This window comes from Xanthomonas sp. BRIP62418, from assembly GCF_003993495.1.
GTDB lineage: Bacteria > Pseudomonadota > Gammaproteobacteria > Xanthomonadales > Xanthomonadaceae > Xanthomonas > Xanthomonas euroxanthea.
In genome coordinates this window covers 1-57671 of the sequence record NZ_QEZG01000031.1, presented here as the reverse complement: position 1 = coordinate 57671, position 57671 = coordinate 1, and the positions used below count along the sequence as shown (strand labels likewise).

Sequence of the window (57671 nt, the reverse complement as noted above, 5' to 3'; positions counted from 1 at the left end):
GTATGCAAGAGCCGACCGGGAAAGCGGCGCGGCTGTCATTCGTTTCCTACGCGCTGCCCTGCAGCGATGAGTGATGGGCACACGTGTGCGATGCAATCGCAAATCAGGCCATGCGATCTGACAAACCAGCGCAGCGTCCAGGCTGGCCTCACGCTGTCGTCCGGCTTCCGGCCTGCTGGATCAATTGCACTGCGGCCACGAAACCGGACACCAGCGGAGAAAGGTCGTCTGCACGGGTGGCCAGTGCGATAGGCGCGTGTAGTGTCTGGCCAGCGATCCTTCGGTAGGTGACGCCTTCGTTTTGAATGCGGCTGACCGATTGCGGAATGACCGACACGCCGAACCCCGCCGCCACCATGGGAATGATGGACGCGATCTGGGACGCCGCCTGTCCCAGGCGAGGGGTGAACCCCGCATCGCGGCAGGCGGCCATCACGGTGTCGTAAAGCCCCGTGCCGATGGTGCGAGGAAACAGGATCAAGGTTTCGCCCGCTGTGGCAGACAGGGGGAGCGGCGTTTCACCGTCGAGCGGATGGCCGCTTGGAACGGCGATGACCATCTCCTCGTCCACGAAGGGGCGCACCGTCACGCGATCATCCTGGTCAACCGGCGGGCGGATGAATGCCACATCCAGTCTGTTGTCACGCAAGCCCGCCAGCAGCGCGGGCGTATTGCTCTGTTCGGGCGACAGCACGACATCGGGGTGCCGGGTGCGAAAGGCCTGGATCGCTGCAGGAATGGCGGGGTTGAAATAGGTTGCGCCAGCAAAGCCGACACGCAACTGCCCGGCTTGCCCCTCGCCATGACGCCGCGCGTCGGCCAGGGCAGCGTCCAGCCGCGCAAAGATTTCGGTTGCCGACAGTTGCAGACTGCGCCCCGCAGCCGTGAGCTCCACGCCGCGTGACCGGCGACGAAAAAGCCGCGCACCGACAATGTCTTCCAACTGTTGGATCTGCATGCTCAGCGGCGGTTGCCGGATTCCAATCTTCTGGGCCGCACGCGTGAAGTGGAGTTCGTGCGCGAGAACGAGGAAGTAGCGCAGATGCCGGAGGTCGATGTTATTCATATCTGGATATCAAAAACGCGATTTTAATATATTGAAAGCTTAGCTACGATGCGTGCACTTCGAAATGCAAGGAACCACGCCGCCATGTCCCTCACAATCGCCGACCTGATCGCCAATACCCTCGCCGACGCGGGCGTGAAACGGATCTGGGGCGTCACAGGTGACAGCCTCAACGGCCTCAACGACAGCCTGCGCCGGCTCGGCAAGATCGACTGGATGCATGTGCGCCATGAGGAAACCGCTGCATTTGCCGCTGGCGCGGAAGCGGCGATCACCGGACAACTCGCGGTCTGCGCCGGCAGTTGCGGGCCGGGCAACCTGCATCTGATCAACGGCCTGTTTGACTGCAAGCGCAATCATGTTCCCGTGCTGGCGATCGCCGCGCACATTCCATCGTCGGAGGTCGGATCGGGCTATTTCCAGGAAACCCATCCGCAGGAACTGTTTCGCGAGTGTGCCGACTTCATCGAGCTGGTCTCCAACCCCGCGCAGATGCCCGGACTGCTGCATCGGGCGCTAAACACCGCCATCGGCCGTCACGGTGTCTCAGTGCTCGTCATCCCCGGCGATGTGGCGCTGCTGCCCGCCCCGGCGATCGCCCCCTTGAATGCCGCACTGCCCAAACCCGCGCGCACACTTCCCGCCGTCAGCGAAATCGAAACACTGGCGGAGCGATTGAATGCCGCCAGGACCGTCACCATTCTCGCCGGCAGCGGATGCGCGGGCAGTCACGATGCCCTGGTTGCGCTGGCGGCCAAGCTGAACGCGCCAATCGTGCATGCGCTCCGCGGCAAGGAACATGTCGAGTGGGACAATCCCTACGATGTCGGCATGACGGGGCTGATCGGCTTCTCCTCCGGCTATCACGCGATGCTGTCCAGCGACACGCTGTTGATGCTGGGCACGGACTTTCCCTATCGCGCCTTTTATCCCAACGGCACGCAGGTGCTTCAGATCGATCGTGACCCCGGCGCCCTCGGCAAGCGCGTTGCGCTGACGCAAGGGCTGGTCGGCGATGTGGCGGAGACGCTCGCAGCCCTCCTGCCGCTGTTGAACCAGCGCACGGATCGTGCCTTCCTGGAGTCGGCGCGCCAGCACTACGCGCAGGCGCGCAAGGGACTGGACGATCTTGCCGTTGCATCGCCGCCAGGAAGGCCGATCCATCCCCAGTATCTTGTTCGCCGTATCAGCGAGCTTGCAGCGCAAGATGCCATCTTCACCGCGGACGTCGGCACGCCGACGGTTTGGGCGGCACGCTATCTGGTCATGAACGGCAAGCGCCGCCTGCTCGGTTCATTCAACCATGGATCAATGGCCAATGCGTTGCTCCAGGCCATCGGGGCACAGGCGGCCGCGCCGGAGCGGCAGGTGGTGTCGCTCTCAGGCGACGGCGGATTTTCCATGATGATGGGCGACTTCATTTCCCTGTCTCAGCTCGGGCTGCCGGTGAAAGTGATCGTCATCAATAACGGCTCGCTGGGCTTTGTGGCAATGGAAATGAAGGCCGGCGGGTATCTGGACACGGGCACAGACCTGAAGAATCCCGATTTTGCCGCCATGGCGACGGCGATGGGTGTCAAAGGCATACGGGTGGAGCAATCGGACGATGTCGACGATGCGCTGCGCACGGCCTTTGCCCACCCCGGGCCGGTGCTGGTGGACGTGGTGACTGCCAAGCAGGAACTCGTGATGCCGCCAAAGATCCAGCTCGAGCAGGCCAAAGGCTTCAGCCTCTTCATGCTGAAAGCGCTCATCAACGGACGTGGTGACGAGGTGGTCGATCTTGCCCGCACCAACCTGAGGTTCTGATCGGATGATGGGCCTGGCAGATCCAGACGACCGAGCCGAAATCGTCCAGTCGCGGGCCGAGAAGCACGCCCGCGATGTCGCCTTCGTGCTGCGCTGCTCGGGGGCGGCGACCGTGTCCTTCATGCTCGGGCAGGCTGTCGGGCTCCCCCATCCGGTTTGGGCGGCAATGTCCGGCATCATCGTCTCCCAGGAGAGGCTGGGTGAAACACGCGACGCAACGGTGAGCCGTCTGCTCGGCACGCTGGTTGGCGTGGCCATCGCGGTGACGGTCGGAATGTTGACCACACCATTGGGGATCGCCATCGCCGCCAAGGTCGCCATGTCCGTCGGGCTTGCGGCAGCGGTCGCGCGTCTTTATCCGCCTTTGCGGGTGTGCATGTGGACGTGCCCCATCGTGTTTCTGACTGGAGACCCGGAAAGCTCCTATCTTCTGGTCGGTGTCTATCGCGGCACCGAGGTTCTTCTCGGGGGCATCACCGGTACGCTGCTGCATGTCATGGCCGAGGCCGTTATCCGCCGGATCTTCTATCATGGTCGGCAATGACGGCGTGCGCGCAGCGCCCCCCATGGTCCGGGCAATGAGCGCGGGATGTTGAGCGGCATCGTCTCCGACAATGGTCGCGCCTGTGATGCGGACGTCGGGTGCTGCCTGGAGACCGACGGATTGCGTCTATCGTCGCTGCTGGCGGAAGTGAGCGTGACGTTGTCGCGTTGGGTCCTGCTTGCGCGTTCGTCTCGATATGCAAGACCTGCGTGAGGCGGGCCCGCGCGCGCCGCGACACCGGGGAGACGTGTTCGCCGGCACCGGGTCGATGATGGCTGCACATGGCCGTGCCAGCGGAGGCGCTACCGTGTGGGGCACATCACGCAGGCGGTCCGGTCGGGTATGGAACAGAAACAACATGAGTGGATGCAGGCCGTGACCGAGGCGCTCAGCGACCTGCTGGCCGCACGCGTGGCCCAGGCCACGCTGCTGGAAGCGATGATGGTCTCGCATCCCGACCCGGTGATGCTGCGCAAGGCATGGGACGAGTTGGCGTCCCAGCGCATCGCATATGTCGCGCAGAAAAAAGCGGTGGCCGCCGATCCACGGCCGATGGATGCCTACACGCTCGAGCAGTTCCAGGCCTGGGAAGAAAAACTCAGCCGCTACTTTCCGCGTACGCCGGATGCGGAGCGCCCCGATGCATGAACTGTCCGGTCAACGGCTCACTCGCGTGACGTGGCGGCGATGGGGCGGGTGGGTGTGGCCGCTCTGCATGACGCTTGCGCACGCGGGCGCCAGTGACTGTGGCGGGAGCCGGTCATGGCTCCCGGGCCTGCGGTCAGTTGGTGCTCACGTGGTTTTTGGTGATCAACGCAGCCGCTGCTCCGGCTAGCGTCAGGCCACCGATGCGCGCAGCCTGGCCTTGTCGGCATCCAGGCGCAGGGTGGCAGCGGCGAGGCCGGGCGCGGTGGCCTGCAGCACGATGCTGCCGGTGCTGCGCGTGCTCTGCAGCAGGGCCGCACACAGTCCATTGAAGGCCTTGCGTTGCGGCGCCTTGTCGTCCTCGTGGCTGGCAGGATCGCCGTTGCCCACGCCGATCAACCGCGCCGGGCCGCGCAATGCGAACTGCACCAGGGTATCGGCGGTGGGAACGACGCGGCCCTGTGCATCGACGATTTCCACCTTGACCACTGCCACGTCTTCGGCATCGGCGCGCACTGCCTTGCGGTCGCAGCTCAGGCGGATCGCTGCCGGCGTGCCGGCCGTCTCGCGGCGTTCGCTGCGCACCAGTTTGCCGCCGCGGTAACCCCGGGCCTCGATCACGCCGGGTGCGTAGACCACGCGCCATTCGACATGGCCGTAGGCCGGGACCTGCTGCAGGCCCTGGCTGACGCCGTTGACCAGCAGTTCCACCGCTTCGAGATTGCTGTGGCACCAGACCTGGACGCGGCCCTTGTCATCGGGCTGCAGCAGGCCGTCCCAGTTCCAGTGCGGGAACAGATGCAGCACCGGTTCGCTGGTCCATTGCGCGCGGTAGTACCAGTAGTTGTCCTTGGGGAAGCCGCAGCTGTCGAGCACGCCGAACTGCGAGGCGACATTCGGCCAGCGGTTGTAGGGCGTGGGCTCGCCGCGGTAATCGAAGCCGGTCCAGATGAAGCCGCCTGCGATATACGGGCGCTGCGCGACATAGCTCCACCAGGCTTCGGCGGTGCTGGCCCACCACGGGTGGTCGGTGTCGTAGGCGCGGGTATAGCCGCGCGTGTCGTCGCGCTGGTAGTTGCCGCGCACCGACACGGTGCTGCCGGTTTCGCTGCCATAGATCGGAATGTGGGGGTACTGCGCATGGAAGCCATCCATCTGGCTGGTGCGGTAGTTGAAGCCGACCACATCCACGACCTGGCCGACGCCATCGCCAAAGCCCTTGTCCATGGCGAAGGTGGTGGGGCGGGTGGGATCGAGCTGACGCACGCGTTGCTGCATGCGGCTGACGATGAGCGCGCCACGCTCGGTGACCTGCTGCGGTTCTTCGTTGCCGAGCGACCACAGGATCACGCTGGGATGATTGCGCCCGCGCCGCACCATCGTCTCCAGCTCGCCCATGGCTTCGGGGTCGGTGGACATGCGGCGGGTCTCTTCGATCACCAACATGCCGAGCCGATCGCACAGTGCGAGCAGTTCGGGCGTGGCCGGATTGTGCGAGCTGCGGTAGGCGTTGCAGCCCATCGACTTGAGCTGGCGCAGGCGCCATTCGTGCAGGCTGTCCGGGATGGCGGTGCCGACGCCGGCGTGATCCTGGTGGTTGTTGGTGCCATGCAGCTTGAGTGGTGCGCCGTTCAACAGGAAGCCGCGTTGTGCGTCAAAGACGGCCGTGCGCACGCCGAATGGCGTGACCAGCGCATCGACCGCCTTGCCATCGCTGTGCACGCTGGTGGTCAGGTGGTAGAGCTGCGGGGTGTCGATCGACCACAACGCAGCCTGGCCAAGCGGCAGGGTCTGCTCGACGCGCTGTACCTGGCCGGGTGCAACGGTGACCGTGGCGCTGGCTGCCTGTGCAACGACGCGGCCATCCGGCGCGGTCACGCGCACCTGCACCGTGCATTGGCGCGCGCCGCCGCCATCGTTGCGCACTTCGGTGGACAGCTGCGCGGTGGCGTTGTCGCCGTGCACGGTGCTGCGCACGAACACGCCGTCCTGCGGCAGATGCAGCGGGTCGGTCTTGTGCAGCCACAGATGGCGGTAGATGCCGGCGCCTTCGTAGAACCAGCCTTCGCCCAGCGTGGCATCCACGCGCACGGCGATGAGGTTGGGCTTGCCGTAGTCGAGCACTTCGCTGAGATCGACCTCGAAACCGCAATAGCCGCTGGCATTGCGCCCGACGATGTGGCCGTTGCAGAACACGATGCAGTCGCGGAACACACCGTCGAACACCAGGCTGATGCGCCTGCCCAGATCGCTTGCGGGAATCTGCAGCGTGCGCCGATACCAGCCCACGCTGGTTTCCGGAAAGCTGGTGCCCAGCGGCTTGTAGCCGTGCGCAGCGGCCGGGTCCTCTTCGGTGATGGTGGCCGAGATCGGTTCCTGCCGGAAGGGCAGGGTGACCGCCCAGTCGTGCGGCAGATCCAGCAGTTCCCAGCCACTGTCATCGAAGGCGAGCTGCGCGGCGGTGGCGGTGTCCTTGCCGGCCTTGGCGAAGCTGCGCTGGAAGGTGCCGAACTCGAAGTCGCGCGACGGGTCGCTGGCGTGACCAAGATGGAAGCGCCAACCGAAGTCGAACAGCAGCCGTTCGCGCGGCGCCAGGGCTGCATCGCCGAGTGCGGCAAGCGGCGTGGCGTTGTCGGCTGCAGCTGGCGCTGCAGCGGCGATGGCGGGCAGCAACGCACCGGCCGTACCGACCGGAAGTGCGGCGCCCACGCCGCTGGCGAGCATGCCGCGCAGCAGTTCGCGGCGATTGATGCCGGTCATGGCTGGGTCCTCCTGCGGGCGTCGGTGGGCTTGCCTGGGGTGATCGACGCAGGCTTGGCTGCTGCAGGCTGACCGGACGCCGGCACGCCGGTATACGGGTGACGCATGAAGTCGATCGCCGGCAGCACGTCATTGGCGTGCTTGAAGTCGAAGAAGCTGGCGCTTTCCCACGACGAGCCGGTGCCCCAGCGCGTCTTGCAGCTGCTGCTGGTCCATGCCGGCTCCCAGTACACGACGCCGGCGCCGCCGGTGTCGATCACCAGTTGGGTGAGGTCGACCATGTAGCGGAACTGGCCCTGCGGGGTGGCCGGGTAGCCGGCAATCAGCGAATCCTCGCCGAGCAGGTTGTGCGAGGTGTCGCCGGGCTCCAGCGTCCACGGATAGGCGGTTTCCACCACCACCACATCGGTGTCGTATCGGCCGCGCAGGCGCTTGATGGTCTTGCCCAGCTCGGCCATCGACTGGGTCGACCATTTGCGGTAGTAGCTGATGCCGATCAGGTCGTAGTCGGTGACGCCGGCCTTGGTGGCTGCGGCAAACCACGGCTCCACATTCTCCGGCTGGGCGATATGCAGCATCACCCGCGGCTTGATCGTGGAGCGTGCGCCGATGTCGCGTACCGCCTTGATGCCGGCGTTGAACAGCTTGGCGTTGCGCTGCCAGTCGATGGGGCGCTTTTTGTCCCATGGCTGGCTGTCCATCAGATCGGAATTGCTTTCGTTGCCGACCTGCACCAGCTCCGGCATCAGGCCGGCACGGTCGAGCGCGCTGAGCGTGTCATAGGTGAAACCGTACAGCGTGCGCGCCAGTTCATCGGTATCGGTGATGCTGGCCCAGGCCTTGGGAATCAGCTGTTTTTCGCCATCGGCCCAGTCGTCGGAATAGTGCAGGTCCAGCAGCACCTGCATACCCTGCGCACGTGCGCGCGCGATGGTCTTCTTGACGTCGGACAGGTCGCTGTAGCGGGTCCAGCGGGCATCGTTCCACAACCGCACGCGCACCAGGTTGGCGCCGTGCGCATGGAACAGTTCGAACGGGTCCTTGACCACGCCGTTCTCGCGGTATTGCACGCCGCATTCCTCCATCTCGTTGACGTAGGACAGGTCTGCGCCCAGATACAGCGTGGCGGGGGCCGGGGCGGCGTGTGCGAAGGTGGAGATGGCCAGCGCGAGCAGCGCGGGTGTCCAGAGGCGACGTGTGGAGCGCATGCAATTCCTCGACAGATAGAGCGCGGAGCGGTGACAGCCTGCCGCAGGCGGCGGTGCCGTCGTGCGGTCGGTGCGCAATCGCACCGCTGCTGACGGAGACGATTGCGCACCGCCCGCAGCTGTGGAGCAGTCGTGCAGCGGAAGTCAGCGACGCTTAGAACTTGTAGGTCGCTTCCAGCGAGTAGCGACGGCCAAACACCTGGTAGCCGCCGTCGTCCTGGTTGGCCAGGCGGTTGGGCTTGTTGTCGGTATAGGCGCGCAGCGGTTCGTTGGTGAGGTTGCCGGCCTGGAAGCGGAAGCCAAGCTGCTTGCTGTACTGCCAGTTCAGGCTCAGATCCACCGTGCCTTCGCTCTGCAGCCGTGCCAGGCGCGCCGCATTCCAGCCATACACCACGGTGTAGGGGCTGTGGTACTTGTAACCCACGCGCGCTTCGAAGCTGCCGTTGCTGTACCACAGGTCGAAGGTGCCGGTCTTGCGTGCCAGCCCGCCCAGCGGCAGCGGGTTGTTCTCCGGCGAGAACTCCTTGAGGTTGGAATCGACCAGCGAGAAGTTGGAATAGACGCCGAAGTTCTCCATGTGCGGGATGAAGTAGAACGGCGTCTGGAAGGTGAGTTCCACGCCGTTGATATGCCCGCCACCGCCGTTGAACGGGGCGCTGACCAGGTAGTCCAGGCCGTTGATGATTTCGCGGTCGGTACGGTAGCCGATGCTGGAATCCACTTCCTTGCGGTACACGGCCAGTGCGGCGAGCGCTTCCTTGTGGAAGTACCACTCGTAGGACAGGTCGACCTGGGTGGCCTTGAACGGATCCAGCTGCGGGTTGCCGCCGCTGCCGGTGAGCTGGCCGATGGTGACGTTGGGGTCGTCCAGGCGCCGGCCGGTGCGCAACTCGTCCAGCGGCGGACGCGCGATGACCTTGGCCACTGCAAAGCGCAGGATGCGTTGATCGTCGATCAGGAAGTTGACGGTGGCACTGGGCAACACGTCGGTGTATTCCTTGCGGTCGCTGCTGGCCTGCACGGTGGTGCCGACCGAATCGAAGCCGTCGCTGGTGGTCTTGGTGTTGACCAGGCGCACGCCGATATTGCCGGTGACATCGGTGCCGAACAGCTGCGAGCTGAAGACCGCCTTGGCGAAGGCTTCGCGCACGTCTTCCTTGACGTTCCAGTGGTCGAGCAACTGCTCGTTGAGCGTGGCCGGGTCGAAACCGCCGAAGCCGATCTCGGCGATGGCATCCATGTTGCCGCCGGTCAGCGTGGGCACGTTCAAGTCCGGCATGGTGACCGGGTAGATCAGGCCCTGATAGGCCGAGATCGGCTGGTCATAGCCGGACTGGTTGCTGATGAAGCGGCGGTTCTGCTTCTCGCGGCGCGCGGCACGTGCGCCGAACTCCAGCGAAGTGAAGGCGGCGGCATCGATCGAGCGGCTGGCGTTGAGCGCCAGCGCGGCGATCTTGTCGCGCAGCCCCTGCGGCTCGGTCTGGCCGGCGATGCCCCATTCGGGCGTATCCGAGCTGGTGCGGATGGTGGGGGTGACGCTGCGGCGGAAATCGAACGAGACGGTGTCCGGGTTGCTGCCGAAGCGCACCGCCTGCCAGGTGTTGTCGCGCTTGGCCTGCGAGAACGACAGGTCGCTGCCCAGCGTCCACACATCGCCGCTCCACTTGGCGTTCAGGCCGCCGGCGGTGAGCGTCTTGACCTCGTTGTAGTGGCTGACCACATGGTCGACCTGCAGGTTCGAGTTGGCCAGCGTGCCGGCCACCACATCGCCATCGACGATGGTGTAGGACGAGCCCGGCGTGGTGTACGGATTGGCGCCGGTCGAGAAGGTGCTGTAGGCCAGGCCGTTGAACCAGTTCTGCAACTGGTCTTCGTCGATCTCGATGCGCGAGTACAGGCCGTCGAACTTCAATTCGAAGTTGCCCGAGCGCCATTGCACGGTGCCCATCGCACCGGTGCGGGTCTGGTCGGTCAGCTTGAGCTGGTCGGCCGCGCCGAACGGAGTCGGGTCCACGGTCCCGTCGCCATCCACATCGCGCGAGGTGGTGGCATCGGTATAGCCCCAGCTGCCGATCGAGGAGTTGGAATTCTTCTGCTTCTGGTAGGTGGCGCCCAGCGCAACGGCCAGGTTGTCGTTGATCTGGTGCACCCAGCTGGCGCCGAAGCGGCTGCCCCACGGGGTGTAGCCATCCACGTCCTTGGCGTGGTCGTAGAACACCGGGCCGGCGGTGCCGACAAAGCCCGGGCCGGTGTAGTCCAGCGGGCTGATGGTGGAGATGTCCACCGTTGCCGCGAGACCGCCGGCGACCAGGTCCGCCGACTGGGTCTTGTAGACCTTGACGGTGGAGACGATCTCGGTGGGAAACACTTCCCAGCGCACTGCGCGATTGGGCTCGGAGGAGGCGATCTCGCGCCCGTTGACGGTCCCCATGGTCATGCGCGGGCCAAGGCCGCGCACGGTGGCCAGGCTCTCGTTGCCGCGGTCGCGGGTGCCGTTGACGCCGGGCAGGCGCACCAGTGCTTCGGCCACGGTGACGTTGGGCATCTGCCCCATGTTGTCTGCGGAGATCACTTCCATGACGTGATCGGACATCTGCTTGGCCTGCACCGCCTGATTCAGGCTGGCGCGCTGGCCGATCACGGTGACGTTGTCGAGCGTGACCGGCGGCGCAGCTGCGGTGGTGGCATCGGTGGCCGGCGCTGCGGCAGGCGCGCTGTCCTGCGCGTGCGCACTGAAGGCGGTGGCCAGCACGCAGGCGATGGTGGTGCAGAGGACGTCGCGCACGGGTGTGCGGCGCAGGCGCCGGCTGGCCGGGTGGCCGGTGTGGTGAACGGGCATCGTTTGATCCCTCCCAGGACAAAGTTACCGAATGAAATAGTGGCCGCTGGTGCGGCGCTCTGGCGCGGCTGCGCGCGGGTGCGTCCGGCGCGGGCATGGCGGTTGCTGCGGTACTGCGGTGTGGAGCCGATTGGTCGTTTGCGTGACGCTGTGACGATCGTCGATCGCCCTGGCGTCCCCCTGTCCTGCATGTGTCCGCTTCAGGGTAGAAGCGCAAGTCATTCCATTCCAATGAAGCATTTTGCGTGAGCTATCTCGCGTTGGAATGCTGCACTGCAGCGGTAGCGTCTGGTTCGTCACCGTTGCGGCGTGAGTTGCAGGTGCCGGGCAATGACGTGCCTGGTCGATGCGACGGGCCCTGGTCCCCGGTCAGCGTGCGCTGGCAGACAACCGCGGCAATGCCGGAAATGCGCGCTGCACGCAGTCGTTGCGTTCGCAGGTCAGGCAGCCGGGGCCGATCGGTACCGCATCGTCCACCGCATCCAGGTCCCAGCCGCGCGCATACACCAGCTGATCGGCATGGCGCAGGTCGCACCCCATCGCTAGCGCAAAGGTCTTGCGCGGGCGGCCATAGCCCGGCGCGCCGCTGCTGACCTGGCGCGCCAGCCAGAAATAGCGCCGGCCATCGGGCATGCGCGCGATCTGGGTGAGGATGCGGTCGGGCTGGTTGAAGGCCTCGTAGACGATCCACAACGGGCAGGCGCCGCCGACATGCGAGAAATGGAAGTCGGTGGCCGAATGGCGCTTGGACACATTGCCGGCACGATCGACCCGCATGAAGAAGATCGGCAGCCCGGCCGCGCCGCGCCGCTGCAAGGTGCTGAGCCGGTGGCAGACCGCCTCGAAGCCGACGCCGAAGCGGTCGGCCAGCCATTCGATGTCGTAGCGCGAGCGCTGGGCGCTGCGCAGGAATTCGCCGTACGGCATCACCAGGGCGCCGGCGAAATAGTTCGACAAGCCAATGCGCGAGAGTGCAATGCGCTCGGCATCCTCGAAGCCGGCATCGGCGATGCGTGCGTCCAGCAGCGGTGCGCATTCCAGCAAGGCCAGTTGCGCGGCCATCTGGAAGGCCTGCTGGCCGGGGCGCAGATGCGCCGGCAGCCACAGCACGCGCGCCTGCGTATCCACGCTGCGCTTGTCGCTGTGCAGATCGGGCGCGTCCTGCACCAGCAGGCCGTGGCGGTCGGCCAGGCGTTGGCGCAGCCGCAGTGGCAGGTTGTCGGAGGTCAGGCCGAGTTCGGCGTACAGCGCCTCGGCGCGCTCATCCAGTTCCGGCAGATAGTTGTGCGCGCGATTGAAGTAGTCGCGCACCTGCTCGCCCGGCGACAGCGAGGGCAGCGCGGCGTGGTCGGCGCCGATCTGTATTTCCAGCGCGGCGTTGCGCTCGAGCAGGTGCTGGTGGGCGCGGTGCAGGTCCAGCAGGGCCTGGGCCACCTGCGGCAGATTGCCGGTGAGCACACGCAGCTCGGCGGCCGACAGGCTGTGGCCCAGGCTGCGCAGCGATTCGTCCAGCGGCTCGACCAGCGCGGCCGGGTCGTCCAGGTCGAGCAGGCCGTCGAGATCGCCCAGGGTGGCCTTGAGCCGTTGCTGGATCGCCAGGGTCAAGGGGCGCTGGTTGCGTTCGATCTGGTTGAGGTAGCTCGGCGACAGGCCGAGCCGGCGCGCCAGCTCGGCCTGGGTCAGGCCGTGGCGCTGGCGCAGCCGCTGCAGGCGCAGGCCGAGCTGGTGACGGAGCGGGAGCTGCGACTGGGGCATTCGCAAGATTCGCAAAAGAGTGGCGGCAGCTTAGCGCGATTAAGCAGTCTCGGGCTGGGAAAGCCAGGTCGTGGTGCGAACAATGCGAAGCATCTGCACTGATCTTCTGCGAGCGAACCTGCAATGAGTGATTCCGTCCCGCGCGTGTCCCTGTTGATCGACGGCCAGTTCGTCACCTCCGCCAGCACCCAGTGGCAGGAGGTGGTCAACCCGGCCGATCAATCCGTGCTGGCGCAGGTGCCGTTCGCCACCACCGGCGAAGTGGACGCGGCGGTGGCTGCGGCCAGTCAGGCGTTCGTGAGCTGGCGCAAGACCCCGATCGGCACGCGTGCGCGCATCTTTCTGAAGTACCAGCAGTTGATCCGCGAGCACCTGCCCGAGCTGGCCGCGTTGCTGAGTGCCGAGCAGGGCAAGACCCTGGCCGATGCCGAGGGCGATGTGTTCCGTGGGCTGGAAGTGGTGGAACACGCTGCGGCGATCGGCAACCTGCAGCTGGGCGAGCTGGCCAACAACGTCGCCAACGGCGTGGACACCTATAGCCTGCTGCAGCCGCTGGGCGTGTGCGCGGGCATCACCCCGTTCAACTTCCCGGCGATGATTCCGTTGTGGATGTTTCCGATGGCCATTGCCACCGGCAACACCTTCGTGCTCAAGCCATCCGAGCAGGACCCGATGGTGACGATGCGGCTGGTGGAACTGGCGCTGGAGGCAGGCATTCCCAAGGGCGTGCTCAATGTCGTGCATGGCGGCGAAGACGTGGTCAACGCGTTGTGCGACCACCCGGACATCAAGGCGCTGTCGTTCGTGGGCTCCACCAAGGTGGGCACGCACGTCTATCAACGCGCCGCGCTGGCAGGCAAGCGCGTGCAATGCATGATGGGTGCGAAGAATCATGCCGTGGTGCTGCCGGACGCCAACCAGGAACAGACGCTCAACGCGATGGTCGGCGCGGCCTTCGGTGCTGCCGGCCAGCGCTGCATGGCGGCCTCCACGCTGGTGCTGGTAGGCGAGGCACGGCAGTGGATTCCGGCGCTGGTGGCCAAGGCCAAGGGCCTGAAGCTGGGCGCGGGCAATGCGCCGGGCACGGAGGTCGGGCCGCTGATCTCCTGCGCCGCGCGCGCACGCGTGGAAGGCCTGATCGCCTCCGGCGTGGAGCAGGGCGCCACGCTGGAACTGGATGGTCGCGCGCCCAGCGTGCCGGGGTTCGAGCAAGGCAACTTCGTCGGCCCGACGATCTTTTCCGGGGTCAGACCCGGCATGCGCATCTACGACGAGGAAATCTTCGGCCCGGTGCTGGTGATCCTGGAGGCCGCCACGCTGGATGACGCCATCGCCCTGGTCAATGCCAATCCCAACGGCAATGGCACCGCGTTGTTCACCCAGTCCGGCGCGGCGGCGCGGCGTTTCCAGGAGGACATCGATGTGGGCCAGGTCGGTATCAACGTGCCGATTCCGGTGCCGGTGCCGCTGTTTTCCTTCACCGGCTCGCGTGCCTCCAAGCTCGGCGACCTGGGCCCGTACGGCAAGCAGGTGGTGATGTTCTACACCCAGACCAAGACCGTGACCGCGCGCTGGTTCGACGACGAGACGCTGGGCCACGGCGTCAACACCACCATCTCCCTCAAGTGACCTGATCGCCATGAATGCAGCCATCCAGCTACACGCCAATACGGCCGATTTGAATGACGAGCAGGAAGCGTTCCGCGCCGCTGCGCGCGACTTCGCCGACAAAGAACTCGCCCCGCACGCCGCGCGCTGGGATGCGGAAAGCCACTTCCCGCGCGAGGCCATCGCCAAGGCGGCCGAGCTGGGCTTTTGCGGGCTGTATACCGATGAAGGCGTGGGCGGCCTGGGCATGCGCCGTCTCGATGCTGCGGTGGTGTTCGAAGAACTGGCTACGGTCGATCCGTCCACGTCGGCGTTCATCAGCATCCACAACATGGCCACCTGGTTGATCGCCAGCTACGGTAATGACGCGGTGCGCGCGCAATGGGGCGAGGCGATGACCAGCGGCGTCAAGCTGGGCTCGTACTGTCTGACCGAGCCGGGCGCCGGCTCGGACGCGGCCTCGCTCAAGACCCGCGCACAGCGCGATGGCGACAGCTACGTGCTCAACGGCAGCAAGGCCTTCATTTCCGGCGCGGGCGCCACCGATGTGCTGGTGGTGATGGCCCGCACCGGCGACGACGGCGCCCGTGGCATCAGCGCCTTCGTGGTGCCTGCCGATGCGCCCGGCATCAGCTACGGCCGCAAAGAAGAGAAGATGGGCTGGAACAGCCAGCCCACGCGCGGGGTGAGCTTCGAGAACGTGCGCATTCCGGCCGGCAATCTTCTCGGCAGGGAGGGCGAGGGCTTCAAGATGGCGATGAAGGCGCTGGACGGTGGCCGCATCAATATCGCGGCCTGTTCGTTGGGCGCGGCGCAAGGCGCGCTGGATGCCGCGCGTCGCTACATGGGCGAGCGCCGTCAGTTCGGCAAGAAGCTGGCCGATTTCCAGGCCCTGCAGTTCAAGCTGGCCGACATGGCCACGCAGTTGGTTGCCGCCCGGCAGATGGTGCACACCGCTGCGCGCAAGCTCGATGCCGGCAGCCACGATGCCACCGTGTGGTGCGCGATGGCCAAGCGCTTCGCCACCGATGCCGGTTTTGCGATCTGCGACGACGCCCTGCAGATCCACGGCGGCTACGGTTATATCCGCGAGTATCCGATCGAGCGCCTGCTGCGCGACAGCCGCGTGCACCGTATCCTGGAAGGCACCAACGAGGTGATGCGCATGATCATTGCGCGCCACCTGCTCAATGGCGAGGAGGAACTGCGATGAGCGATTGGGAAACACGCGCGCATACCGGCTTGCAGGTCGAACGCGATGGCCATGTCGCCATCGTCACCTTGTGCAATCCGCCGGCCAATACCTGGACCGTGCACAGCCTTGCAGCCCTGCGCGATCTGGTGCACGCGCTGGATGCGGACCGCAGCATCTACGCGCTGGTGATCACTGGCGACGGCGAGAAGTTCTTCAGCGCCGGCGCTGATCTCAAGCACTTTGCCGATGGCGACAAGGCCAATGCGCGCGCCGCGGCGCGGCGGTTCGGCGAAGCCTTCGAAGCGCTGAGCGCGTTTCGCGGCGTGTCGATCGCGGCCATCAACGGCTATGCGATGGGCGGTGGCCTGGAGTGCGCATTGGCCTGCGACCTGCGCATTGCCGAGCAACACGCGCAACTGGCCTTGCCGGAAGCCAGCGTCGGGTTACTGCCGTGCGCCGGCGGTACCCAGAACCTGCCGCGCCTGGTTGGCGAGGGCTGGGCCAAGCGCATGATCCTGCTCGGCGAACGTCTGGATGCCGCCACCGCACAGCGGATCGGCCTGGTGGAAGAGGTGGTCGGCAAGGGCGAGTCACGTGCGCATGCCATCGCCTGGGCACAGCGCGCCGGCAAGCAGAGTCCGGCCAGTGTCGCAGCGTGCAAGCGCCTGGTGCAGTCCACCCGCCATGGCACCCATGCCGCCGCGCTGGTGGCAGAGCGCGAGGCCTTCGTTGACCTGTTCGAGCAGCCCGATCAGGCCGAGGGAGTGGCGGCCTTTCTGGAAAAGCGTGCACCGCAGTGGAGCAATGGCTGATGCTGGATGTGCGCCCAACCGAAGAAGCGCCGGTGCTGTTCGAGCAACGTCACTACGCCGACGGGCACCGCATCGGCATCGCCACCTTGAATTCGCCCAGGACGCTCAACGGCCTGTCGTTGCAGATGACGCGCCTGCTGGATGCACAGCTGCGCGCCTGGGCCGACGATGCGCAAATTGCCTGCGTGGTGTTGCGTGGCGCAGGCGAGAAAGCGTTCTGCGCGGGCGGCGACCTGCATGGTCTGTACCAGAGCATGCGTGCGCATCGCGAGGCGGTGCCGGATGCGCAGCAGCGTCGCGCGCAACCGCAAGCCAATGCGCATGCCGCTGCGTTCTTCGAAGAGGAATATCGGCTCGACCATCGCATCCACACCTATCCCAAGCCGCTGCTGTGCTGGGGCCACGGCATCGTGATGGGCGGCGGCATCGGCTTGATGTCCGGTGCCAGCCATCGCGTGGTCACCGAGCGCTCGCGGCTGGCGATGCCGGAGATCAGTGTCGGCCTGTTTCCCGATGTCGGCGGCAGCTGGTTGCTGCGCCGGGTGCCGCACGCTGCCGGGTTGTTTCTGGCACTGACCGGTGCGCCGCTGGATGCCAGCGATGCCATCTACGCCGGGCTTGCGGATGTCCGCCTGGAGCATGCGCAATACGGGCCAGTGCTGGAAGCCTTGAGCGCACATGCCTGGACAGGCGATGCAGACGAGGATCGCGCCCAGCTCGGCGCGTTCCTGCACGGGATTGCGCAACCGCTGGAGCCGGGCCCACTGCAGGTGCATGCGGCCTTGATCGCGCAATTGGTGGCAGGCCGGACGCTACAGGAGGTGGTCGCTGCAATCCTGGCACTGCAAAGCGAGGACGCCTGGCTGCAGGCCGCGCGCGCAACGCTGGCAGCCGGTGCCCCCGGCTCGGCGCGACTGGCCTGGGAGCTGCACCATCATCCGGAAACCGGCACGTTGGCGGAGACCTTTCGCACCGAGTACGTGGTGGCGCTGCATGCGGCCGCCCACGGCGATTTTGCCGAAGGCATTCGCGCGCTGTTGATCGACAAGGACCGCACGCCACAGTGGCAGCCTGCCGAACTGGAACAGGCCGATGCGCAATGGACGGCTGCATTCCTGCAATCGCCCTGGCCACCTGCGCGGCATCCGCTTGCCGATCTTGGTGCAGGTTGAGTCGCTGACACGCCGCTGCGAACGGTCTTTGGCGGATGCGGACAATGAGCCGCATCCGCACTGCAGGACCAAGGGAAGCCATTGCACCCGTTTGCCGCGCTGCGCTGCGGCCGGGCACACCATTCAACGGCCGCGCCAATCGGTGATGGCCACCCAACCCTGGAAACCACACCATGAGCAAGATCGCTTTTATCGGCCTGGGCAACATGGGCGGGCCGATGGCCGCCAACCTGAGCAAGGCCGGGCACCAGCTGCGGGTGTTCGATCTGGTGCCCGCCGCGCTGGATGCCGCGGCCGCCGCCGGCGCGCATGCCGCCAGCTCCGCGCACGACACCCTGGCCGACGCCGAGATCGTGATCTCGATGCTGCCGGCCAGCCGCCATGTCGAAGCGCTGTACCTGGGCGAGGGCGGGATTCTGGCGCAGATTCCTGCCGCTGCCCTGGTGATCGACTGCAGCACCATCGCACCGGCCAGCGCACGCAAGCTCGCCGCCGAGGCGCAGGCGCGTGGCCTGGCGATGCTGGATGCGCCGGTGTCCGGCGGTACCGCTGGCGCGGCGGCCGGCAGCCTGACGTTTATCGTCGGTGGCGCTGCAGAGGTGCTGGAGCGTGCGCGGCCGGTGTTGCAGGCGATGGGCAAGAACATCTTCCACGTCGGCGATAACGGCGCCGGCCAGGTCGCCAAGCTATGCAACAACATGGCACTGGGCGTGATCATGGCCGCCACCGGCGAGGCGCTGGCGCTCGGCGTTGCACAGGGCCTGGACCCGGCGGTGCTGTCGCAGATGATGGCGGTCAGCACCGGGCGCAGCTGGGCCACCGAAGTCTGCAATCCGTGGCCGGGCGTGCTGCCCAACGCGCCGGCATCGCGCGGTTACAGCGGCGGATTCGGCAACGATCTGATGCTCAAGGACCTGGGGCTGGTCGCCGAATCCGCAGTGCAGGCGGGCGTGTCGATTCCGCTCGGCGAACTGGCGCGCAATCTGTATGCGATGAACAGCCAGGCCGGCAACGGCACGCTGGATTTTTCCAGCGTGATCAAGCTGGTGGCCAAGGTTTGAGAGTGGCTGACAAAGCGTCTACGCTGGTCCGGTGTCCTTGCCGGTGCGGGACCGTGTGACGGCATGGATGCCGCCACCGAGCCCCCGGGATGGGTTCACGGCGTGTCCCGCGAGCGGTGAGGGCGCCGCGCCCTCGACGCTGTCAGTTGGCTGCAGGGCCCTTGCCCGCCCACCCTCGCGGGACACGCCGCAAGTACGTCCCTGTAGGCTCCGGCGCGGCATCCATGCCGCTCAGGGTCCCGCGACGGTAGGCGGGCAAGGGCCAGTGGAGAGGGTCGTTGTGCATGGCAAGAGCAGCGTTGGATGCGCCTCGTTCAATCATGAAGCATCGGCTCCACGTCGGATGCACACCGCACGACAGACAGCTTTTCAGATGAGCATCGACTAACTGTCTGGTGCGGTGTCCTTGCCGGTTGCGGGACCGTGTGGCGGCATGGATGCCGCCACCGAGCCCCCAGGGATGGATTCACGGCGTGTCCCGCGAGCGATGAGGGCGCCGCGCCCACGACGTTGCGAGTTTGCTGCAGGGCCCTTGCCCGCCCACCATCGCGGGACACGCCGCAAGTACGTCCATGTAGGCTCCGGCGCGGCATCCATGCCGCTCAGGGTCCCGCGACGGTAGGCGGGCAAGGGCCAGTGGAGAGGGTCGGTGTGCATGGAAGAGCAGTGCCGGATGTGCCTTTGCTTGATCATGAGGCATAGGCTCCAGGTCTGATGCACACCGCACGACAGGCAGCTTTTCAGATGAGCGTCGACCAACTGTCTGGTGCGGTGTCCTTGCCGGTTGCGGGACCGTGTGGCGGCATGGATGCCGCCACACGGTCCCCAGGGATGGATTTACGGTGTGTCCCGCGAGCGGTGAGGGCGCCGCGCCCTCGACGCTGTCAGTTGGCTGCAGGGCCCTTGCCCGCCCACCATCGCGGGACACGCCGCAAGTACGTCCTTGTAGGCTCTTACGCGGCATCCATGCCGCGTAAGGTCCCGCGACGGTGGGCGGGCAAGGACCAGTCACGATGGTCGGTACGCATGGTTGCAAGTAGGGGCAGGCAGTGCATGCAGCGCAGCCGTCCGATGAGGTGCGGTCTGATCAGCCTCTTTCTATCCGAGCAATCTCACTGCCAATACGACATCACTCCACACGCTAACGAAAGCGAGGGTGGCCGACGCGTTGCCGCCATCGCTGCGGCGTTCGAGAGGTTCTGTTGGCCGCTCCAAGTTGCTGCCCGGCCTGGGCAATAAGGCGCAGCACCACGCCCACGTGATGTGATGTCATCACGCCCGGGTGTAATAGTCTCCGCCATCGCGTGCGCCTAAGGTGCGCGCATCGCACGAGGCTACCGCATCCATGGGACACGACCACAACCACGCACCCAGCGAAATCCGCCACGAGACACCGCTATGGTGGGCGCTGGGGCTCACCGCCACGTTCCTGTTGGCGGAAGTCATTGGTGCGTTCATCACCAACAGCCTGGCGCTGTTGTCTGACGCCGCACATATGGCCACCGACACCGTGGGCCTGATGATCGCCCTGCTTGCCGTGCGCCTGAGCCGTCGCCCTGCCGATGCGCGCCGCACCTATGGCTATGTGCGGCTGGAAGCGCTCGGCGCGCTGGCGAACGGTGCACTGCTGTTTGCGGTCGGCGCTTACATCCTGTGGGAGGCCGCGCAGCGCTTTCGCGCACCGCAGGATATTTCCTCCAGCGGCATGTTGCTGATCGCCGGCTTCGGCCTGGTGATCAATCTGATCGCCATGAAGCTGCTGCACGCCGGCAGCGGCGAGAGCCTGAACGTCAAGGGCGCCTACCTGGAAGTCTGGAGCGACATGCTCGGCTCGGTGGCGGTGATCGTCGGCGCGCTGCTGATCCGCTGGACCGGCTGGCAGTGGATCGACCCGGTGCTGGCCGTGCTGATCGGCCTGTGGGTGCTGCCGCGCACCTGGGTGCTGCTGCGCGAGGCGATCAACGTGCTGCTGGAAGGTGTTCCCAAAGGTATCGATCTGCCGCAGGTGCAGCAGGCGCTGGCCAGCTACCCCGGCGTCGAGGACGTGCACGACCTGCACGTCTGGGCACTGGCCTCCAGCACGCCTGCGCTCACCGCACACGTGGTGGTCGGCGAGACCATCGACCGCGACCGCCTGCGCGACGCCCTCGCCGAGCTGCTGCACGCGCGCTTCGAGATCTCCCACGTCACCTTGCAGGTGGAGAGCGGCGACTGCGGCACCGAGCCGTGTGGGACGCCACCGGCCACGCAAGGCCCCGCGCACGACGATCATCATGGTCACGCGCATTCGCATGGCGGCCACGCGCACTGACACGGACCGCACGCCAGTGAGCCTGTCGCCTGGTTGGCGCTAGCATGGCGTTGCCTGGAACAGCACGTAGCCGGGCCACCCTGTCCGGTCGTGGGAAGGCCAATCGCGCCATCGCGCCGCCGCCCAGGCCGTATGATCGAGCCGGGAAGATTGAGAGGCCGGCGGCGCGATGGCGGTACAGATCGAACAACGCAACCAACGCATCGCCGCGCTGATCGCCGAGGCGGGCGCTGCGGCTTCGGCCGGGCACTGGCAGCAGGCCGAGCAGCTGTGGACACAGGTGCGCCAGTTGGCGCCGGCGCATCCGCAGGCCTTGTACAGCCTGGGCGTGCACGCCTACCAGCGCGGCGATGCAACGGCAGCGCTGGACTACCTGGCCGGCGCACGCGCAAGCAGCCCGGGCGATCCGATGATCGTGCTGACCATTGCGGTGGTGAAGCAGTCGCAAGGCGATGTGGATGGCGAATGGCAGGCCATCAGCGCGGCGTTGGCGCTGGATGCGTATTTCCTGCCGGGGTTGCTGGCAAAGGCCGCGTTTCTGCAGGCGCGCGGCCGCCCGCGTGCCGCCGCCGGCGTCTATCGCGACGCGCTGAAGGTTGCGCCACCCGAGCCGCAATGGCCTGCGGTGCTGCGTCGCAAGCTCGCCCTGGCCACGCAGGCGGTGGAGCAGGACACGCTTGAGCTCGAGGCGCAATTGCGCGCCGTCCTGGACACGCCCGGCGTGGCTGTGGACGCCGCGCTCGCGGGACGCTGGGCGGAAGCGGCCGCGATCGCATGTGGACGCAGCCGCCCGTTCCACTCCCAATCCAACCGCCTGTACGTACCGCGACTGCCCGCCTTGCCGTTTCATCCGCCGGAGGCGTTTCCGTGGATCGCTGCAGTACAGCGTCAGACCGAGGCGATTGCGCAGGAACTGCGCGCCGTCATGGACGCGGACAAGGGCGGCTTTGCGCCGTATATCGCCTACGCGCCGGACCAGCCGGTCAATCAGTGGAAGGACCTCAACCATTCGCCGGCCTGGAGTTCCTATCCGCTGTGGGCGCATGGCCAGCCGGTGGAGGAACATCTGCGGCAGTGCCCGGCAACCGCCGCCGCGTTGACATTGGTCGATGCGGCGGAGATCGATGGTGTTTGCCCGAACGCGATGTTCTCGGTGCTGGCGCCGCAAACGGTCATTCCACCGCACCACGGCGAGACCAACGCACGTCTGGTGGCACATCTGCCGTTGATCGTGCCCGACGGCTGCAGCTTCCGGGTCGGTTACGACTGGCGGCAGTGGGAGGTCGGCAAGGTGCTGGTGTTCGACGACTCGATCGAACACGAGGCGCGCAACCAGAGCGCGCAGCTGCGCGCGGTGCTGATCTTCGATGTCTGGAACCCCCTGCTGAGCCAGGAGGAGCGGCAGATGGTCAACGCCATGGAAACGGCGATTGCCCGCCACCGTGCCGGATGAGGGGTGCCGGTCGTCGGCCGGTTCAGTCCGCAGGTGAGATGCCGAACCGGGCAAGCGTGGCGCGCAGGGGAGCGAGCTGAGCGGCGTAGGGCTTCCAGCGCCCGGACGCATCGCCATGCAGGGGCTGGCGCACCTGCCAGTAGCTGGCTGTCTTGACGGCGCCAGGCGCCTTGTGGAACTCCAGGCAGTCCGGTTCCCAGGGCAACTGCAGGAAGTCCAGCAATGCGCGCAAGGTGGGCTCCGGCGCGGCGACGAAGGCGTCATAGTCGAAGGTGTGGATGCTGTCCGGATACAGCGACAGCCAATGCGCCATCAGTCGCTGGTAGGCGGCAAGAAAATGCCCGATGTCCTCCAGCCGGCCCGCGTAGCCAAACCGTTGCGGATTGAGCTGCTGCATGAAGAGCGACAGCCCATTGTCCAGCGGATGGCGGCGCGTATGCACGATCCTGGCAGCCGGAAAGAGCTGTTTGATCAGTCCGATCAGCTGAAAGTTGTCCGGGCGCTTGTCGGTGATGTAGCGCAGTTGCGCATGCTGGGGAACGGCTGCCGCCACACGTTGACGATATGCCGCGGCCAGCTGCGCCAGCGTAGGTGGGGACAGCTGCTGCGCGGCCTGCGGGAACGGCGACAACGACTGCGCAACCAGTCGCGGCAGCGCATCCAGTTCACCGCCGGCGGCAATGCACGGGTGGCGCGACAAGGCCTGTTCGAGCAGGGTGGAGCCGGAGCGGAACATGCCGCAGATAAACAGGGCCGGCACCGCGCTTTTTCCAGCAGCCATGGGGGGGGGCTGTTGCGCGTCCCTTGCGTTGGCAAATACCGCGGCAATGCTGTCGAAATGCTGTTGCGTGCGGATCGGATCGTAATGCCTTGCATGGGCGTGGCCATGCCGGTTGGCGGCACTGGCCGCATCGAATGCCTGGTCGTGCAGGCCGAGGCGATCGTAGGCATGGGCCACTGCATGCAGCAGCGTGGCCGCCAGCGCAGGATCTCGCCCCGCGACCGCGCTGGCCTGCTCGAGTTCGAGCAGGCGTGGGTCCTGCACCTGCGTCGGAGGATCCAGATGCAGCAGACGTGCGCTGGCTTGCAACTGCAGCGTCCGTGTGCGGGCGTCGCCGGGAGGACTGGCGAGCAGTCGGCGATAGGCGGCGACCGCCTGGTCGCGTGCGCCCAGCTCTTCGTGCAGGTTGCCCAGATTGAGCAAGGCCGGGGCATAGTCCGGCCGACACTGCAGTGCCAGGTCGAGCTCCTTCAGCGCGGCCGCATCCTGGTGGAGATGGTCGCTCAGCAGCGCGGCGCGATTGAGATGGATCTGTTCCGGCAGTGCAGCGCCGTACTGCAGTGCCTGCGCGTACGCATCCAGCGCAGCGGATGCTTCGCCGGTCCGGCGCAGCAGATATCCCAGGTTGTACCAGGCATCGGCGCAGCCGGGCCGGGCCTGCAGGATGGCTCGATAGGCGGCGATCGCCTGCGGCAGATGACCGTGTTGCAGTAAGCGTGCGGCGTGCTGCAAGGACAGGTCCAAGGCGTTTTCCAGGCAGTCTTGCAGCGGGTCGGGGGACCTGCAGCTTAGGCGGCGCCGGCGGTGCGTTCAATCCGCCCGGTGGCGAGACAGTGAGGGTAGGCCTTTCCTGCGCCTGCCGGTTGGCTTGTATGCTCTGCTGCAGTCGAGCAGTGAGATGCGCACATGCACAAACCGGTGGTGGTGGGTCTGACAGTCCTGAGCTGCGCTTGGGCGGCATCGGCGCAGGACGTGCCGACGCATCGCTGCGCTGCAGTCCTCGATCCATTGCCGCGGCTGGCCTGTTATGACGCCAGTTTTCCGCCAACCCAGGCCGTACGGGCGGCGGAGGCGGACAGGCGAGTCAGGGCATTCGGCCGCAGCACCCAACAGGTCTCGGCAGCGACAGGTGCGCAGCAGTCAGCGCCTGCGAAACTCACCGCGAAGGTGCTCGCGGTGGCGTACCAGCCAGACGGCACGCGCATCGTGTCGCTGGACAGTCGTCAGCGCTGGGCACTGACAGAAGCCACCAGCCGCGGTCCGTTGGCCGAGGGCGAAGTCGTGGTGATTCGCAAGGCCGCGATGGGAAGTTACATGCTGGTGACCGCTGCCGGGGTGGCGCTACGCGCCCGCCGCATCGACTAGCCGGGCCGCCGATGGCATCGCAACCAACAGAAGAGAACGCATGACTGAAGGACAGCTGCGCGCAGTGCTGCACGACGGGTATCAACTGCTGCGTCAGGGACGTTATGCCCAGGCGGTTGCGTTGGCCGACCGCGCCTGCGCCGACCAGCCTGACAATGCGCATCTGCTGGAACTTGCCAGCGAGGCCCGGTTGGCCAATGGCGATCCGCAAGCCGCGGTCGACCGCATCGCACGGGCGGCGGCGGTCGCAGCGTCACCGGTGCCGCTCTTGATCAAGTACGCCAGCTTGCTGCTGCAGCTGCGTCGCCGCCGCGAGGCCCGGCTCGTCGCCGGTCAGGCGCAGGCGCAGGCACTGGCCGGCGCCGACGGTGCGGCGTGGTGGCGGATCGGCGCGTTGTACAGCGGCTGCCACGAGGTGGCGGCCGCCCGTGACGCGTATCGGCATGCGATGACATGGCTGGGAGAACAGCCGGGCCTGCTGTACGACCTTGCCACCATGCAGTTCTTTGGCGGTGAATTCGATGCCGCTGAGGTCACCCTGGAGCGGCTGCTGCAACTGGCACCCGAGACCGGCGATGCCTTGTACCTGCGCGCCACGCTCCGGCGTCAGACCGGGCAGCACAATCATCTGGACGACCTGCGTCACCGCTTGACCACGCTATCGGACCCTTCCGCCAGGGCGGCAGGCCTGTACGCCCTGAGCAAGGAGCTGGAGGATCTGGGCCGGCATGCGGAATCGTTCGAGACGTTGACCGCCGCAGCGGCCTGCAAGCGCAAGACACTGCAGTACGACGTTGCCGCCGAGTGTGCGCATATCGCTCAGATACGGGAGGCGTACGCCCCGGATGCCTTGCGGGCACTGCAGCCGGGTGATGCGGGCGAGGGTGCGGTCTTCATCGTCGGCTTGCCGCGCTCAGGCACCACCTTGCTGGAGCGCCTGCTGATCCAGCGCGGCGGTGCGCGCTCGGCCGGGGAGTTGATGGATTTCGGTGCGCTGCTGGGCAGTGCGACATCCGGCGTACTGGCGACCAATCCCGGATTGACCGCCGCCCAGGCATCGCTGCAGATCGATTTTGCTGCGCTCGGCGAAGAGTATCTGCGCGGTGCCTGTGAGTTGGTGCACGACCATCCGGTAGTCATCGACAAGATGCCGGTCAATTACCTCTACTGCGGCATGATTGCCACCGCGCTGCCACGCGCACGCATCATCCATCTGGTGCGCGATCCGCTGGACACGTGCTATGCGATGTACAAGACCTTGTTCTACAACGCCTATCCGTTCTCGTATGCGCTCGATGAGCTCGCCGATTACTACCTGGCCTATCAGCAGACCATGCGTCACTGGCATGCGGTACTGCCCGGCGGCATTCTCGACGTGCATTACGAAGAGCTGGTACGCGATACCGAGCATCAGATCTCGCGGGTGTTGAGCTGGTGCGGGCTGACGAGCCGTGAAACCATCACCGGACTGGAGAATGTGCCATTCGTGACCGCGAGTGCGGCGCAGGTGCGCGGCGATGTCCATCAACGGTCGGTGCATAGCTCGCGGCGGCACCTGGACGGGCTCATGCCCTTGTTGAAGCGGCTTCGGGCAGCGGGTGTGGCCTTGCCCGGCGTCGAAGTGGCCTAAGGATTTCCCGCTGGCCGACCACGCGTTTCGGTATTTCACCGAAGCGAGCCGCGGCGCGCGAACACCGAACGAGCGTACGCGGCGAAATCGGGCCTCGGGAGGAAGAACGCGCGTCAAAAGTGCTTTTTTTTGTGATTCCCGCACCCTTTTGGGGCTTCGCCGCACCGATTCGGAGCATTTCTGAATGGCGCTTTAATTCTCTTCAACGTGGTCTTAACATCGGGTTGGCAACGTTTTTTCGGGCGCTCTTTCGCCCGGCCGTTAGCCAGTGTGGAAGCGCGGTTTGACGCGCTTGCCAATGACGTCGCAGCACGTGCCGGCATTGCATCAGATGCCGACGCAGTGCGTTGCGCTTACCCGTTCGAACTTCTCGGAGAGAGAGATGAGATTGAAGACCACCAAGCTGCGCGACGCCATCCGGGTATCGCTCACCGCGGGCGCCGCGGCGTTGGCCCTGTCCGGAACCGTGATGGCGCAGGAGCAGCCCGCGAGCGAACTCAAGAGCCTGGACACGGTCAGTGTCACCGGTACGCGCATCAAGAGCCAGACGATGACTGCCTCCAGTCCGGTGGCCGAGATCAACAAGGAAGAATTCCAGTACACCGGCTCGACCAAGGTCGAAGATCTGATCAATCAGTATCCACAGCTTTCGGCGAGCTTCGACAACTTCGCCAACAATGGCTCGCAAGGGTATGCGACCGTCGACCTGCGCGGACTGGGCGCGCAGCGCACCTTGACCTTGGTCAACGGCAGGCGCATTCCCAAGGGCATCGGCGAGAGTCCGGATATCAGCATCATCCCGGCCGCGCTGGTGCGTCGCGTGGACATCCTCACCGGCGGCGCCTCGGCGGTGTATGGCTCGGATGCCGTTGCCGGCGTGGTCAATTTCGTGCTCGACGACGAGTTCGAAGGGGTCAGCGTCGACATGGGCTACAACGCCTACCAGCATGACAACGGCAATACGTTGATGCGCGGTCTGATGGACGATGCCGGTTACGATTACCCGACCGGAAACTCCGGTTTCGACGGCATCTCCCGCAACGTGGACCTGGCCATCGGCGGCAGCTTCGGCGAAGCGGGGCATGCCACCGCATGGGCCACCTGGCGCGAGAACGATCCCCTGCTGCAGGGCCAGCGCGATTACTCCGCCTGCGCATTGAGTAACAGCGGCACCGCGTGCGGCGGGTCTGCCACTGCAGATCCAGCCAACTTCTACGTCGTCGCGCCGTCTGCAGGTGCCTTTTACGTGCAGCCTTCGGCCGGCGGAACCTGGTCGCAGGTCGCATCCCCGAATCTCTACAACTTCGCGCCGCTGAATTACTACCAGCGTCCGGATACGCGCTACACGGCCGGCACCAACATCAAGTACGAGGTCAACGAGCACTTCAAGCCCTATCTTGAAACCCTGTTCGTCAACCGCAAGAGTTCGACGCAGATCGCGCCGTCGGGTGCGTTTTTCACCGACCTCAACGTCAACTGCGCCACCTCGGTGATCGGCAGCCTGTGCAACGATGTCGGCATCACCGACGATGAGTTCACCGTCTATGTGGCCAAGCGCAACGTCGAAGGCGGCCCGCGCATCACCGACTCGGATACCAACAGTTTCAGCATCACCGCCGGTGCCCAGGGCGATATCAACGACAACTGGTCCTACGACGCGTCCTTCACCTACAACCGCAGCACGACCAAGTCCGAGAACATCAACGACTTCGTGACCACCCGTGTACGCGATGCGCTGCTGGGCTGCCAGCCGGGGGCGTTCGATGGCTGCGTGCCCTATAGCGTGTGGACCGACAGTGTCACCGCCGCAGAGGCGCAAGCGCTGCAGGGGGTTGGTATCGTCAATTACGAAACCTCGATGCGCGTGTTCAACGCCTACGTGACCGGCAATTTCGGCTACAGCCTGCCGTGGGCCGGGGATAATCCGATCAGCGTCGTCGGCGGCGTGGAAACGCGTACCGAAACCTTCAAGCGGGTGGCCGACAGCAACATGCAGACCGGCAACTTCACCGGTCTGGGCGGCCCGACCTCCAATGTCTCCGGCGACATCGGCGTCAAGGAACTGTTCCTGGAGGGCGCGGTGCCGCTGGTGGCGCAGGCCGGCAGCCTGGATCATCTCGACATGCAGCTTGGCTATCGCTACTCGGACTACGACATCTCCGGTGGCGTCAGCACCTACAAGGCGGGTCTGGGCGCGACATTCGCCGACGGCAAGTATCACCTGCGCGCCGGCTGGAATCGCGCAATCCGCGCGCCGAACGTCACCGAGCTGTATAACGAAAATACGATCGGATTGTGGAGCGGCAGCGACCCATGCGCCGGTGCCAATCCGGTCTTTACCCAGGCCCAGTGCGCCAATACTGGCGTGACGGCGGCGCAGTACGGCCGCGTTGCGGCAAACCCGGCGGGCCAGTACAACGAAATCGGCGGCGGTAATACGACACTGCAGCCGGAAACGGCCAATACCTGGACCGTCGGTTTTGCTGCCAGCCCCATCAAGGGGCTCGATCTGAGCGTGGATTACTACGACATCAAGATCGACGACGCCATCCGTGCCATCGGTTCCTCCAACATCCTGACCGCATGCGGCGTGACCGGTAACGCGGATATCTGCAGCCGCGTCCGCCGCAACGCCACCACGGGCGACCTGTTCCGCGGCAGCGACCCGGACGTCTCCGGCCTGATCTTCAATTCCCAGGACAATTTTGGGTCGCTGCATTTCCAGGGCGTGGATCTGACCGCGTCGTACGCGTGGAGCGTCGGCCCCGGGCGCCTGACCGCCTCGATGATGGGCAGCTACGCCATCAAGCAGGAATACGAGCCGGTTCCGGGTGTGCAGGAAGTGACCTACGACTGCGCCGGCGTGGTGAACGTGGCCTGCAACAGTGCCGAATGGCGGCATGTGCTGAGCACGCGCTACAGTTTCGATCGGTACACCGTCAGCCTGCGCTGGCGCTATATCGGCGAGCTGGATTACCAGAACACCGACGGGACCCGTGGCACAACCGACGTACGCCTGGTGAACCAGGACAACAAGGTGTCGGCGTACAACTACTTCGACCTCTCCGGTTCGATGCAGCTGGGCGATTACGTCACCTGGACCTTGGGCATCAACAACATCGCCGACAAGGAGCCGCCGCTGGTGGGTGGCAGCCTGACCTTCAACGGCAACTCGCTCGCCGGTTACGACCAGGCGGGTCGTTACTTCTTCACCAGTGTGGGCCTGCGTTTCTGAGTCGCCTTGCGACCCGGTAGAACAACGGCGAGCCTTGGCTCGCCGTTGTTTTTTGATTGCCTGCATCTGGTGGCGATGGTGTGCCGCGCTGCAACCTTCAGAGCACCACCGTGGCCGAGTGCATGGCGCTTGGGTATCTGGCCGAGCTCGAAGGCCGCGTCAACGCGTTACGCCACCGGCTCACGCAGCAACGGCGACTCCCAGCCCGGGCGCGGTGCGAAACGCTCGCCATGGCGCGCCTGCAGAGCCAGCAGGCGTTCCAGCAACGCGTCGGCGCCGACACTGCGGATGTGCTGGATCGGGCCGCCTCGGAACGGCGCAAAGCCGGTGCCGAAGATCACACCCGCATCGAGCAGGTCCGCATCGGCCACCACGCCGTCGTGCAGGCAGGCGACCGCTTCGTTGAGCAACGGCAGGATCAGGCGATCTTCCAGGTCTGCCGGCACCGCGTAGCCGCTGGCCACCTCGGGCTTGACCGCGCGCCCGTTCTCCCACTTGTACAAACCCTGGCCGTCCTTCTTGCCGCGCTTGCCCGGCTCCACGGTGGCCAGTGCCGCGGGAATCGGCAGGTGCAGGAAGGGCGCGAGCTCTGCGCCCACACCGGCGGCGACATCCAGCCCCACCGTATCGATCAGTTCGATCGGCCCCATCGGCATGCCGAACTTGACCGCCGTCTTGTCCAGCACCGGGCCCGGCACGCCCTCGGCATACGCGGTGGCCGCTTCGAGCAGGTACGGGAACAGCACGCGATTGACCAGGAAGCCAGGTGTGCCGGCCACCGGTACCGGGAACTTGTCCAGCGCCTTGCAGAATGCCGCCAGGCGCGCGACGTTGGCCGGATCCAGCCCGTCGTGCTGCACGATCTCCACCAGCGGCATCATCGATACCGGGTTGAAGTAGTGCAGGCCGGCAAACTGCGCCGGGCGCTGGAGATGCCCGCGCAACTCGGTCAGCGGAATCGACGAGGTATTGGTGGTCAGCAACGCATCGGGCTTGAGCTGCGGCTCGACGGACTGGTACAGCTCGCGCTTGGCCTGCGGGTTCTCGATGATCGCTTCGATCACCAGGTCCGCCTGGGCCACGCCCGCACCGGCCAGGTCGCCACGCAGGCGCGCGGCCACTGCCGGACGCTTGGCCTCGTCCTTGACGCGCTTGGCGAACAACTCGCCGCCACGGCCCAGTGCGGTGTCGATGAAGCGCTGCTCGCGATCCTGCAGCGTCACCTCGAAGCCCTTGTAGGCCGCCCAGGCTGCGATATCGCCGCCCATCACGCCAGCACCGACCACATGCAAATGGCGAATCGGGGGCAAGGCCGCAGCGCCGGCGTCCTTGCCACCCAGCGCCTTCAGGCGCTCGGTCAGGAAGAAGATGCGGATCAGGTTGCGTGCGGTCGGCGTACTGGCAAGCTTGACTACCGCCTTGCGCTCGGCCGCCAGGCGCGCCTGGATGCCGCTGCCGCCGGCACGTTCCCACACGTTGATCAAGGCGTAGGGCGCCGGGTAATGCTCCTTGCGCGCCTTGCGTGCGACCTGCTTGCGCATCTGCGGCGCCAGCAATTTGCGCGCGAGCAGGGTATTGGTGGCCCATGCGGTGGCGCGCTGCTTGAACGGACGTTTGCTGCCGGTGAGCGCCAGCGCGGCGGCGACATCGACCAGCACCGCCGGCGCGGCGACCTTGTCGACCAGGCCCATGGCGCGTGCGGCCTTGGCCGCGACGGTGCGGCCGGTCAGCATCATGTCCATCGCTGCCGGCGCACCGATCAGGCGCGGCAGGCGGGCGCTGCCGCCCCAACCGGGAAAGATGCCGAGCTTGGTTTCCGGCAGGCCGATGCGGGTGCCGGCATCGTCGGAGGCCACGCGATACCGGCACGCCAGCGCGATCTCGGTGCCGCCACCCATGCAGAATCCGTGAATCGCCGCGACCGTGGGGCAGGGCAGCTCGGCCAGCTTCTGAAAGACGTTCTGGCCGCGGTGGATCGCATCGTTGACGGTGCCCTTGCGGTCGAACTCCTGGAATTCCTTCAGGTCGGCGCCGGCGATGAAGCCGTTGGGCTTGCCCGAGCGCAGCACCACGCCCTTGGGCGGGTCCAGCGCCAGGCGTTCGACCAGCGCGCCCAGTTCGAGCAGCACCTCCTGCGAAAATGCGTTGACCGGTGCGCCCTGGCGATCAAGGCTGAGCACGACCACGCCGTCCTCGCGCAGGTCGGCCTGCCAATGGCTGAATCGGAGCCCGTCGAAACCTGGAAGCATGCGTCTGGCCGTCCGGAGATATAAGGAAAGGTCGTTATCATCCAGAGGTTGTTTCCTTCACGTCAAATACCCATACCTGTCGGCAGGGCGACGCGCGCCTGGTGCGAGGCGTCGCCAGTGGCGCATCGGTGCAGCTAGCCTGTTGCGTGACGATCGTACGGATCGGTATGAACTTTTCCCTTCAATGGTTGTCTCATTGCCCGACTTCGGTGGGCTGACAGGAGTGCGGCCCGACATGGCCGAAGTCGATACACCTCAGGAGCTTGACCTGGAACTGGTCCGGCGTGTGCAGCGCGGCGAGAGTGCAGCGTTCGATGTGCTGGTGCGCAAATACCAGCACCGCATCGTTGCGTTGATCGGGCGCTACATCGCCGACTGGAGCGAATGCCAGGACGTGGCCCAGGATACGTTTGTGCGCGCCTACCGGGCGATCAACAGTTTCCGCGGCGACTCGCAGTTCTATACCTGGCTACACCGCATTGCCGTCAACACTGCCAAGAACCATCTGGTTGCGCACAACCGCCGTCCGCCCACCGACGATATCGAGATCAGCGATGCCGAACAGTTCGATGGTGCCACCCGCTTGCGCGACACCGACACCCCGGAGCGTGAACTGATGCGACAGGAACTGGAACAAACGGTGATGCGCGCGGTCCAAGCCCTGCCGGAAGAGCTCCGGTCGGCCATCACCCTGCGCGAGGTGGATGGGCTGAGCTACGACGAAATCGCGCGAAAGATGGATTGCCCGATCGGAACGGTGCGCTCGCGCATCTTCCGGGCGCGCGAGGCCATCGACATCGAGCTGCGGCCTCTGCTGGAGACCGAAAGCGCTACCCGTGAGCGACACCGTGTATGAGCCATAACCCTGCCATGTCCACGACCGACAAGTTCGAGCGTCACTACCGCCAGCAGCTGTCTGCGCTGGTGGATGGCGAATTGAGCGCCGAGGAGTCGCGCTTTTTGCTGCGCCGCCTGGCCCACGACGAAGAACTGGCCGGCTGCCACGAACGCTGGCAGCTGTGCGGCGATGTGCTGCGTGGTGCGGCCAGCGCGCCGGCACCGCTGGATTTTGCCGCGCGCGTGCGCAGTGCCATCGCCGATGAGCCGGTGCCGCAGGCGCAGCCATCCACGCGTCCGGCGGCGCGCTGGCGCTGGGGTGGTGGCGCGGCGATTGCGGCATCGGTCGCGGCGATCGCCTTGTTCATGGCGCGCGAGCGCTTGCCGGAGACGGCAGCGCCTGCCACGCAGGTCCCGGTGTTCGCCACCGTGGCACAGCTGCCTGCCACCGCGCAGGCTCCCACCACGCCCGTGGCGCCGAAGGGGCCGGCCGAGCCTGGCCCGGCAGCTCCCGACGAGGTCGCCGCGCTGGCCGCAGCGGTGCCGGCTGCCGCGCTGGCATCCACGCGCCGTGGCGCGGCCACGCGCAACCAACAGGTCGCCCGCAGCGTCGCGGCGCGGCAGCAGCAGGCGCCAGCCCGCGCGCTCGCATCCGCTGCTCCCGCCTCGGCGGCCGCCACGGCCGTTGCGGCGCCATCGAATCCGTTCACGCATCCGGATACCACACTGCAGGCGCGCCCGTGGCCGCGTGCGGCGCTGTCCGGTGCCGGCGACAGTCCGCTCAATGCCAGCTTCCGCCAAGGCGGCCAAGGCACCGCGTTCTATCCGTTCGAGCCCGCGCCGCAGGGTGTTGCCAGCCCTGCGCCAAGCCGGCCGCTGCCGGTGCAGCCGCCGCAGGATTGATACCGTCGCCGATCTTCATCCGTTCGGCGCTTCCCCTTCCGTTATCGTGCCGGACCCCTGCAACGGCAGGGGCTTTGGCCCCTGTCGCCCTGCCATCGGAGGCAACCTGATGAACCACCGCATTCGCACCCAGATGTTCGGCTTGATCGCCATGACCTTGCCGCTGGCCGCCTGCGCGCAGCAGTCCGCGCCCGCTGCCAAGGACGTTGCCCCGATTGCCGCCAACCGCAGCGCCACGCCGGCGCCGCAGCTGGTGGCCGGGTTGCCGGACTTCACCAATCTGGTCGAGCAGGTCGGCCCGGGCGTGGTCAATATCGAAACCACCATCACCCGCAAGGACGCCATGGCGCGCCAGCGGCGCGGTGGTCCGGGTGGGCAGGACGGCGGCGCGATGCCCGGCGACGAGCAGATGCCGGAATTCTTCCGTCGCTTCTTCGGGCCGGATTTCCAGATGCCGGGCGGGCCGCGCCAGGGGCCGGGCCAGGGTGGCGATGACGATGGCGGCATCGCCGGCAAGTCGATGGGTTCGGGCTTCATCATTTCGGCCGACGGCTATGTGCTGACCAATCACCACGTGGTCGATGGCGCCAGCGAGGTCACCGTCAAGCTGACCGACCGCCGCGAGTTCAAGGCCAAGGTGGTCGGCAGCGACGAGCAGTTCGACGTGGCGTTGCTCAAGATCGACGCCAAGGGCCTGCCGACCGTGCGCCTGGGCGATTCCAACACGCTCAAGCCGGGCCAGTGGGTGGTGGCGATCGGCTCCCCGTTCGGCCTGGATCACTCGGTCACCGCCGGCATCGTCAGCGCTACCGGGCGCAGCAATCCGTATGCGGACCAGCGCTACGTGCCCTTCATCCAGACCGACGTGGCGATCAACCAGGGCAACTCCGGTGGCCCGTTGCTCAATACGCGCGGCGAGGTGGTCGGCATCAATTCGCAGATCTTCTCCGCCTCCGGCGGCTACATGGGCATCAGTTTCGCGATCCCGATCGATCTGGCCTTCAGCGCCGCCGAGCAGATCAAGGCCACCGGCCACGTGAGCCGCGGCATGCTGGGTGTGGCGGTCGGCCCGATCGACTCGCTCAAGGCGCAGGGCCTGGGCCTGCCGGATACGCGTGGCGCACTGGTCAACGACATCCCGCCCGGTAGCCCCGCCGCCAAGGCCGGGATCGAGGTGGGCGATGTGATCCGCGCGGTCAACGGCAAGCCGATCGATGTCGCCAGCGACCTGCCGCCGATGATCGGGTTGATGGCGCCGGGTACCAAGGTCAACCTGGACGTGCTGCGCGATGGCAAGCCGCGCAAGGTGGCGGTCACCCTGACGACGCTGGACAACCCGGCCGGCAACGCCGCACCGCGCACCGCTGCCGACGACGCCAAGCCCGGCGCACCGGCCAGCGTGGAGCTGCTCGGCCTGCAGGTGGCCGATCTGACCGCCACCGAGCGTAGCCGCCTGGGCCTGGAAGCAGGCGAGGGCGTGCGCATCGCCTCGGTGACCGGCGCCGCAGCACGCAGCACCCAGCCGCCGTTGTCGCCGGGTCTGGTCATCGCCCGCGTTGGCCGCACCAAGGTCGGCAGCGTCGCCGACCTCAACCGCGCCCTGTCCAGCTACAAGAAGGGCGACGTGGTCATGCTGCTGGTCACCGATGGCAAGGCGACCAGTTATGTGGCCTTGAAGGCCGGCGGCTAACGGAGGCCGAGATTCGTCATTGGGGATTCGGGATTGGCAAAGCAGGCTCCTGTTCGCGGGTGCCTGCTCTTGTTGTGCCTTTTCGAATCCCCAATCCCCACTCCCAAATCCCGGCTCCAAAGCGTGCGATAATGCTGCGTTACCCTGACGACGGCACCGCCGGCGCCCACCTCAATGTCCTCTGATTCAATGCGGAATATCCGCAACTTCTCCATCATCGCCCACGTCGACCACGGCAAATCCACCCTGGCCGACCGGATCATCCAGCTGTGCGGCGGCCTGCAGGCGCGCGAGATGGAGGCCCAGGTGCTCGACTCCAACCCGATCGAGCGCGAACGCGGCATCACCATCAAGGCGCAGTCGGTGTCCCTGCCGTATACGGCCAAGGATGGGCAGGTCTACCACCTGAACTTTATCGACACCCCCGGGCATGTGGACTTCTCCTACGAGGTCAGCCGCTCGCTGGCCGCGTGCGAAGGCGCGCTGCTGGTGGTGGATGCGGCCCAGGGCGTGGAAGCGCAGTCGGTGGCCAACTGCTACACCGCGGTGGAGCAGGGCCTGGAAGTGGTGCCGGTGCTCAACAAGATCGACCTGCCCACCGCCGACATCGAGCGGGCCAAGGCCGAGATCGAGGCGGTGATCGGCATCGATGCCGAGGACGCGGTGGCGGTCAGCGCCAAGACCGGTCTGAACATCGACCTGGTGCTGGAAGCGATCGTGCAGCGGATTCCGCCGCCCACCCCCCGCGACACCGACAAGCTGCAGGCGCTGATCATCGACTCGTGGTTCGACAACTACCTGGGCGTGGTCTCGCTGGTGCGCGTGATGCAGGGCGAGATCAAGCCGGGCAGCAAGATCCTGGTGATGTCCACCGGCCGCACCCATCTGGTCGACAAGGTCGGCGTGTTCACGCCCAAGCGCAAGGAGCTTGCCGCGCTGGGCGCGGGCGAAGTGGGCTGGATCAACGCCTCGATCAAGGATGTGCACGGCGCGCCGGTCGGCGACACCCTGACCCTGGCGGCCGACCCGGCGCCGCATGCATTGCCCGGTTTCCAGGAAATGCAGCCGCGCGTGTTCGCCGGCCTGTTTCCGGTCGATGCCGAGGACTACCCGGATCTGCGCGAGGCGCTGGATAAGCTGCGCCTGAACGATGCGGCGCTGCGCTTCGAGCCGGAAAGCTCCGAAGCGATGGGCTTCGGCTTCCGTTGCGGCTTCCTCGGCATGCTGCACATGGAGATCGTGCAGGAGCGGCTGGAGCGCGAGTACAACCTCAACCTGATCTCGACCGCGCCGACCGTGGTCTACGAAGTACTCAAGACCGACGGCAGCATCGTCCCGATGGACAATCCATCCAAGCTGCCGCCGCTCAACAACGTCGAAGAGATCCGCGAGCCGATCATCCGCGCCAACATCCTCACCCCGCCCGATTACGTCGGCAACATCATCACCTTGTGCGAAGAAAAGCGCGGCACCCAGATCGGCATCAACTACCTGGGTAGCCAGGTGCAGATCAGCTACGAGCTGCCGATGGCCGAAGTGGTGCTGGATTTCTTCGACAAGCTCAAGTCGGTCTCGCGCGGCTACGCCTCGCTGGATTACCACTTCCTGCGTTTCGATGCCGGCCCGTTCGTGCGCGTGGATACGCTGATCAATGGCGACAAGGTCGATGCGCTGTCGATCATCGTGCACCGCAGCTACGCCGACCGGCGCGGCCGCGAACTGTGCGAAAAGATGAAGGACCTGATCCCGCGGCAGATGTTCGACGTGGCGATCCAGGCCGCCGTGGGCTCGCAAATCATCTCGCGCTCCACGGTCAAGGCGATGCGCAAGAACGTGTTGGCCAAGTGCTATGGTGGCGACGTTTCGCGCAAGAAAAAGCTGCTCGAAAAGCAGAAGGAAGGCAAGAAGCGCATGAAGCAGGTCGGCCGCGTGGAGATTCCGCAGGAAGCCTTCCTGGCTGTCTTGCAGATGGATAAGTAACCGGGATTTGGGATTCGTGATTGGGGATTGGCAACGACTCGCCAGTCCTGAGTTTTTGCGAATCCCCGATCTCCAATCCCGAATCCCGTTCCGAAGGAACATCAATGAAATGGTTTGAAATCGCCCTGGTTGTGCTGACGCTGGGCACCGGCTTCATCTGGCTGCTGGACAAGCTGTTCCTGGCCAAGCGCCGCGCGGCACGTGCCGGTCTGCTGGACAGCGAGCCGGCGATCATCGATTACTCGCGCGCCTTCTTTCCGGTGCTGGCGGTGGTGTTGATCCTGCGCAGTTTCGTGGCCGAGCCGTACAAGATTCCGTCCAGCTCGATGATGCCCAACCTGCTGATCGGCGACTTCATCCTGGTCAACAAGTTCGCCTACGGCTTCCGTCTGCCGATCACCAATACCAAGTTCATTCCGACCGGCGAGCCCAAGCGCGGCGACGTGGTGGTGTTCAAGCCGCCGCATGCGCCCGACCAGAACTGGATCAAGCGCGTGGTGGGTCTGCCGGGCGACAAGATCGGCTTCCACGGCGATACGCTGTACATCAACGACAAGCCGATGCGTTACACGGTCAAGGGCGAGTACATCGGCAAGGGTAAGGGCGCCGAGATGACCGGCACCACCTTGCTGGTCGAGGACTTGCCGGGCCGCACCCACACCGTGCTGGAGTGGGTCGACCGCAACATGCCGGCCGGGCAGGGCGACTGGACCGTGCCGGCGGACAGCTATTTCGTGATGGGGGATAATCGCGACAACAGCGAAGACAGCCGGTTCTGGACCCAGACGCACTTCCTGCCGGAGGCCAACCTGCGCGGCAAGGCGTTCCTGATCTGGCTCAATTGCGAAGGATGGTTCTGCAAGGGGAGTTTCGATCCGTCGCGGATCGGGACCGGAATCCAGTAATGCACGCACGGCGTGCCGGGGAAGCACAATGAAGCGCAAGCAAAGCGGTATGACGTTGACGTCGTTCGTGGTGGTGCTGGCGGTGGTGGGCTTTGCCCTGTACATCGGGATGAAGCTGTTTCCGATGTACCAGGAATACTATTCCGTGCGCACGGCCATGAAGAGCCTGGCCAAGGAGCCCGATAGCGCCAACATGGACCCGTCCAAGTTGCAGGACCTGTTCTTTCGTCGGCTGTACATCAACTACTCGGAAAACGTCAAGAAGGAAGACGTCAAGTTCGAGCGCGTGGACGGTGGCTGGCGCATGAAGGTCAACTATGAAGTCCGCCGCGAATTGATCGGCAATCTTGATGTCGTCGGCAAGTTCGAGACGTCCCAGGACATGACGGGACGTGGTGGCGAATAGGACATTCCAGCGCGGCGATCCGATCGGGCATGCGTTCGCCGATCCGGGTCTGCTCGCCCAGGCGCTGCGGCATCGCAGCGCCGGTACTCCGCATAACGAACGACTGGAATTCCTTGGCGACGGCATCGTCAACCTGCTGATTGCCGAGGCGCTGTATCAGCGCTGGCCCAAGGCCGACGAAGGCGCATTGACCCGCGCGCGCGCTGAACTCGTGCGCGAAGGGGCGCTGGCGGTGATCGGCCGCGCCCTCAACCTGGGCGAGCGGCTGACGCTGGGCCCGGGCGAGCTGAAGTCCGGCGGCCATCGACGCGATTCGATCCTGGCCGATACGGTCGAGGCGATCGTGGCGGCGATCTATCTGGACTGCGGCTTCGAACGCTGCCGCGCGGTGGTGCTGCCCTGGTTCGAGCCCTCGCTGGCGGCGCTGCCGGTGGGGAAGGCGGAAAAAGACCCCAAGACCCGGCTGCAGGAATGGCTGCAGGCGCGGCAGCTGCCGCTGCCCAATTACGCGCTGATCAGCGAAAGCGGCGACGAACATGCCAAGCAGTTCCATGTCGCCTGCATCCTGGAGCAGCCCGTCGCCCGCGCCGAAGGCCAGGGCACCTCGCGTCGCCTCGCCGAGCAACAGGCGGCCACCCTCGTCATCGCACAACTGGATTCGAACACGTGAGCGCAACCTCTTCCCCCCACCGTAGCGGCAGCGTTGCGGTGATCGGCCGGCCCAACGTCGGCAAGTCCACCCTGACCAACGCCCTGGTCGGCGCGAAGGTCAGCATCGTGTCCAACCGGCCGCAGACCACGCGCCATCGGTTGCTGGGCATTGCCACCTTCCCAGAAGGGCAACTGGTGCTGGTCGACACCCCGGGGCTGCATCGCGAGCAGAAGCGCGCGATGAACCGGGTGATGAACCGCGCCGCGCGCGGCTCGCTGGAAGGCGTGGACGCGGCGGTGCTGGTGATCGAAGCCGGCCGCTGGGACGACGAGGACACCCTGGCCTTCAAGGTCCTGAGCGACGCCGAGGTACCGGTGGTGCTGGTGGTCAACAAGGTCGACCGGCTCAAGGACAAGACCGCGCTGTTCCCGTTCCTGGCCCAGGTCAGCGAGGGGCGGACGTTCGCGGCGGTGCATCCGGTGTCGGCGCTCAAGCGCAAGGGCCTGGAGGCGCTGGTCGGCGACCTGCTCAAGCTGGTGCCGGAAGCCGATGCGATGTTTGGCGAGGACGAGATCACCGACCGCAGTCAGCGCTTCCTGGCCGGGGAGCTGGTGCGCGAGCAATTGATGCGTCAGCTCGGCGAAGAACTGCCGTATGCCACCACCGTGGAGATCGAACGCTTTGCCGAAGATGGCGCGCTGCTGCGCATCGGCGCGGTGATCTGGGTCGAGCGCGAAGGCCAGAAGGCGATCGTGATCGGCAAGGGCGGTACCCGCCTGAAGGACATCGGCGGCAAGGCGCGGCTGCAGATGGAGCGGCTATTCGGTGCAAAAGTGTTCCTGGAAACCTGGGTGCGCGTGCGCGAAGGCTGGTCGGACGACGAAGCGGCATTGAAGGCGTTCGGATACGAATGAAGCCGGGACCTGGGACCAAGGACCCGGGACCCGAGAGCAGCGCCGGATCGGCCGTCGCAAGGCGGGGTGGACCGGTGCTGCGCAGCCAGCCATGTGCTGGTCACGCCGCACGCGGGGCTGGCGAATGCGATGACACGCCGCTTCGGCGGCATGTGGATCGAATGCCTGCCCTGGCATTTCCCGCGCCCCGGATTTCCGGACGTCGCTCAGGGCTCTGCAGCGCATGCTGATCGAACACGAACGCGGGTTCGTCCTGCATGTGCGTGCCTGGCGCGAGACCAGCCTGCTGGTGGAAGTGCTGAGCGAGCAGCATGGGCGGGTCGGGCTGTTGGCGCGCGGGGTGCAAGGCCCGCGCAAGCAGGCCCTGCGGGCCGCGCTGCAGCCATTGCAGCTGATCCAGTTCACCGCGGTGCAACGCGGCGAACTGGCGCAGTTGCGTCAGGCCGAGGCGCTGGATACCGCCCCCCGCCTGGCGGGCGAATCCATGTTGGCCGGTTTCTATATCAGCGAGCTGCTGCTGCGCCTGGCGCCGCGCAACGATCCGGTGCCGGAATTGTTCGATTGCTATGCGCAGGCGCGGGCGCACCTGGCCTCTGGCCTGCCGCTGGCCTGGGGCCTGCGCCAGTTCGAGCGCGATGTGCTCGATGGCCTGGGCTTTGCGTTCGATCTGCAGCACGACCGCGACGGCCAGGCGATCGACCCGGCGGCGCGCTACCGGCTCGATCCACAGGAAGGCGCCTTGCGCGTGTTGAGCGAGGCGATGGCGCAGGATCGGCGCGACACCGTGACCGGCGCGGCGCTGCTGGCCTTGGGCCAGGACGTCATGCCCGCGGCCGACGACATGCCTGGCCTGCGTCGCAGCATGCGTGGCGTGCTGCTGCATCATCTGAGCGGACGCGGGCTGAAATCCTGGGAAATGCTCGAGGATCTGGTGCGGCGGCGTTGAGGGGCGCAAGGCTGCTCGACCAGGCCTGGCGAGCAGTGCGCGGACGCGCGGCAGGGTCCGGGTGGACCCGCCGCGCACGCATGATGCCCGGTGTCGCGCGTCCCGACTGCCGACGCTGCGCCGCGTCCAAGAGCATCGGCGCCGTCATCCTTCAGTGCAGCAGCGCAGCCACCGCCGCGTGGAACTGCGTCTGCGCCGTGCTGGAATGCGGGTCGCCGCGCAGCAGGCGCACTGCGCCGGCAAGCCGCGCCGCGCCGACAAATCCGCAGCTGGCCTGCAGCCGATGCAGATGGCTGCGCAGCGCCTGATCGTCGCTGACCTGCAGGGCCGAATCCACCGCATCGCGGGTGCCCGGCAACTCGGCCAGGAACAACTCGCGCAGCGCGTTGAGATGGTGTTGCTGGCCGTTGAGCGCGCTGAGCGCGGCCGCTTCGTCCCAATCGCTGGCAGCGATGTCGACCACACCCACCGGTGCCATGCTGTAGCGGCCGCGCGCCAGTCCGCGACGGACCGCCTGCAGCAGGCGCTCGGAGGTCAGCGGCTTGACCAGCATTTCCAGGAACCCATCGGACTGCAGGCTGCGTTGCATCGCCAGATTGGTGTCCGCGGTGTGGGCCAGTGCGGGCACGTCAGGGTGCAGCAGGCGCAGTGCCCGCAACAGGCCGCTGCCGGTGCCATCGGGAAGATTGACGTCGATCAGCCACAGGTCGTGGCGACGTGCGCGCGCGCGGTCCAGTGCCGACGACAAGGAGTCCGCGCAGTCCACGTGGGCGGGAAGACCGTCCAGCACCGCCTGCAGAAAGCCACGGCTGATCGGGTCGTCCTCTACCAGCAAGAGTCGTGGTTGGGGTTCCTGGCGTGTTGCCATGTTCATGCTGCCTCCTTGTCAGCGATGCCGCGTCCTAGCAGCCGCGTGCAGCGGAAGTGTGCCTGTGTTTGCGGGGCGCGACAATTGTTCTGCGGCGCGAGGCGGCCGCGATCGATCGCATCTGCGACAATACGCACCCTTTTTGCCCGCAGCTCGTCGCCACGTGGCCAGAACCCGAAACCGCTTCGACCGTACGCCGTTCCAGACCGCGATCACCGACCTCAGCCACGACGGGCGCGGTGTGGCCCGCCGCGACGGCGAGGGCGGCAAAGTCACCTTCATCAGTGGCGCCTTGCCGGGTGAGCTGGTGCGTGCCGAACCCACCGCGCGCAGCCGGCATTTCGACGAGGCCAGGACGGTGGAGGTGCTGGAGGCATCGCCGCAGCGGGTGACCCCGCGCTGCCCGCATTTCGGCGTCTGCGCCGGCTGCGTGCTGCAGCATCTGGAAGAGTCGCAGCAGATCGTGGCCAAGCAGCGCGTGTTGATGGACAACCTGGAGCGCATCGGCCACGTCACGCCGCAGGCGGTGTTGCCGGCCCTGGTCGGCGATAACTGGGGCTATCGGCGCAAGGGCCGCTTTTCGGTCCGTCGCGTCGAGAAGAAGGACAAGACCCTGGTGGGGTTTCGCGAGCTGGATCCGCGTTTCGTGGCCGATCTGTCGGTCTGTTACACGGTGATCCCGCAGATCGGCGAGAAGATCCCGCAGCTGGCGGCGCTGGTCGAAGGCCTGGACGGCAAGCGCGACATCCCGCAAATCGAATTCATTGCCGGCGACGAGGCGGTGGCATTGACCATCCGCCACATGCAGCCGCTCAGCGAGCGCGATCTGCAGGCGCTGACGGCGTTCGCGCAGGCGCAGGGTTTTGCGATCTTCCTGCAGCCGGGCGGCGTGGATAGCGTGCATCCGCTGTGGCCGCAGCAGGTGCCGCTGTCGTTCCGCTTGCCGCAGTGGGATGTGGAGCTGGCGTTCCGGCCGCTGGATTTCATCCAGGTCAACGCCTCGCTCAACCAGAAGATGATCGCGCACGCACTGGCGCTGCTCGATGCCAGGCCCGACGACCGCGTGCTGGACCTGTTCTGCGGGCTGGGCAATTTCACCCTGCCGCTGGCGCGCGGCGTGCGCGAAGTGGTCGGCGTGGAGGGCGATGCCGGGCTGGTGGCGCGCGCCCGGGACAACGCGCAGCGCAATGGGCTGGCCAATGCCCAGTTCCATGCGGCCGACCTGACCCAGGACCAGCGCAATGCTGCGTGGATGCGGCAGGGCTTCGACAAGCTGCTGCTGGACCCGCCGCGCTCGGGCGCGCTGGAAGTGCTGCAGCAGTTGCCGCTGAAAACGTTCGATCGCATCGTCTATGTAAGCTGTCACCCCGGCTCGCTGGCACGCGACGCCGGCTACCTGGTCAACGAGCAGGGCTTCACGCTCAAGGCCGCCGGCGCGATGGACATGTTTCCGCATACCGCGCATGTGGAGAGCATTGCGGTGTTTCAACGGCGGTGATTGGGGATTGGGCATTGGGGATTCGCAGGAGCGTATTCCCGACGCCCGCCAGTTCGCTGCTGTGGCCAATCCCCAATCCCGAATCTCCAATCCCCCCAAATCCATGCCCATCGAAATCGAACGCAAATTCCTGGTGACCGGCGATGGCTGGCGCGCTGCCGCGCATGCGGTGATCCCGATGGCGCAGGGCTATATCAACGACCAGGCCGCCTTGCGCAGTGGTGCGCAGAACGCATCGGTGCGGGTGCGTATCCAGGGCCAGAGCGCGTTTCTCAATCTGAAATCGCGCGAGGTGGGGCACACGCGGCAGGAGTTCGAGTATCCGATTCCGGTGGTCGAGGCGCGTGCGCTGCTGGCGCTGTGCGTCGGCGGTTTGATCGACAAACGCCGGCATCTGGTCCAGTACCAGGGGCACGTGTGGGAAGTGGACGAATTCCTTGGCGACAATGCCGGGCTGGTGGTGGCCGAGATCGAACTGGAACATGCCGACCAGGCCTTCGCCAGGCCTGCGTGGGTCGGCGCGGAAGTCACCGACGACGTGCGTTACTACAACCTGGCGCTGGCCTCGCATCCGTTCAAGAACTGGAGCGGGGATGTGTAATTCGGGATTGGGCATTCGGGATTCGGGATTCGGGATTCGTAAAAGCTAACGCGATGCGTCGGACTTGGGCTGATTGCGTTGCGACTCCCCAATCCCTGCCTTGGTATTGGGTTTATGCTTTGCGCATCCCCAATGACGCATCTCCAATCCCCGCCCATGCGCATCGATATCTGGTCTGACGTGGTCTGTCCCTGGTGCTGGATCGGCAAGCGCCGTTTCGAGCAGGCGGTGGCCGCGCTTGGTGCGCAGGCGCCGGCGTTGGACATCCATTACCACGCGTTCCAGCTCGATCCCGAGGCCGGCCTGGAGCCGACGCCGCTGCGTGATGCGCTGGCGCAAAAGTTCGGCGGTGCCGCGCGCGTGGAGCAGATGCTGGCGCAGACCCAGGCCACCGCGCGCGCCGAAGGCCTGCCGTTCGACTTCGGGCGCGGGCAGGTGCAGGTCAGTACCCTGCGTGCACATCGGCTGATCTGGCTGGCCAGCCGCGAGGGCGATGTCGAGGCCGTGATCGAAGCGCTGTTCCGTGCGTATTTTGCCGAAGGCCAAAACGTCGGCGCGACCGAAACGCTGGTGGCCGCCGGCGCCGCCGGCGGCCTGGACGAGGCGCGCGTGCGCGCGCTGCTGGACTCCGACGAAGGCGTCGTTGCCGTCCAGGCGCAACTGGCGCAAGCCGCTGCACTGGGAATCCGTGCGGTGCCCAGTTTCGTCATCGACGGACGCAGCCTGATCCAGGGCGCGCAGCCGCCGGAGAGCTTCGCGCAGGCGTTGTTGCAGCTGGCGGCCGAATCGGCGCCGATCGGTGGTCCCGATGCCTGCGGGCCGGACGGCTGCGCGGTATGAACGGCCGGCGGCGCGATGCGACTGCCGGCAGCTGAGAGATGACGCCCACCCGCTCGAAGACGGTTGCGGTGATCGGTGCCGGGTTGGCCGGGCTTGCCTGCGCGCAACGGCTGCAGGCGGCGGGGATGGCGGTGACGCTGTTCGAGCAGGCCGACAGGCCCGGTGGGCGCATGCGCAGCTGTGGCGGCGATGGCTGGCAGTGCGATCACGGCGCGCAGTATTTCACCGCGCGCGATCCGGCGTTTGCCGCCGTGGTGGGTGCGTGGATCGCGCGCGGCGCGGCGGCGGCCTGGCCTGCGCGCGTCGCCAGTTGGGATGGCACCGCCCTGCGTGCGTCGCACAGCGGGTTGACGCGCTTTGTCGGGGTGCCGGACATGGCCGCACCGGCGCGTGCGCTTGCGGCCGACCTCGATGTTCGGTTGGGCACCTGCGTGCGGTCACTGCAGCGCAATGGCGACGCCTGGCAGCTGGAGCTGGCGGAGGACGCGACGACACACGCCTTCGATATCGTGCTGCTGGCGGTTCCGGCACCGCGTGCGGCTGCCTTGCTGGCGGGCTTCGCCCCCACGCTGGCGACGCTTGCCGCCACTGCACGGATGCAGCCGGCCTGGGCGGTGGTGCTGCGTTTCGACCTGGCGGTCGATCCCGGCTACGACGCCTTGTTCGTCAACGCTGGCCCGGTGCGCTGGGTGGCACGCAACTCCAGCAAGCCGGGGAGGGCGGGCGTGGAAACCTGGCTGCTGCATGCCACTGCCGATTGGAGTCAGGCGCATCTGGACGCAACGCCTGAGGCCGTGATCGCCAGCCTGTTGCCGGCGCTGGCCGCGCTCGGCCTGCCACCACCGCAGTCCTGCGATGCATACCGCTGGACGGTGGCCAGCACCGAGCCTGCGTTGCAGATCGGCTGTGCCTGGGAGGCGCGGCCGGGCATCGGCATCTGCGGCGACTGGCTGGCCGGCGGCAAGGTCGAAGGGGCCTGGCAAAGCGGTGTGGCGTTGGCAGCGCGGGCGTGTGCCGGCGACGCCGCGGGCAGCGGTCAGGATTGATGTGGTGGCAGGCACAGCTGGCCACACCCCGCAGGCTGCCGCGCACACAGTGCGCCTGATCCTGGGCGATCAACTCAATCGGCAACACAGCTGGTTCAATGCGATCGATGCGGGTGTGGTCTACGTGCTGATGGAAGTGCGCGAGGAAACCGACTACGTGCTGCACCACGCGCAGAAGATCCTGGCGATCTTCGCGGCGATGCGCGCGTTCGCCGCGCACTTGCGGCAGGCCGGTCACCGGGTGCGTTATGTGGCCATCGACAACCCCAGCAATCGGCATGCGATCCCCGCCAATCTGGACGCGCTGATGGCGCATTACCGCGCCAGCCGGCTGGAGTACCAGGCGCCGGACGAATGGCGGCTGGATCAGGCATTGCAGCACTGGTGCGCGCGCCAGCCGTTGGCCACGCGCATGATCGATAGCGAGCATTTCCTGACCGAACGCAATGAGGTCGCCGGCTGTTTTCGCGCCGGTAGCCCATGGCGCATGGAAGTGTTCTACCGAAAGATGCGCCGTCGCCACCGGATCCTGCTCGATGCCGCGGGCGAGCCGGAAGGCGGGCGCTGGAATTTCGATCACGACAACCGTGCGCCATGGCCGGGCGATCCGCCCGCGCCGCAGGAGTGGCGCGCAGCGCACGATCACCGCGCGCTGTGGAGCGCTATCGAGGCAGCCGGCGTCCGCAGCTTCGGCGCACCGAACGCCGACGCGCTGCCGTGGCCGCTGGACCGCGACGAAGCCTTGCAGCACCTGGATGCCTTCGTCACGCATGCGTTGCCGCACTTCGGTCGCTACGAAGATGCGATGAGCACGCGCAGCCCGCGGCTGTTTCACTCGCTGCTGTCGTTCGCGCTCAACGTCAAGCTGCTGCATCCGCGCGAGGTGATCGCGCGCGCGGAGGCGACGTTGCACGACGGGCATGCGCCGCTGGCATCGGTGGAGGGCTTCATCCGCCAGATCCTGGGCTGGCGCGAATACGTACGCGGCGTGTACTGGTCGCAGATGCCCGCCTATGCGCAGTCCAACCAGCTCGACCAGCATGCACCGCTACCGCACTGGTTCTGGGACGGGCAGATCGGCATGCGCTGCCTGGCCGATGCGATCGGCAATTCGCTGGCCAACGCGCACGCGCACCATATCCAGCGGCTGATGGTGATCGGCAATTTCGCGCTGCTGGCAGGGCTGGAGCCGCAGGCGCTGCATCGCTGGTACCTGGGGGTCTATGTCGATGCGTTCGAATGGGTGGAATTGCCCAATACGGTCGGCATGAGCCAGTTCGCCGACGGCGGCCTGCTCGGCAGCAAGCCGTACATCAGCGGCGCGGCCTATATCGACCGCATGAGCGATTACTGCGGGGGCTGCCGCTACCAGCGCAAGGCGCGGGTCGGCGCGCAGGCCTGCCCGTACAACGCGCTGTACTGGGATTTCCTGGCGCGGCAGCGCACGCTGCTGGGTGCCAACGAGCGCCTGGCGCTGCCGTACCGGCAGCTCGATGCCATGGCACCGGAGGTGCTTGACCAGGTGCAGGCGCAGGCCGCGCACTGGCGGGCGAATCTAGAGGTGCTCTGAGGCACGGCCGGCGGGCCGCGGCGGGGCCGAGACGGCGGCAAACGCGCGCCTGCCTGAATGCGCGATCTGACGCTGCAACGCGCATCTGCGACAATGCCGCGCTGCGCCAACCTGGCGCCTGGCCCGGGAGTCCCCTAACATGCTTCTGATCGGCGTTGCCGGTACCGAACTCAGCGCACAGGAACGCGACTGGCTGCAGCACGACGCGGTCGCCGGCGTGGTGCTGTTCACGCGCAACTTCGCCTCGCGCACGCAGGTGGCCGAGCTGTCTGCGTCCATCCGCGCGGCCGCACCGCGCCCGGTGCTGATCTGCGTGGACCAGGAGGGCGGGCGCGTACAGCGCTTTCGCGACGGCTACAGCGCGCTGGCGCCGCTGCAGAACTTCGGCGTGCAGTACGCGCAGGACCCCGAGGCCGCGCTCGCCGCTGCGCGCGCGCATGCGCAGCTGATGGCCAGCGAGGTGCGTGCCAGCGGCGTGGACCTGAGCTTCGCGCCGGTGGTGGATCTGGGCCGTGGCAACCGCGCCATCGGCGACCGTGCCTTCAGCGACGACCCGCAGGTCGTGGCCAGCTTCACCCGCGCTTATGTGCAGGCGCTGCACGGCGCCGGCATGGCCGCCACGCTCAAGCATTTCCCCGGCCACGGCACCGTGCTGGAAGACACCCACGTCGACCATGCCAGCGACCCGCGGCCGCTGGAGGTCCTGCTGGCCGAGGATCTGGTGCCGTTCGTGGCCGGCATCGAGGCCGGCGCCGATGCGGTGATGATGGCGCACGTGGTCTACCCGCAGATCGCCCCGGAACTGGCCGGCTATTCGCAGCGCTGGATCGAGCAGATCCTGCGCGGGCAACTGGGCTTCCGTGGCGTGGTGTTCTCCGACGACATCGGCATGGCCGCCTCGTTCAGCGCCGGCGGCGTGGCGGGCCGGGTGCATGCGCATCTGGATGCCGGCTGCGACGTGGTGCTGGTCTGCCACCCGGAACTGGTCGATGAATCGCTGCAGGCCGTGGCCGGCCGCAGCCTCAACACCGCAGCATTGATCGGCCTGATCGGCCGCGGCGCGCTGGGCTGGGATGGCCTGCTCGCCGGCTCCGACGCCGCATTTACCACTCCCCTTTCCGCCTCTTTCGGAACAACTGCCTGATGTCCACGCTCACCATTTCCCAGGCCCTGGCCCAAGCCGACCTGCTGGTCGACCGCCCCGCCATCGATGCGGCCGTCGCCAGCATCGCCGACGCGATTGCGCGCGATTATGCCGGCGAAGTGCCGGTGTACCTCACCATCATGCACGGCGCGCTGCCGTTCTCCGGCCAGCTGGCGCTGGAGCTGGGCGCACGCGGCCAGGACCTGCAGTTCGATTACCTGCACGCCACCCGGTATCGCGGCGAAACCACCGGCGGCGAGCTGGTGTGGAAGCACCGTCCGGCCACTGCGCTGTTCGGCCGCCGGGTGATCCTGGTCGACGACATCCTCGACGAGGGCTACACGCTGCAGGGCGTGCGCCAGTGGTGCCTGGAGCAGGGCGCCACCGACGTGCGCGTGGCGGTGCTGACCGTCAAGCGTCACGACCGCTGCGTGCCCGGCGTGGCCGCCGATTATGTCGGCGTGGAAGTGGCCGACCGTTACGTGTTCGGTTTCGGCATGGACGTCAACGAGCAGCTGCGCGGCATTCCCGCCATCTACGCGATGAAGCAGTAACTGCCGCAGCGTGCCCGCATTGCCGCGGGCAGCCCGGCGCGCACGCGTGCGCGCACCGTCATGTCTTTTTGTAGCAGAGGTTGCTTGTGTCCCCCAATTCCATCGCATTGGCCGTCATCGGCGGCACTGGCGTCTACAAGCTCGCCCAGCTGGACGAGGTGCAGACGCACGCTATCGAAACGCCGTATGGCGCGCCCTCCGGCCCGATCCACGTCGGCATGTTGCTGGGCCACCGCGTGGCGTTCCTGGCGCGCCATGGCGAAGGCCATTCGCTGCCGCCGCACAAGGTCAATTACCGCGCAAACATCGCTGCGCTGCAGCAAATTGGCGCTGCGCGCGTGCTGGCGCTCAACACCGTCGGCGGCATCACCGAGCAGTTCGGTCCGCGCGTGCTGGCCTGCCCGGATCAGCTGATCGATTACACCTGGGGCCGCGTGTCGACCTTCTGCGAAGAGCCGGGCAGCGAGGTGCAGCACGTGGATTTCGGTCATCCGTATTCGCCGATGTTCCGCAGCAAGGTCATCGCCGCGGCCAAGGTGACCGGCGTCACGATGGTTGCCGGCGGATGCTACGGAGCCACCCAGGGACCGCGGCTGGAAACGATTGCAGAGATCGCCCGCATGCGTCGCGACGGCTGCGATCTGGTCGGCATGACCGGCATGCCCGAAGCCGGTCTTGCACGCGAAAAAGGCCTGGAATATGCGTGTTTGGCGATCGTGGCGAACTGGGCGGCCGGCTGCGGCGACGCGCAGGAAATCACCATGGCGGAGGTGTTGGCCAACGTCGATGCCGCCTCGTCCGGATTGCCGGAGCTGATTGGCGAACTTGCACGCGGGTGATTGTCATCGGGGCATAAGCTTTGCATACTCGGCGCGTACGCATTGCCGTACACCACCCATTAATTATTGCAAAGGTCTCGCATCACCATGCCGAACGGTACCGTCAAGTGGTTCAACGACGCCAAGGGATTTGGCTTCATCTCACCGGAGGACGGCAGCGCCGATGTCTTCGCGCACTTCTCCGCGATCAACTCCAAGGGCTTCCGCAGCCTGCAGGAAGGCCAGCGCGTCAGTTATGACGTGACCCAGGGCCCCAAGGGTGCCCAGGCTTCGAACATCACGCCGGTCGAGTGATGTGACTCGATTGTGCGGTTGAAGAACCCCGCCACGGCGGGGTTTTTTTTGCACCGGTCCATGCGGGGTCGGTGAGCTTCAAAGAGCGAAGGACATGCAGCGAACATTGCGGATTGCGGTAGCGGGCTATGGCGCGGCAGGGCAGGCACTGGCCGCGCTGCTGGGCGCCGACGGGCATCGACTGGACGTGTTCGAACGCGCTGCCGCGCCCGGGCCGGTGGGCGCAGGGTTCCTGCTGCAGCCCAGCGGCCTGCAGGTGCTGTGGACGATGGGATTGCTGCCGCAGGCGCTTGCGCATGGCGCGCCGGTGCGCCGGCTGTATGGCGAAACGCCGTGCGGACGCGCGGTGATGGACATGCAGTATCGCGACCTGGATGCGCGGCTGATGGGCCTGGGGATGCAGCGCGGCGCCTTGTTCACGCTGTTGCGCGAGGCCTGGCCGGAGCACGCGCAACTGCATGTGGATACGCAGATCACCGCCATCGATCACGACGGCGTGCGCGTGCAGGACCAGCGTGGGCACTGGCATGGCCCGTATGATCTGATCATCGCCGCCGATGGTTCCGCATCGACCTTGCGCGCGCAGGCGCAGGGCACGCGGCTGGATCGGGTGTATCCGTGGGGGGCGTTGTGGTGTCTGCTGCCGCGCGAGGACTGGCCGTTTGTCGACGAGTTACGCCAGCGCTATATCGGCGCGCGCAAGATGATCGGCCTGCTGCCGGTGGGCACGCGCCCGGGCGACGACACCCCGCGGCTGAGTTTTTTCTGGAGCCTGCCGTGCAGCGATTTTTCCGCATGGGAACAGCGCGGCATTGCCGCATGGCGCGAGGAGATCGCGCAGATGTGGCCGCAGGCGCATGCGCGTCTGGACAGTGTGCAGGTGCATGGCGCACTGGCGCGTGCCAGTTACCGCGACGCGGTGGTCAAACGCTGGCATCGCGGCCGTTTCGTGCTGGCCGGCGATGCTGCGCATGCGATGAGTCCGCAGCTGGGGCAGGGCGTCAACATGGCGCTGCTGGACGCATTGGCGCTGCGCGATGCCTTGCGGGCCGGTGCCGATCTGGATGCGGCCTTGCAGCGCTACCAGCGCGAGCGCCAGGCGCATGTGGCGATCTACCACCGCTGGAGCCGTTGGCTGACGCCGTTGTTCCAGTCCGAACGCGATCTGTGGGCGCACGGGCGCGACCTGCTGCTGCACCCGATGGGGCGCGTGCCCGGCGGGCGCGGACACATGTTGCGCGTGCTCAGCGGCACCCAGCACGGCTGGTTCGGCAAACTGGCATTGGCGCCGGAGTTCGTGGAGGCCTTGTCGCAACCGGTGCCGCGTGTGGCCGTCGACAAGACCGGAGCGGCCGCATAGAGGCCGTCGCGGCCCACGCGCGGCCGCGCCCGCTAGCGCACCGGCAATGCCAGCGCATCGTCTTCCACGCAGGCAACCAGGCGTTCGCCTTCGACCAGCGTCGGCACGATGCCGGCGGTGAAATGCGAGAACGCCGGCAGGATGGTGACGCGCTCGCGCAACCAGAACGCCGGCCAGCGACGCGCCATGCCGGGCAGTGCGGCCAGCGGATGCAGATGCCCGCACAGCACGTGCCCGGTCGGATGCGGCAGCGGATCGTGGCGCAGCACGAAGGGGCCATCTTCCACCTGTTCGCCGGCCGGCTCGATATGCAGATCGGCGCCCGCCAAGGCGCGGTCGTGATTGCCGCGGATGGCGATCACGCGCAATGCGCAATGCCGCTCGCGCCATGCGCTCCAGCGGCGGTGCCAGGCTGCGCGCGGTGCGGGGCCATGCAGCAGGTCGCCGAGTATCCACAACGCGTCCACCGTGCGCTGCTCCAGCAGCGCATCCAGCCGCTCCAGATCGTGCGCGGTGCCGCCGGCCGGCATCCCGATGCCGGCGCGACGGAACACATCGGCCTTGCCCAGATGCAGGTCGGCGATCAACAAGGCGCGTTGTGCCGGACGATACAGTGCGCGTTCGCCGAGCAGTTCCACCGTTTCGCCGGCCAGCTGCAGCTGCACGCTATCGCCCATGTTTGCGCTCCAGTTGTTCGGCAGCACGCAACACGCGGGCCTTCCAGTCTTCGGTACTGAGTTGGCCGCGCACACGTTCGGCCCATAGCGGAAACGACAACGGGGTGAGGCTGCGCGGTTTGCACAGGCGCAGGTCGCGCCGCGCGCAATCTTCCAGTGCGTGCGCAAGCCGCGCCAGTTCGAGCTGGCCTTCGAACACTTCGCGCTCGGCCTGCGCGAGCAGCAGATGATCCGGATCGAAACGCTGCAACACGTCGTACAGCAATCCGCTGGAGGCCTGCAGCTGACGCAGGCTGCGTGGTGCACGGCCGGGCAACGATGGCGACAGCAAACCGGCCACGCGCGCAATCTCGCGGAACTGGCGGCGTGCCAGCTCGCCCAGGTTGAGGCTGTCGCGCAGATCGGCAAACAGGCCCTCCGGCGACAGCAAGGCCTGCAAGACGCCCGCATCGAGGTCCACGTCCTGCGCCGGCGACAGCACAAAGCCGTAATCGTTGGCAGCAAAACTGAAGGTATTGCGCTGGCGCCGGCCCCAGCGCGCCGCCAGCAACGCGGCCAGCCCTTCGTTGACCTGGCGGCCGGCGAACGGATACACGAACACGTGCCGGCCATCGCGCGCCTTGATGCTTTCCACCAGCAGATGGTCAGGGCCGGGCAACGAGGACAGTGACGATTGCAGGCGCAGCAACGGTGCCAGCGCCTGCATCTCCGGCGCGTCGCCGGGATCGGCGAACACCGCTTCGACCTCGCGGCCCAGGGCCGACGACAACGGCATGCGTCCGCCCATCCACTTGGGCACCACGCCGCTGCCGCCCTTGGCCACGCGCACATAGGCGGTCATGTCTTCCAGCCGCACCAGCTCCAGCAAACGGCCGGCAAATTGAAACCGGTCGCCACGGCGTAGACGGCCGACGAACTGTTCCTCCACCGCGCCCAGGCGCCCGCCGCGCAGGAACTGCACGCGCACGCTGCCGTCGCTGGTGATCGTGCCGATGGACAGGCGATGCCGCAGCGCCACGCGTCGATCGATGACGCGATACACGCCCTGTTCGTCGCGCACGACCTTGTGGAAATCCGGGTAATGCGCCAGCGCGCTGCCGCCTTGCACGATGAAGTCCAGCACCGCCTGCCAGGTGGCATGATCCAGTGCTGCAAACGCATCGGTGCCGCGCACCTGCTCGAACACTGCATCGGCCTGAAAGCCGCCACCCAGTGCCAGGGTCACGCAGTGCTGCGCCAACACATCCAGCGACAGCCGCGGCGGCGGCCGCGCTTCGATCTGGCCCTGCTCAATGGCGCGCCGCGCGGCGGCATACTCCACCAGCTCCAGCGCATGCGAGGGCACGCACACCACATGCCCGGACTCGCCCGGACGGTGGCGCGCGCGGCCGGCGCGCTGCAGCAGGCGCGCAATGCCTTTCGGGCTGCCGACCTGCAGCACCTGATCGACGGCGGGGAAATCCACGCCCAGGTCCAGGCTGGAGGTGGCGACCACGCAGCGCAGGCTGCCATCGCGCAAGCCGTGTTCGGCGGCCGCACGCAAGGACGGGTCCAGCGAGCCGTGATGCAGCGCGAGCGTGGCCAGGTCGTCCGGCCACACCGCACTCAAGGCCTGATGCCACAACTCGGCCTGCGCGCGCGTATTGGTGAACACCAGGCTGGTGCGCTGCTGCATGATCTTCTGCAGCACGCGCGCCAGCTGCGCCAGGCCCAGATGTCCGGCCCACGGAAAGCGTTCGCCGCTGTCGGGCAGCAGTGTCTCCAGGGTCATCGCGCGGGGTTTGACACCCGAGACCAGCGCAGCATCGGGAAGATGCGGCAGCAGCACGTCGCGTGCCTGCGCCAGGTTGCCCAGCGTCGCCGACAGGCCCCAGATGCGCAGCGCCGGCGCCCAGCCGCGCAGCCGCGCCAGGCACAGCTGCAGCAACACGCCGCGCTTGTTGCCGAGCAGCTCATGCCACTCGTCGACGATCACGCAGCGCAACGCCGACAACTGCGGCGCGGTGTCGGGGTAGGACAACAGCAAGGCCAGCGATTCGGGCGTGGTGACCAGCACATCGAGCTTGCCGCTGCGCGCCAGCCGCTTGTCGCGCGCGCTGGCGTCGCCGGTCCGCAGGCCCACCTGCCAATCCAGCCCCAAGGCCTCCACCGGCTCGCGCAGGGCGCGTGCGGTATCGGCGGCGAGTGCGCGCAGGGGCGTGATCCACAGCACCTGCAGCGTGCGTTGCTGTTGGCGCCGCGCGGCCGGCGCGGGCTTGCTCGCCGGCTTGCGTCCACGCGTGGACAAGGCTTCCAGCAGCGGCCCACCGAAGGCGGCCAGCGTCTTGCCGCTGCCGGTGGGCGTATGCAGCAAGCCGGACTCGCCGGCGAGATAGCGCTTCCACACATCGCGTTGAAACGGCAACGGCGCCCAGCCGCGCTGCGCGAACCAGGCGCGCCATTGCTGCAAGGGCGTACCGCGCGTCTGCTGCGCGGCACTCACCGTGCCAGCGCCTGCAGGCTGCTCAGGTGATCGGCTTCGCTCATCGGCTTGTCCTGCCGCCAGCGCAGGATGCGTGGGAAACGCACCGCAATGCCGGACTTGTGCCGCGCGCTGCGGTTGACCGCTTCGAATCCCAGCTCGAAGACATGATGCGCGGTGACCGCACGCACCGGGCCGAAGCGCTCGGTGGTGTTGGCGCGGATCCAGCGATCCAGCTGCAGGATCTCCTTGTCGTCCAGACCCGAGTAGGCCTTGGCGATCGGCACCAGCTGGCCCTCGTGCCATAGCCCGAAGGTGTAGTCGGTATACAGCGTGCTGCGGCGGCCGTGGCCGGCCTGCGCATACAGCAGCACCGCGTCGATGGTGAGCGGGTCGATCTTCCATTTCCACCAGTCGCCGCGGCGGCGGCCTGACTGGTAGACCGAGCTGGCGCGCTTGAGCATCAGCCCTTCCACACCGCGCTCGCGGGCATCCAGGCGCACCTGCGCCGCCGCCTGCCAGTCGCCGACCTGCACCAACGGCGAGGCGACAATGCGCGGGTCGGCGAGCGTGCCCAGCACCCCTTCCAGCAACGCGCGGCGCTCCTGCAAGGGACGTTCGCGCAAGTCCTCGCCGCCGAGCTCAAGCAGATCGTAGGCCACCACCCGCGCCGGCGCCGCCGCCAAGGTCTTTGGCCCGGGCTTGAGGCGCTGGATGCGCGTCTGCAATGCGGTGAACGGCATCGGCAAGGGCTGCTCCGGTTGCCAGGCCAGCAGCTCGCCGTCGATGACGGTGCCATCGGGCAACTGCAACGCGGCCTGTTCGATTTCCGGGAAGCGGCCATCCAGGCGTTCTTCGCCACGCGACCACAGCGCCGCTTCGCCCGCGCGTCGAATCAGCTGCAGGCGGATGCCGTCCCACTTCCATTCCAGCAACCAGTCATCGACCGCGCCCAGCGTTTCGACCTCGGCTTCGAGCGGCGATGCGAGAAAGAACGGGTAGGGCTGTTGACGATCGCCGGGCAGTTCTTCGGCAGTCAGCAGATTGGCCAGGTAGGTCGGATGCGGCCGCCAGCTGCCGAGCATGCGCTGCGCGATGCGTGCGATCTCGATTCCGGACATCTCCGCCAGCGCCTGCTGCACCAGGCGCTGCGACACGCCCACGCGCAAGGCGCCGGTCAGCAGCTTGTTGAACACCAGGCGCTCGTCGAAGGCCAGGCTGCGCCACGCCTGCACGATGCAGGCCTTGCGCACCTCGACATCTTGATTGGCGATTGGCAGCAACCGCTGCTCGATCCAGTCGGCCAACGGCAGATCGGCCGCTTCGGTGATCGGGTCGTCCAGCAACAAGGCCAAGGTCTCGGCCAGGTCGCCGACATGGTCGTAGCTGTCGGCCACCAGCCAGTCGGCGATGCCGGCAGCTTCGGTGATCCATTCGCGCAATTCGCCACTACTGGCAATGCGCATGCGCGTGCCGGCCACCTTGCCGCCGGCCAGCAGGTACAGCGCCCACGCCGCATCCAGCGGCGGTGCGCTGCTGAAGTAGGCGACCAAGGCCGCACGCTTGTCGAGCGTGCCGGTACTGCGATCCAAGGTGCGGTACAACGCGGCAAATCGCTTCACGCCGGGCCCTGCAGGTATGCGCGGTGGTCGGCAGCACGCAGTTCCAGTGCGCGGCGCGTAAATGCGCTCAGGCAGCGTGGACGCCGGTAGGGCCGCGGTGGCCCGATCACCGCGGCCGGCACGGCGCGATGTAGGCGAAATGCCAATGCGTGCCGGCGGAACGCGAGGGCGCCGGTCAGTCGCAGGCGTGGGCGCGCGCGCGCATAGCGGCGTGCAGGCAAGGGGTTCATTCCTCGGCTCCGAAATCGGTACGGAAGGCTTCGGCAGCGACGCCGCGTTCCAGCAGGTGCTGGATCAAGGCATCGGTGTTGCCGTGGGTGGCGATCACCCGCCGTGCGCCGGTGTCTTCGATGGTGCGCAGCAGGTCCGGCCAGTCGGCATGATCGGACACCACGAAGCCGCGGTCGTAATTGCGCCGACGGCGGTTGCCGCGAATACGCATCCAGCCCGACGCAAAACCTTGTTGCGCATGCCGGAAGCGACGGATCCAGGCACTGCCGGCCGCCGATGGCGGCGCCAATACCAGTTGCCCGGCATAGTCGGCGCCACGCGCGTGCTCGCTGACCGGTTGGGTGTCCAGCATCGGGATGCCGGCCTGGCGATACACCTCCACGCCCACGGCGATGGCGCCGTGCAGCAACGCCGGTTGCGTATCCCAGGCGCGCAATTCGGCCAGCACGCGTTGCGCCTTGCCCAAGGCATAGCAATACAGAATGGCGGCCTCGCCACGTTCGGCGCATTCGTGGCGCCAGGCGACGATGTCGGCCGCGACATCGGAAGTGTCCGGCCAGCGATACACCGGCAGCCCGAAGGTTGCCTCGGTGATGAAGGTGTCGCAGGGCACCACTTCGAACGGTTTGCAGGTGGGATCGTGCTGGCGCTTGTAGTCGCCCGAGGCAACCCAGACTTCGCCATCTACCTCGATGCGCACCTGCGCCGAGCCGAGCACATGCCCGGCCGGATGCAACGACACCCGCGCGCGTCCCAGGTCGAACGCTTCGCCGTCGGCATGCGTGTGATAGACCTGCTCGCCGAGGCGCCATTGCAGGATCGGCAGGCTCTCGTGCGTGCAGTGGTACTCGCCCATGCCGCTGCGTGCGTGGTCGCCGTGTCCGTGGGTGATCACCGCACGTGGCACCGGCCGCCAGGGATCGATATGGAAATCACCCTGCGGGCAATACAGGCCTTCGGGCCCGAGCACCACCAGATCACCAGATTGTTCGTTGCCGTTGCGCATGCGGCAACTCTGGCCAAGCCGGTGTGCAGATCCTGAGAATGGGAATGGCATGCATCGGCGCACCGATGCGGCAAGGCCTGCAGATCGCAATCGCTAATCGAGCCAGTGCACGATCAGTGCAAGGCCATCGAATCGATCAAGCGCCTGGCGGGGCGTGAGCTGGCCTTCAATGCGGCACGCACGCCGGCAGCTCGCGCCATTGCTCACCGGAACAATCAGTCAAGATTCGGAAATCGAACACCCACGCAAGCGCTAGCCCGCATCATCCACCTCGATTCCCGATTCCCGATTCCCGATTCCCCCAATCCCCAATCCCCAATCCCCAATCC

The 57671-nt window shown here is 66.6% G+C and carries 46 protein-coding genes (1 of these 46 running past the window's edge); 33 read left to right on the top strand and 13 right to left on the bottom strand.

Going from position 1 to position 57671, the window contains the following annotated elements:
• Positions 1-70 carry the final stretch of an acyl-CoA thioesterase/BAAT N-terminal domain-containing protein gene (locus tag EO174_RS07425; protein WP_126943429.1) on the top strand. It extends 1280 nt beyond the left edge of the window, so only the last 70 of its 1350 coding nucleotides appear in the window; the start codon falls outside the window, past its left edge; its stop codon occupies positions 68-70.
• Between the two features lie 78 nt (positions 71-148).
• Here EO174_RS07425 and EO174_RS07420 read toward each other — a convergent pair whose 3' ends face one another.
• Entirely contained in the window at positions 149-1066 is a 918-nt protein-coding gene (locus EO174_RS07420; RefSeq protein WP_241239975.1) for a LysR family transcriptional regulator, read from the bottom strand.
• 96 nt (positions 1067-1162) lie between these two features.
• Between EO174_RS07420 and poxB the strand changes: the two genes are divergently transcribed.
• The 3 genes from poxB to EO174_RS07405 all read left to right on the top strand — a co-directional run bounded on the left by poxB (position 1163) and on the right by EO174_RS07405 (position 4067).
• Positions 1163-2875 carry a ubiquinone-dependent pyruvate dehydrogenase gene (poxB, locus tag EO174_RS07415; protein ID WP_206515049.1) on the top strand — a complete coding sequence of 571 codons (1713 nt, stop codon included), beginning with the start codon at positions 1163-1165 and terminating at the stop codon, positions 2873-2875.
• Positions 2876-2879: 4 nt separating this feature from the next.
• Positions 2880-3419, top strand: coding sequence for an FUSC family protein (locus tag EO174_RS07410; RefSeq protein ID WP_126943423.1), 540 nt, complete (start codon positions 2880-2882; stop codon positions 3417-3419).
• A gap of 342 nt (positions 3420-3761) precedes the next feature.
• On the top strand, positions 3762-4067 hold the full coding sequence (locus EO174_RS07405; RefSeq protein WP_164740120.1) for a hypothetical protein: 306 nt from the start codon (positions 3762-3764) through the stop codon (positions 4065-4067).
• A gap of 189 nt (positions 4068-4256) precedes the next feature.
• Here the strand turns inward: EO174_RS07405 and galA are convergent, their stop codons facing one another.
• The 4 genes from galA to EO174_RS07385 form a co-directional block, all read right to left on the bottom strand.
• Positions 4257-6824 carry a beta-galactosidase GalA gene (galA, locus tag EO174_RS07400; protein WP_126943421.1) on the bottom strand — a complete coding sequence of 856 codons (2568 nt, stop codon included), beginning with the start codon at positions 6822-6824 and terminating at the stop codon, positions 4257-4259.
• Positions 6821-8032 carry an arabinogalactan endo-1,4-beta-galactosidase gene (locus EO174_RS07395; protein ID WP_126943418.1) on the bottom strand — a complete coding sequence of 404 codons (1212 nt, stop codon included), beginning with the start codon at positions 8030-8032 and terminating at the stop codon, positions 6821-6823. The genes galA and EO174_RS07395 overlap by 4 nt, the downstream gene beginning before the upstream one ends.
• Positions 8033-8186: 154 nt before the next feature.
• Positions 8187-10871, bottom strand: coding sequence for a TonB-dependent receptor (locus tag EO174_RS07390; RefSeq protein WP_126943415.1), 2685 nt, complete (start codon positions 10869-10871; stop codon positions 8187-8189).
• 369 nt (positions 10872-11240) lie between these two features.
• Positions 11241-12626 carry a short-chain fatty acyl-CoA regulator family protein gene (locus tag EO174_RS07385; RefSeq protein WP_115676403.1) on the bottom strand — a complete coding sequence of 462 codons (1386 nt, stop codon included), beginning with the start codon at positions 12624-12626 and terminating at the stop codon, positions 11241-11243.
• Positions 12627-12749: 123 nt separating this feature from the next.
• Between EO174_RS07385 and EO174_RS07380 the strand changes: the two genes are divergently transcribed.
• The 7 genes from EO174_RS07380 to EO174_RS07340 all read left to right on the top strand — a co-directional run bounded on the left by EO174_RS07380 (position 12750) and on the right by EO174_RS07340 (position 22238).
• Positions 12750-14255, top strand: a complete 1506-nt coding sequence (locus tag EO174_RS07380) for a CoA-acylating methylmalonate-semialdehyde dehydrogenase (RefSeq protein WP_104585518.1) — start codon at positions 12750-12752, stop codon at positions 14253-14255.
• A 10-nt stretch (positions 14256-14265) separates the two neighbouring features.
• On the top strand, positions 14266-15447 hold the full coding sequence (locus EO174_RS07375) for an acyl-CoA dehydrogenase family protein (RefSeq protein ID WP_104650514.1): 1182 nt from the start codon (positions 14266-14268) through the stop codon (positions 15445-15447).
• Positions 15444-16241, top strand: coding sequence for an enoyl-CoA hydratase (locus EO174_RS07370; protein WP_126943412.1), 798 nt, complete (start codon positions 15444-15446; stop codon positions 16239-16241). The genes EO174_RS07375 and EO174_RS07370 overlap by 4 nt, the downstream gene beginning before the upstream one ends.
• Positions 16241-17413, top strand: coding sequence for an enoyl-CoA hydratase/isomerase family protein (locus tag EO174_RS07365; protein WP_164740119.1), 1173 nt, complete (start codon positions 16241-16243; stop codon positions 17411-17413). Before EO174_RS07370 ends, EO174_RS07365 begins: the two co-directional genes overlap by 1 nt.
• Positions 17414-17586: 173 nt before the next feature.
• Positions 17587-18474 carry a 3-hydroxyisobutyrate dehydrogenase gene (gene mmsB, locus EO174_RS07360; RefSeq protein WP_126943409.1) on the top strand — a complete coding sequence of 296 codons (888 nt, stop codon included), beginning with the start codon at positions 17587-17589 and terminating at the stop codon, positions 18472-18474.
• Between the two features lie 1345 nt (positions 18475-19819).
• The gene (locus EO174_RS07345) at positions 19820-20785 is read left to right on the top strand and encodes a cation diffusion facilitator family transporter (protein WP_126943406.1); all 966 of its coding nucleotides are present in this window, start codon (positions 19820-19822) and stop codon (positions 20783-20785) included.
• Positions 20786-20954: 169 nt separating this feature from the next.
• Positions 20955-22238 carry an aspartyl/asparaginyl beta-hydroxylase domain-containing protein gene (locus EO174_RS07340; RefSeq protein WP_126943403.1) on the top strand — a complete coding sequence of 428 codons (1284 nt, stop codon included), beginning with the start codon at positions 20955-20957 and terminating at the stop codon, positions 22236-22238.
• Between the two features lie 22 nt (positions 22239-22260).
• Here the strand turns inward: EO174_RS07340 and EO174_RS07335 are convergent, their stop codons facing one another.
• Positions 22261-23763: a sulfotransferase gene (locus EO174_RS07335; protein ID WP_126943400.1), complete on the bottom strand. Its 1503-nt coding sequence runs from the start codon at positions 23761-23763 to the stop codon at positions 22261-22263.
• A 162-nt stretch (positions 23764-23925) separates the two neighbouring features.
• Between EO174_RS07335 and EO174_RS07330 the strand changes: the two genes are divergently transcribed.
• The 3 genes from EO174_RS07330 (at position 23926) to EO174_RS07320 (ending at position 29249) form a co-directional block, all read left to right on the top strand.
• On the top strand, positions 23926-24384 hold the full coding sequence (locus EO174_RS07330; RefSeq protein WP_126943397.1) for a hypothetical protein: 459 nt from the start codon (positions 23926-23928) through the stop codon (positions 24382-24384).
• A 40-nt stretch (positions 24385-24424) separates the two neighbouring features.
• Positions 24425-26014, top strand: a complete 1590-nt coding sequence (locus EO174_RS07325; RefSeq protein WP_126943394.1) for a tetratricopeptide repeat-containing sulfotransferase family protein — start codon at positions 24425-24427, stop codon at positions 26012-26014.
• Positions 26015-26396: 382 nt separating this feature from the next.
• The gene (locus EO174_RS07320; RefSeq protein WP_104650558.1) at positions 26397-29249 is read left to right on the top strand and encodes a TonB-dependent receptor; all 2853 of its coding nucleotides are present in this window, start codon (positions 26397-26399) and stop codon (positions 29247-29249) included.
• Positions 29250-29416: 167 nt separating this feature from the next.
• On the opposite strand, the gene EO174_RS07315 is transcribed toward EO174_RS07320, so the two are convergent.
• Positions 29417-31498 (bottom strand): 3-hydroxyacyl-CoA dehydrogenase NAD-binding domain-containing protein, encoded by a 2082-nt coding sequence (locus tag EO174_RS07315; protein WP_126943391.1) that lies wholly within the window; start codon positions 31496-31498, stop codon positions 29417-29419.
• Between the two features lie 235 nt (positions 31499-31733).
• Between EO174_RS07315 and rpoE the strand changes: the two genes are divergently transcribed.
• From rpoE to recO, 9 genes are all read left to right on the top strand, one after another.
• The gene (rpoE, locus tag EO174_RS07310) at positions 31734-32354 is read left to right on the top strand and encodes an RNA polymerase sigma factor RpoE (protein WP_043908138.1); all 621 of its coding nucleotides are present in this window, start codon (positions 31734-31736) and stop codon (positions 32352-32354) included.
• Entirely contained in the window at positions 32351-33238 is an 888-nt protein-coding gene (locus EO174_RS07305) for a sigma-E factor negative regulatory protein (protein WP_126943388.1), read from the top strand. Before rpoE ends, EO174_RS07305 begins: the two co-directional genes overlap by 4 nt.
• A 109-nt stretch (positions 33239-33347) precedes the next feature.
• Positions 33348-34928, top strand: coding sequence for a DegQ family serine endoprotease (locus EO174_RS07300; RefSeq protein WP_126943385.1), 1581 nt, complete (start codon positions 33348-33350; stop codon positions 34926-34928).
• Positions 34929-35117: 189 nt separating this feature from the next.
• Entirely contained in the window at positions 35118-36908 is a 1791-nt protein-coding gene (lepA, locus tag EO174_RS07295; RefSeq protein WP_161960003.1) for a translation elongation factor 4, read from the top strand.
• 104 nt (positions 36909-37012) lie between these two features.
• Positions 37013-37813, top strand: coding sequence for a signal peptidase I (gene lepB / locus EO174_RS07290; protein ID WP_011036465.1), 801 nt, complete (start codon positions 37013-37015; stop codon positions 37811-37813).
• 28 nt (positions 37814-37841) lie between these two features.
• Positions 37842-38219, top strand: coding sequence for a DUF4845 domain-containing protein (locus EO174_RS07285; RefSeq protein ID WP_104585853.1), 378 nt, complete (start codon positions 37842-37844; stop codon positions 38217-38219).
• Positions 38209-38889 carry a ribonuclease III gene (gene rnc / locus EO174_RS07280; protein ID WP_126943383.1) on the top strand — a complete coding sequence of 227 codons (681 nt, stop codon included), beginning with the start codon at positions 38209-38211 and terminating at the stop codon, positions 38887-38889. The genes EO174_RS07285 and rnc overlap by 11 nt, the downstream gene beginning before the upstream one ends.
• A complete protein-coding gene (era, locus tag EO174_RS07275) occupies positions 38886-39785 on the top strand; it encodes a GTPase Era (RefSeq protein WP_104585851.1) in 900 nt (299 codons plus the stop codon). The genes rnc and era overlap by 4 nt, the downstream gene beginning before the upstream one ends.
• A gap of 223 nt (positions 39786-40008) precedes the next feature.
• Entirely contained in the window at positions 40009-40731 is a 723-nt protein-coding gene (gene recO, locus EO174_RS07270; protein ID WP_126943380.1) for a DNA repair protein RecO, read from the top strand.
• Positions 40732-40882: 151 nt separating this feature from the next.
• Here the strand turns inward: recO and EO174_RS07265 are convergent, their stop codons facing one another.
• Positions 40883-41605 carry a response regulator gene (locus tag EO174_RS07265; protein ID WP_104585847.1) on the bottom strand — a complete coding sequence of 241 codons (723 nt, stop codon included), beginning with the start codon at positions 41603-41605 and terminating at the stop codon, positions 40883-40885.
• A 157-nt stretch (positions 41606-41762) separates the two neighbouring features.
• Here EO174_RS07265 and rlmD point away from each other — a divergent pair, with 157 nt between their 5' ends.
• The 10 genes from rlmD (at position 41763) to EO174_RS07215 (ending at position 51345) form a co-directional block, all read left to right on the top strand.
• A complete protein-coding gene (gene rlmD / locus EO174_RS07260; RefSeq protein WP_126943377.1) occupies positions 41763-43097 on the top strand; it encodes a 23S rRNA (uracil(1939)-C(5))-methyltransferase RlmD in 1335 nt (444 codons plus the stop codon).
• 103 nt (positions 43098-43200) lie between these two features.
• Positions 43201-43698: a CYTH domain-containing protein gene (locus EO174_RS07255; protein WP_126943374.1), complete on the top strand. Its 498-nt coding sequence runs from the start codon at positions 43201-43203 to the stop codon at positions 43696-43698.
• Positions 43699-43854: 156 nt separating this feature from the next.
• Positions 43855-44538, top strand: coding sequence for a DsbA family oxidoreductase (locus tag EO174_RS07250; RefSeq protein WP_126943371.1), 684 nt, complete (start codon positions 43855-43857; stop codon positions 44536-44538).
• Between the two features lie 38 nt (positions 44539-44576).
• A complete protein-coding gene (locus tag EO174_RS07245) occupies positions 44577-45584 on the top strand; it encodes an FAD-dependent oxidoreductase (RefSeq protein ID WP_126943368.1) in 1008 nt (335 codons plus the stop codon).
• A gap of 4 nt (positions 45585-45588) precedes the next feature.
• Positions 45589-47154, top strand: a complete 1566-nt coding sequence (locus EO174_RS07240; protein ID WP_164739917.1) for a cryptochrome/photolyase family protein — start codon at positions 45589-45591, stop codon at positions 47152-47154.
• Between the two features lie 139 nt (positions 47155-47293).
• Positions 47294-48298, top strand: coding sequence for a beta-N-acetylhexosaminidase (gene nagZ / locus EO174_RS07235; protein WP_126943365.1), 1005 nt, complete (start codon positions 47294-47296; stop codon positions 48296-48298).
• Positions 48298-48852, top strand: coding sequence for a hypoxanthine-guanine phosphoribosyltransferase (locus tag EO174_RS07230; RefSeq protein ID WP_016903731.1), 555 nt, complete (start codon positions 48298-48300; stop codon positions 48850-48852). The genes nagZ and EO174_RS07230 overlap by 1 nt, the downstream gene beginning before the upstream one ends.
• Positions 48853-48938: 86 nt before the next feature.
• A complete protein-coding gene (locus tag EO174_RS07225; RefSeq protein WP_104585835.1) occupies positions 48939-49691 on the top strand; it encodes an S-methyl-5'-thioinosine phosphorylase in 753 nt (250 codons plus the stop codon).
• 87 nt (positions 49692-49778) lie between these two features.
• Complete coding sequence (locus EO174_RS07220) at positions 49779-49985, top strand: cold-shock protein (protein WP_003488188.1); 207 nt, start codon at positions 49779-49781, stop codon at positions 49983-49985.
• A 94-nt stretch (positions 49986-50079) separates the two neighbouring features.
• Entirely contained in the window at positions 50080-51345 is a 1266-nt protein-coding gene (locus EO174_RS07215; RefSeq protein ID WP_126943362.1) for an NAD(P)/FAD-dependent oxidoreductase, read from the top strand.
• A 32-nt stretch (positions 51346-51377) separates the two neighbouring features.
• Here EO174_RS07215 and pdeM read toward each other — a convergent pair whose 3' ends face one another.
• The 5 genes from pdeM to EO174_RS07190 are packed head-to-tail and all read right to left on the bottom strand — an operon-like array spanning position 51378 to position 57342.
• Positions 51378-52022, bottom strand: coding sequence for a ligase-associated DNA damage response endonuclease PdeM (gene pdeM, locus EO174_RS07210; RefSeq protein ID WP_119132393.1), 645 nt, complete (start codon positions 52020-52022; stop codon positions 51378-51380).
• Positions 52012-54504 carry a ligase-associated DNA damage response DEXH box helicase gene (locus tag EO174_RS07205; protein WP_126943360.1) on the bottom strand — a complete coding sequence of 831 codons (2493 nt, stop codon included), beginning with the start codon at positions 54502-54504 and terminating at the stop codon, positions 52012-52014. The genes pdeM and EO174_RS07205 overlap by 11 nt, the downstream gene beginning before the upstream one ends.
• Positions 54501-56105, bottom strand: a complete 1605-nt coding sequence (locus tag EO174_RS07200) for an ATP-dependent DNA ligase (RefSeq protein ID WP_119132391.1) — start codon at positions 56103-56105, stop codon at positions 54501-54503. The genes EO174_RS07205 and EO174_RS07200 overlap by 4 nt, the downstream gene beginning before the upstream one ends.
• Positions 56102-56335, bottom strand: a complete 234-nt coding sequence (locus EO174_RS07195) for a hypothetical protein (RefSeq protein WP_115676423.1) — start codon at positions 56333-56335, stop codon at positions 56102-56104. Before EO174_RS07195 ends, EO174_RS07200 begins: the two co-directional genes overlap by 4 nt.
• Positions 56332-57342 (bottom strand): ligase-associated DNA damage response exonuclease, encoded by a 1011-nt coding sequence (locus EO174_RS07190; RefSeq protein ID WP_119128982.1) that lies wholly within the window; start codon positions 57340-57342, stop codon positions 56332-56334. The genes EO174_RS07195 and EO174_RS07190 overlap by 4 nt, the downstream gene beginning before the upstream one ends.
• Between the last annotated feature and the right edge of the window lie 329 nt (positions 57343-57671).

Coding starts and splice junctions, on each gene's coding strand:
- EO174_RS07420 (WP_241239975.1), bottom strand. CDS start 1,066: ATGAATAACATCGACCTCCGGCATCTGCGCTACTTCCTCGTTCTCGCG.
- EO174_RS07410 (WP_126943423.1), top strand. CDS start 2,880: ATGATGGGCCTGGCAGATCCAGACGACCGAGCCGAAATCGTCCAGTCG.
- EO174_RS07405 (WP_164740120.1), top strand. CDS start 3,762: ATGGAACAGAAACAACATGAGTGGATGCAGGCCGTGACCGAGGCGCTC.
- galA (WP_126943421.1), bottom strand. CDS start 6,824: ATGACCGGCATCAATCGCCGCGAACTGCTGCGCGGCATGCTCGCCAGC.
- EO174_RS07395 (WP_126943418.1), bottom strand. CDS start 8,032: ATGCGCTCCACACGTCGCCTCTGGACACCCGCGCTGCTCGCGCTGGCC.
- EO174_RS07390 (WP_126943415.1), bottom strand. CDS start 10,871: ATGCCCGTTCACCACACCGGCCACCCGGCCAGCCGGCGCCTGCGCCGC.
- EO174_RS07385 (WP_115676403.1), bottom strand. CDS start 12,626: ATGCCCCAGTCGCAGCTCCCGCTCCGTCACCAGCTCGGCCTGCGCCTG.
- EO174_RS07380 (WP_104585518.1), top strand. CDS start 12,750: ATGAGTGATTCCGTCCCGCGCGTGTCCCTGTTGATCGACGGCCAGTTC.
- EO174_RS07375 (WP_104650514.1), top strand. CDS start 14,266: ATGAATGCAGCCATCCAGCTACACGCCAATACGGCCGATTTGAATGAC.
- EO174_RS07370 (WP_126943412.1), top strand. CDS start 15,444: ATGAGCGATTGGGAAACACGCGCGCATACCGGCTTGCAGGTCGAACGC.
- EO174_RS07365 (WP_164740119.1), top strand. CDS start 16,241: ATGCTGGATGTGCGCCCAACCGAAGAAGCGCCGGTGCTGTTCGAGCAA.
- mmsB (WP_126943409.1), top strand. CDS start 17,587: ATGAGCAAGATCGCTTTTATCGGCCTGGGCAACATGGGCGGGCCGATG.
- EO174_RS07345 (WP_126943406.1), top strand. CDS start 19,820: ATGGGACACGACCACAACCACGCACCCAGCGAAATCCGCCACGAGACA.
- EO174_RS07340 (WP_126943403.1), top strand. CDS start 20,955: ATGGCGGTACAGATCGAACAACGCAACCAACGCATCGCCGCGCTGATC.
- EO174_RS07330 (WP_126943397.1), top strand. CDS start 23,926: ATGCACAAACCGGTGGTGGTGGGTCTGACAGTCCTGAGCTGCGCTTGG.
- EO174_RS07325 (WP_126943394.1), top strand. CDS start 24,425: ATGACTGAAGGACAGCTGCGCGCAGTGCTGCACGACGGGTATCAACTG.
- EO174_RS07320 (WP_104650558.1), top strand. CDS start 26,397: ATGAGATTGAAGACCACCAAGCTGCGCGACGCCATCCGGGTATCGCTC.
- EO174_RS07315 (WP_126943391.1), bottom strand. CDS start 31,498: ATGCTTCCAGGTTTCGACGGGCTCCGATTCAGCCATTGGCAGGCCGAC.
- rpoE (WP_043908138.1), top strand. CDS start 31,734: ATGGCCGAAGTCGATACACCTCAGGAGCTTGACCTGGAACTGGTCCGG.
- EO174_RS07305 (WP_126943388.1), top strand. CDS start 32,351: ATGAGCCATAACCCTGCCATGTCCACGACCGACAAGTTCGAGCGTCAC.
- EO174_RS07300 (WP_126943385.1), top strand. CDS start 33,348: ATGAACCACCGCATTCGCACCCAGATGTTCGGCTTGATCGCCATGACC.
- lepA (WP_161960003.1), top strand. CDS start 35,118: ATGCGGAATATCCGCAACTTCTCCATCATCGCCCACGTCGACCACGGC.
- lepB (WP_011036465.1), top strand. CDS start 37,013: ATGAAATGGTTTGAAATCGCCCTGGTTGTGCTGACGCTGGGCACCGGC.
- EO174_RS07285 (WP_104585853.1), top strand. CDS start 37,842: ATGAAGCGCAAGCAAAGCGGTATGACGTTGACGTCGTTCGTGGTGGTG.
- recO (WP_126943380.1), top strand. CDS start 40,009: ATGCTGATCGAACACGAACGCGGGTTCGTCCTGCATGTGCGTGCCTGG.
- EO174_RS07265 (WP_104585847.1), bottom strand. CDS start 41,605: ATGAACATGGCAACACGCCAGGAACCCCAACCACGACTCTTGCTGGTA.
- EO174_RS07255 (WP_126943374.1), top strand. CDS start 43,201: ATGCCCATCGAAATCGAACGCAAATTCCTGGTGACCGGCGATGGCTGG.
- EO174_RS07250 (WP_126943371.1), top strand. CDS start 43,855: ATGCGCATCGATATCTGGTCTGACGTGGTCTGTCCCTGGTGCTGGATC.
- EO174_RS07245 (WP_126943368.1), top strand. CDS start 44,577: ATGACGCCCACCCGCTCGAAGACGGTTGCGGTGATCGGTGCCGGGTTG.
- nagZ (WP_126943365.1), top strand. CDS start 47,294: ATGCTTCTGATCGGCGTTGCCGGTACCGAACTCAGCGCACAGGAACGC.
- EO174_RS07230 (WP_016903731.1), top strand. CDS start 48,298: ATGTCCACGCTCACCATTTCCCAGGCCCTGGCCCAAGCCGACCTGCTG.
- EO174_RS07220 (WP_003488188.1), top strand. CDS start 49,779: ATGCCGAACGGTACCGTCAAGTGGTTCAACGACGCCAAGGGATTTGGC.
- EO174_RS07215 (WP_126943362.1), top strand. CDS start 50,080: ATGCAGCGAACATTGCGGATTGCGGTAGCGGGCTATGGCGCGGCAGGG.
- pdeM (WP_119132393.1), bottom strand. CDS start 52,022: ATGGGCGATAGCGTGCAGCTGCAGCTGGCCGGCGAAACGGTGGAACTG.
- EO174_RS07195 (WP_115676423.1), bottom strand. CDS start 56,335: ATGAACCCCTTGCCTGCACGCCGCTATGCGCGCGCGCGCCCACGCCTG.
- EO174_RS07190 (WP_119128982.1), bottom strand. CDS start 57,342: ATGCGCAACGGCAACGAACAATCTGGTGATCTGGTGGTGCTCGGGCCC.